61 protein-coding genes and 1 tRNA gene (2 of these 62 cut by a window edge) are annotated in these 54,929 nt (G+C 60.5%); 33 read left to right on the forward strand and 29 right to left on the reverse strand.

Annotated features, from left to right (window positions below; translation table 11 throughout):
- The 3 genes from DXT77_RS16445 to DXT77_RS16455 form a co-directional block, all read right to left on the reverse strand.
- Positions 1 to 306: the 5' portion of a hypothetical protein gene (locus DXT77_RS16445; protein WP_085710667.1), read on the reverse strand. The gene continues 111 nt to the left of window position 1, outside the view; 306 of the gene's 417 nt are visible here — the first part of the coding sequence; its start codon is at positions 304 to 306; its stop codon lies off the left edge, out of view.
- A gap of 136 nt (positions 307 to 442) precedes the next feature.
- Complete coding sequence (locus DXT77_RS16450) at positions 443 to 811, reverse strand: bacteriocin (RefSeq protein ID WP_085710666.1); 369 nt, start codon at positions 809 to 811, stop codon at positions 443 to 445.
- Positions 812 to 1,121: 310 nt separating this feature from the next.
- A complete protein-coding gene (locus DXT77_RS16455; RefSeq protein ID WP_085701198.1) occupies positions 1,122 to 1,310 on the reverse strand; it encodes a hypothetical protein in 189 nt (62 codons plus the stop codon).
- 243 nt (positions 1,311 to 1,553) lie between these two features.
- On the opposite strand from DXT77_RS16455, the gene DXT77_RS16460 reads away from it, so the two are divergent.
- Positions 1,554 to 1,829: a hypothetical protein gene (locus DXT77_RS16460; RefSeq protein WP_085710665.1), complete on the forward strand. Its 276-nt coding sequence runs from the start codon at positions 1,554 to 1,556 to the stop codon at positions 1,827 to 1,829.
- A 54-nt stretch (positions 1,830 to 1,883) separates the two neighbouring features.
- Here DXT77_RS16460 and DXT77_RS16465 read toward each other — a convergent pair whose 3' ends face one another.
- The 3 genes from DXT77_RS16465 to DXT77_RS29745 form a co-directional block, all read right to left on the reverse strand.
- Positions 1,884 to 2,204, reverse strand: a complete 321-nt coding sequence (locus tag DXT77_RS16465) for a YbjQ family protein (RefSeq protein WP_007959944.1) — start codon at positions 2,202 to 2,204, stop codon at positions 1,884 to 1,886.
- Between the two features lie 153 nt (positions 2,205 to 2,357).
- Positions 2,358 to 2,447: transfer RNA gene (locus DXT77_RS16470), tRNA-Ser, on the reverse strand.
- Positions 2,443 to 2,691, reverse strand: a complete 249-nt coding sequence (locus tag DXT77_RS29745; RefSeq protein WP_147407009.1) for a hypothetical protein — start codon at positions 2,689 to 2,691, stop codon at positions 2,443 to 2,445. Before DXT77_RS29745 ends, DXT77_RS16470 begins: the two co-directional genes overlap by 5 nt.
- Positions 2,692 to 2,755: 64 nt before the next feature.
- Here DXT77_RS29745 and DXT77_RS16475 point away from each other — a divergent pair, with 64 nt between their 5' ends.
- The 3 genes from DXT77_RS16475 (at position 2,756) to DXT77_RS16485 (ending at position 5,489) form a co-directional block, all read left to right on the forward strand.
- Entirely contained in the window at positions 2,756 to 3,445 is a 690-nt protein-coding gene (locus DXT77_RS16475) for a crotonase/enoyl-CoA hydratase family protein (protein WP_119428426.1), read from the forward strand.
- A 215-nt stretch (positions 3,446 to 3,660) separates the two neighbouring features.
- Positions 3,661 to 4,383, forward strand: a complete 723-nt coding sequence (locus DXT77_RS16480) for a 1-acylglycerol-3-phosphate O-acyltransferase (protein WP_119428427.1) — start codon at positions 3,661 to 3,663, stop codon at positions 4,381 to 4,383.
- 134 nt (positions 4,384 to 4,517) lie between these two features.
- Complete coding sequence (locus tag DXT77_RS16485; protein WP_119428428.1) at positions 4,518 to 5,489, forward strand: magnesium and cobalt transport protein CorA; 972 nt, start codon at positions 4,518 to 4,520, stop codon at positions 5,487 to 5,489.
- Between the two features lie 39 nt (positions 5,490 to 5,528).
- Here DXT77_RS16485 and DXT77_RS16490 read toward each other — a convergent pair whose 3' ends face one another.
- From DXT77_RS16490 to DXT77_RS16500, 3 genes are all read right to left on the reverse strand, one after another.
- A complete protein-coding gene (locus DXT77_RS16490) occupies positions 5,529 to 6,251 on the reverse strand; it encodes an amidotransferase (RefSeq protein ID WP_119428429.1) in 723 nt (240 codons plus the stop codon).
- A gap of 95 nt (positions 6,252 to 6,346) precedes the next feature.
- Positions 6,347 to 8,491: a 3-hydroxyacyl-CoA dehydrogenase NAD-binding domain-containing protein gene (locus tag DXT77_RS16495; RefSeq protein WP_119428430.1), complete on the reverse strand. Its 2,145-nt coding sequence runs from the start codon at positions 8,489 to 8,491 to the stop codon at positions 6,347 to 6,349.
- Positions 8,492 to 8,508: 17 nt separating this feature from the next.
- Positions 8,509 to 9,714 (reverse strand): acetyl-CoA C-acetyltransferase, encoded by a 1,206-nt coding sequence (locus DXT77_RS16500; RefSeq protein WP_119428431.1) that lies wholly within the window; start codon positions 9,712 to 9,714, stop codon positions 8,509 to 8,511.
- Between the two features lie 583 nt (positions 9,715 to 10,297).
- On the opposite strand from DXT77_RS16500, the gene DXT77_RS16505 reads away from it, so the two are divergent.
- The gene (locus DXT77_RS16505) at positions 10,298 to 11,119 is read left to right on the forward strand and encodes a cytochrome c (RefSeq protein WP_119428432.1); all 822 of its coding nucleotides are present in this window, start codon (positions 10,298 to 10,300) and stop codon (positions 11,117 to 11,119) included.
- A 110-nt stretch (positions 11,120 to 11,229) separates the two neighbouring features.
- On the opposite strand, the gene DXT77_RS16510 is transcribed toward DXT77_RS16505, so the two are convergent.
- From DXT77_RS16510 to DXT77_RS16555, 10 genes are all read right to left on the reverse strand, one after another.
- Positions 11,230 to 12,033, reverse strand: a complete 804-nt coding sequence (locus DXT77_RS16510; protein ID WP_119428433.1) for a transglutaminase family protein — start codon at positions 12,031 to 12,033, stop codon at positions 11,230 to 11,232.
- Entirely contained in the window at positions 12,030 to 12,980 is a 951-nt protein-coding gene (locus DXT77_RS16515) for an alpha-E domain-containing protein (RefSeq protein WP_065258049.1), read from the reverse strand. The genes DXT77_RS16510 and DXT77_RS16515 overlap by 4 nt, the downstream gene beginning before the upstream one ends.
- A gap of 12 nt (positions 12,981 to 12,992) precedes the next feature.
- Positions 12,993 to 14,402: a circularly permuted type 2 ATP-grasp protein gene (locus DXT77_RS16520; protein ID WP_085690507.1), complete on the reverse strand. Its 1,410-nt coding sequence runs from the start codon at positions 14,400 to 14,402 to the stop codon at positions 12,993 to 12,995.
- Between the two features lie 476 nt (positions 14,403 to 14,878).
- Positions 14,879 to 15,226: a ribonuclease E inhibitor RraB gene (locus DXT77_RS16525; RefSeq protein WP_119428434.1), complete on the reverse strand. Its 348-nt coding sequence runs from the start codon at positions 15,224 to 15,226 to the stop codon at positions 14,879 to 14,881.
- A gap of 210 nt (positions 15,227 to 15,436) precedes the next feature.
- A complete protein-coding gene (locus DXT77_RS16530; protein ID WP_085710655.1) occupies positions 15,437 to 15,670 on the reverse strand; it encodes a hypothetical protein in 234 nt (77 codons plus the stop codon).
- A gap of 154 nt (positions 15,671 to 15,824) precedes the next feature.
- Entirely contained in the window at positions 15,825 to 16,700 is an 876-nt protein-coding gene (speE, locus tag DXT77_RS16535; protein WP_085608797.1) for a polyamine aminopropyltransferase, read from the reverse strand.
- Positions 16,701 to 16,835: 135 nt separating this feature from the next.
- Positions 16,836 to 17,027 carry a PLDc N-terminal domain-containing protein gene (locus DXT77_RS16540; RefSeq protein ID WP_003223221.1) on the reverse strand — a complete coding sequence of 64 codons (192 nt, stop codon included), beginning with the start codon at positions 17,025 to 17,027 and terminating at the stop codon, positions 16,836 to 16,838.
- A 71-nt stretch (positions 17,028 to 17,098) separates the two neighbouring features.
- Complete coding sequence (locus DXT77_RS16545; RefSeq protein ID WP_119428435.1) at positions 17,099 to 17,629, reverse strand: hypothetical protein; 531 nt, start codon at positions 17,627 to 17,629, stop codon at positions 17,099 to 17,101.
- 91 nt (positions 17,630 to 17,720) lie between these two features.
- Entirely contained in the window at positions 17,721 to 18,239 is a 519-nt protein-coding gene (locus DXT77_RS16550) for an ankyrin repeat domain-containing protein (protein WP_085710653.1), read from the reverse strand.
- 97 nt (positions 18,240 to 18,336) lie between these two features.
- On the reverse strand, positions 18,337 to 20,175 hold the full coding sequence (locus DXT77_RS16555; RefSeq protein WP_119428436.1) for a long-chain-acyl-CoA synthetase: 1,839 nt from the start codon (positions 20,173 to 20,175) through the stop codon (positions 18,337 to 18,339).
- Positions 20,176 to 20,563: 388 nt separating this feature from the next.
- On the opposite strand from DXT77_RS16555, the gene DXT77_RS16560 reads away from it, so the two are divergent.
- Positions 20,564 to 20,842 (forward strand): DUF3509 domain-containing protein, encoded by a 279-nt coding sequence (locus DXT77_RS16560; RefSeq protein ID WP_065258057.1) that lies wholly within the window; start codon positions 20,564 to 20,566, stop codon positions 20,840 to 20,842.
- Between the two features lie 130 nt (positions 20,843 to 20,972).
- Here DXT77_RS16560 and mtnC read toward each other — a convergent pair whose 3' ends face one another.
- The 5 genes from mtnC to aroC form a co-directional block, all read right to left on the reverse strand.
- On the reverse strand, positions 20,973 to 21,656 hold the full coding sequence (mtnC, locus tag DXT77_RS16565; protein WP_119428437.1) for an acireductone synthase: 684 nt from the start codon (positions 21,654 to 21,656) through the stop codon (positions 20,973 to 20,975).
- 4 nt (positions 21,657 to 21,660) lie between these two features.
- Entirely contained in the window at positions 21,661 to 22,206 is a 546-nt protein-coding gene (locus tag DXT77_RS16570; RefSeq protein WP_085710649.1) for an acireductone dioxygenase, read from the reverse strand.
- Between the two features lie 92 nt (positions 22,207 to 22,298).
- The gene (locus DXT77_RS16575; protein ID WP_119428438.1) at positions 22,299 to 22,925 is read right to left on the reverse strand and encodes a methylthioribulose 1-phosphate dehydratase; all 627 of its coding nucleotides are present in this window, start codon (positions 22,923 to 22,925) and stop codon (positions 22,299 to 22,301) included.
- Positions 22,922 to 24,067 (reverse strand): MFS transporter, encoded by a 1,146-nt coding sequence (locus DXT77_RS16580; RefSeq protein WP_119428439.1) that lies wholly within the window; start codon positions 24,065 to 24,067, stop codon positions 22,922 to 22,924. Before DXT77_RS16580 ends, DXT77_RS16575 begins: the two co-directional genes overlap by 4 nt.
- 31 nt (positions 24,068 to 24,098) lie before the next feature.
- A complete protein-coding gene (aroC, locus tag DXT77_RS16585; RefSeq protein ID WP_119428440.1) occupies positions 24,099 to 25,190 on the reverse strand; it encodes a chorismate synthase in 1,092 nt (363 codons plus the stop codon).
- A gap of 130 nt (positions 25,191 to 25,320) precedes the next feature.
- Here aroC and DXT77_RS16590 point away from each other — a divergent pair, with 130 nt between their 5' ends.
- Positions 25,321 to 26,274, forward strand: coding sequence for an alpha/beta hydrolase (locus tag DXT77_RS16590; RefSeq protein WP_119428441.1), 954 nt, complete (start codon positions 25,321 to 25,323; stop codon positions 26,272 to 26,274).
- Positions 26,275 to 26,635: 361 nt separating this feature from the next.
- Positions 26,636 to 27,427 carry a hypothetical protein gene (locus DXT77_RS16595; protein WP_085710644.1) on the forward strand — a complete coding sequence of 264 codons (792 nt, stop codon included), beginning with the start codon at positions 26,636 to 26,638 and terminating at the stop codon, positions 27,425 to 27,427.
- Positions 27,428 to 27,469: 42 nt separating this feature from the next.
- On the opposite strand, the gene prmB is transcribed toward DXT77_RS16595, so the two are convergent.
- Entirely contained in the window at positions 27,470 to 28,378 is a 909-nt protein-coding gene (prmB, locus tag DXT77_RS16600; RefSeq protein ID WP_085710643.1) for a 50S ribosomal protein L3 N(5)-glutamine methyltransferase, read from the reverse strand.
- Positions 28,379 to 28,617: 239 nt separating this feature from the next.
- Between prmB and DXT77_RS16605 the strand changes: the two genes are divergently transcribed.
- From DXT77_RS16605 to DXT77_RS16625, 5 genes are all read left to right on the forward strand, one after another.
- Positions 28,618 to 29,208 (forward strand): cysteine hydrolase family protein, encoded by a 591-nt coding sequence (locus DXT77_RS16605; RefSeq protein ID WP_085732351.1) that lies wholly within the window; start codon positions 28,618 to 28,620, stop codon positions 29,206 to 29,208.
- A gap of 131 nt (positions 29,209 to 29,339) precedes the next feature.
- Complete coding sequence (locus DXT77_RS16610; protein WP_085732350.1) at positions 29,340 to 29,660, forward strand: hypothetical protein; 321 nt, start codon at positions 29,340 to 29,342, stop codon at positions 29,658 to 29,660.
- 74 nt (positions 29,661 to 29,734) lie between these two features.
- Positions 29,735 to 30,292, forward strand: coding sequence for a Smr/MutS family protein (locus DXT77_RS16615; protein WP_085710640.1), 558 nt, complete (start codon positions 29,735 to 29,737; stop codon positions 30,290 to 30,292).
- 77 nt (positions 30,293 to 30,369) lie between these two features.
- Positions 30,370 to 30,915: a GTP cyclohydrolase I FolE gene (folE, locus tag DXT77_RS16620; protein ID WP_003204506.1), complete on the forward strand. Its 546-nt coding sequence runs from the start codon at positions 30,370 to 30,372 to the stop codon at positions 30,913 to 30,915.
- 103 nt (positions 30,916 to 31,018) lie between these two features.
- Complete coding sequence (locus DXT77_RS16625; protein ID WP_007960011.1) at positions 31,019 to 31,390, forward strand: glutathione S-transferase N-terminal domain-containing protein; 372 nt, start codon at positions 31,019 to 31,021, stop codon at positions 31,388 to 31,390.
- Between the two features lie 31 nt (positions 31,391 to 31,421).
- Here DXT77_RS16625 and DXT77_RS16630 read toward each other — a convergent pair whose 3' ends face one another.
- Positions 31,422 to 32,588, reverse strand: a complete 1,167-nt coding sequence (locus DXT77_RS16630; RefSeq protein WP_119428442.1) for a PLP-dependent aminotransferase family protein — start codon at positions 32,586 to 32,588, stop codon at positions 31,422 to 31,424.
- Between the two features lie 82 nt (positions 32,589 to 32,670).
- Here DXT77_RS16630 and DXT77_RS16635 point away from each other — a divergent pair, with 82 nt between their 5' ends.
- From DXT77_RS16635 to DXT77_RS16650, 4 genes are all read left to right on the forward strand, one after another.
- Entirely contained in the window at positions 32,671 to 33,114 is a 444-nt protein-coding gene (locus DXT77_RS16635; protein ID WP_119428443.1) for a MarR family transcriptional regulator, read from the forward strand.
- 197 nt (positions 33,115 to 33,311) lie between these two features.
- Positions 33,312 to 34,661 carry an NCS2 family permease gene (locus DXT77_RS16640; protein ID WP_085710637.1) on the forward strand — a complete coding sequence of 450 codons (1,350 nt, stop codon included), beginning with the start codon at positions 33,312 to 33,314 and terminating at the stop codon, positions 34,659 to 34,661.
- Between the two features lie 87 nt (positions 34,662 to 34,748).
- Positions 34,749 to 35,378, forward strand: a complete 630-nt coding sequence (locus DXT77_RS16645) for a LysE family translocator (RefSeq protein ID WP_119428444.1) — start codon at positions 34,749 to 34,751, stop codon at positions 35,376 to 35,378.
- A 140-nt stretch (positions 35,379 to 35,518) separates the two neighbouring features.
- Positions 35,519 to 37,111, forward strand: coding sequence for a hypothetical protein (locus DXT77_RS16650; protein ID WP_119428445.1), 1,593 nt, complete (start codon positions 35,519 to 35,521; stop codon positions 37,109 to 37,111).
- Between the two features lie 107 nt (positions 37,112 to 37,218).
- On the opposite strand, the gene uraH is transcribed toward DXT77_RS16650, so the two are convergent.
- Positions 37,219 to 37,572 carry a hydroxyisourate hydrolase gene (gene uraH / locus DXT77_RS16655; protein WP_119428446.1) on the reverse strand — a complete coding sequence of 118 codons (354 nt, stop codon included), beginning with the start codon at positions 37,570 to 37,572 and terminating at the stop codon, positions 37,219 to 37,221.
- 430 nt (positions 37,573 to 38,002) lie between these two features.
- Here uraH and puuE point away from each other — a divergent pair, with 430 nt between their 5' ends.
- The 9 genes from puuE to DXT77_RS16700 all read left to right on the forward strand — a co-directional run bounded on the left by puuE (position 38,003) and on the right by DXT77_RS16700 (position 46,117).
- A complete protein-coding gene (puuE, locus tag DXT77_RS16665; protein WP_007960032.1) occupies positions 38,003 to 38,929 on the forward strand; it encodes an allantoinase PuuE in 927 nt (308 codons plus the stop codon).
- Positions 38,926 to 39,441 carry a 2-oxo-4-hydroxy-4-carboxy-5-ureidoimidazoline decarboxylase gene (gene uraD, locus DXT77_RS16670; protein ID WP_085710634.1) on the forward strand — a complete coding sequence of 172 codons (516 nt, stop codon included), beginning with the start codon at positions 38,926 to 38,928 and terminating at the stop codon, positions 39,439 to 39,441. Before puuE ends, uraD begins: the two co-directional genes overlap by 4 nt.
- A gap of 87 nt (positions 39,442 to 39,528) precedes the next feature.
- A complete protein-coding gene (gene alc / locus DXT77_RS16675) occupies positions 39,529 to 40,524 on the forward strand; it encodes an allantoicase (RefSeq protein WP_085710633.1) in 996 nt (331 codons plus the stop codon).
- An 81-nt stretch (positions 40,525 to 40,605) separates the two neighbouring features.
- Positions 40,606 to 41,109: an ureidoglycolate lyase gene (locus tag DXT77_RS16680; RefSeq protein ID WP_027613342.1), complete on the forward strand. Its 504-nt coding sequence runs from the start codon at positions 40,606 to 40,608 to the stop codon at positions 41,107 to 41,109.
- A 51-nt stretch (positions 41,110 to 41,160) separates the two neighbouring features.
- Positions 41,161 to 42,483: a urate hydroxylase PuuD gene (locus DXT77_RS16685; protein ID WP_119428448.1), complete on the forward strand. Its 1,323-nt coding sequence runs from the start codon at positions 41,161 to 41,163 to the stop codon at positions 42,481 to 42,483.
- A gap of 169 nt (positions 42,484 to 42,652) precedes the next feature.
- The gene (locus tag DXT77_RS16690; protein ID WP_119428449.1) at positions 42,653 to 44,011 is read left to right on the forward strand and encodes a nucleobase:cation symporter-2 family protein; all 1,359 of its coding nucleotides are present in this window, start codon (positions 42,653 to 42,655) and stop codon (positions 44,009 to 44,011) included.
- A 162-nt stretch (positions 44,012 to 44,173) separates the two neighbouring features.
- Complete coding sequence (locus DXT77_RS16695) at positions 44,174 to 44,959, forward strand: outer membrane protein OmpK (protein WP_119428450.1); 786 nt, start codon at positions 44,174 to 44,176, stop codon at positions 44,957 to 44,959.
- A gap of 1 nt (position 44,960) precedes the next feature.
- The gene (locus tag DXT77_RS29750) at positions 44,961 to 45,335 is read left to right on the forward strand and encodes a hypothetical protein (RefSeq protein ID WP_147407010.1); all 375 of its coding nucleotides are present in this window, start codon (positions 44,961 to 44,963) and stop codon (positions 45,333 to 45,335) included.
- The gene (locus DXT77_RS16700; protein ID WP_119428451.1) at positions 45,332 to 46,117 is read left to right on the forward strand and encodes an outer membrane protein OmpK; all 786 of its coding nucleotides are present in this window, start codon (positions 45,332 to 45,334) and stop codon (positions 46,115 to 46,117) included. The genes DXT77_RS29750 and DXT77_RS16700 overlap by 4 nt, the downstream gene beginning before the upstream one ends.
- 114 nt (positions 46,118 to 46,231) lie before the next feature.
- On the opposite strand, the gene DXT77_RS16705 is transcribed toward DXT77_RS16700, so the two are convergent.
- Both DXT77_RS16705 and DXT77_RS16710 read right to left on the reverse strand, forming a co-directional pair.
- Complete coding sequence (locus DXT77_RS16705; protein WP_119428452.1) at positions 46,232 to 47,404, reverse strand: patatin-like phospholipase family protein; 1,173 nt, start codon at positions 47,402 to 47,404, stop codon at positions 46,232 to 46,234.
- A 35-nt stretch (positions 47,405 to 47,439) separates the two neighbouring features.
- Positions 47,440 to 48,372, reverse strand: coding sequence for a lipid A biosynthesis lauroyl acyltransferase (locus DXT77_RS16710; protein ID WP_119428453.1), 933 nt, complete (start codon positions 48,370 to 48,372; stop codon positions 47,440 to 47,442).
- 116 nt (positions 48,373 to 48,488) lie between these two features.
- Here DXT77_RS16710 and minC point away from each other — a divergent pair, with 116 nt between their 5' ends.
- The 7 genes from minC to DXT77_RS16740 all read left to right on the forward strand — a co-directional run.
- Positions 48,489 to 49,226: a septum site-determining protein MinC gene (gene minC / locus DXT77_RS16715; RefSeq protein ID WP_119428465.1), complete on the forward strand. Its 738-nt coding sequence runs from the start codon at positions 48,489 to 48,491 to the stop codon at positions 49,224 to 49,226.
- 169 nt (positions 49,227 to 49,395) lie between these two features.
- The gene (gene minD / locus DXT77_RS16720) at positions 49,396 to 50,208 is read left to right on the forward strand and encodes a septum site-determining protein MinD (protein ID WP_085690474.1); all 813 of its coding nucleotides are present in this window, start codon (positions 49,396 to 49,398) and stop codon (positions 50,206 to 50,208) included.
- On the forward strand, positions 50,208 to 50,462 hold the full coding sequence (gene minE / locus DXT77_RS16725; protein ID WP_007960071.1) for a cell division topological specificity factor MinE: 255 nt from the start codon (positions 50,208 to 50,210) through the stop codon (positions 50,460 to 50,462). Before minD ends, minE begins: the two co-directional genes overlap by 1 nt.
- A 91-nt stretch (positions 50,463 to 50,553) precedes the next feature.
- Complete coding sequence (locus DXT77_RS16730) at positions 50,554 to 51,189, forward strand: RluA family pseudouridine synthase (protein WP_119428454.1); 636 nt, start codon at positions 50,554 to 50,556, stop codon at positions 51,187 to 51,189.
- Positions 51,190 to 51,258: 69 nt separating this feature from the next.
- The gene (locus DXT77_RS16735) at positions 51,259 to 52,548 is read left to right on the forward strand and encodes a M18 family aminopeptidase (protein WP_085710626.1); all 1,290 of its coding nucleotides are present in this window, start codon (positions 51,259 to 51,261) and stop codon (positions 52,546 to 52,548) included.
- A 196-nt stretch (positions 52,549 to 52,744) separates the two neighbouring features.
- Entirely contained in the window at positions 52,745 to 52,921 is a 177-nt protein-coding gene (locus tag DXT77_RS29930) for a hypothetical protein (protein ID WP_169429504.1), read from the forward strand.
- Between the two features lie 76 nt (positions 52,922 to 52,997).
- Positions 52,998 to 54,929: the 5' portion of a mechanosensitive ion channel family protein gene (locus DXT77_RS16740; RefSeq protein WP_119428455.1), read on the forward strand. It continues 228 nt past the right edge of the window; only the first 1,932 of its 2,160 coding nucleotides appear in the window; the start codon lies at positions 52,998 to 53,000; the stop codon falls past the right edge of the window.

The raw sequence follows: 54,929 nt of genomic DNA on the forward strand, positions 1-54,929 counted from the left end.
GGCACCGACCGCCGAGCCGGTAGATCCACCGACGCTGTTGCCCAGCACTGAACCACCCGCCGCGCCAAGACCGCCGCCAATCGCGGCTTCCGTACGATTGCGTTTGTTTGCCCCGACGGCACTGCCGGCCGCACCGCCAACGCCCGCGCCCACTGCGGCGCCGGTGCTGCCGCCGAGTTGACCGCCGACCACATTACCCAGCACACCACCCAGACCACCACCGACCGCCGCGGAACCATCGCCGGCAGCCATGGCGCCTTGCGCCACAAGCAATCCTAAAACCAACGCAGTTAATGTCGATCGCATACAGACCTCGCAGGTCCCGGATCGGGACGGTATGCCCGGAGAAGGGCTATATGCAATTGGAGGCGAATTCCGGAAAAACGTTCAGCAATGAAAAGGCCCGGCATAAAGCCGGGCCTTTTCAGACATGCATTCGCAATCAGTGACGCTTGTGACCTTTGGACAGGTTGCTGCCCACCGCGCCGCCCGCTGCGCCGCCCAGGCCGGCGCCAATGGTCGCGCCGTTCTTGCCACCCAGGCTGTTGCCGATGATCGAACCACCTGCCGCGCCAACACCGCCGCCAATGGCCGCTTTGGTGCGGGCGCCTTTCTTCGCTGCCAACGCACCGCCAGCCGCGCCAGCCAGGCCAGCGCCGATGGCCGCGCCGCTGCTGCCGCCCATTTTCTGGCCAACCACATTACCCAGCGCACCGCCCAGACCACCACCCAGTGCGGCGGTACCATCACCGGCCATTGCACCTTGAGCGACCAGAAGCCCCAGAACCAGAGCAGGCAGAGTTAAACGCATGACGAAAACCTCAAAAGAAGGAAGAAAAAGGGCGCAGATTGAATGCTGTTGCCGAGGCAATGTCCAGTGCCACAGCGCACTTGGCGCCGATTGGACAGCAATTTCAGAAAAGGTTTTATCGCAGGCAAAAAAAAGCCCGCTGGGGAGACGGGCTGGAGACTTGCTTTCTAACGGATGGCTTCACCCTACGTAGATCGGTGTGAAAAGTTTGTGAAAGAAACCGGACGATTCCGCAATTTTCGTAGGACGCTTCTCTAGAAAATCAGCAATCAAAAACCCCGCTCAATGGCGGGGTTCTGTGGCATCCGGATTACTTCCTGGAACGTGTTGTCACCTTGGGCAGAAATTTCGCTTTCGGCCCCTTGGGTGCTGTCGACTTGATCTTGCCGGTCTGCACCGGATCTTCGCCAAAGCCCGCCTGATACTCGGTCTGGCCACAGCGCACGCAATTGTTGAATGGAAATTCAGCCCCGTCGTCTTCGATGTACGGATCAGTCATCTCTTCACCCCTTTCAAAAGCGGGCCGATACCGGCAAGACCCTTTTGCCTGAAAAAATATCGACCTCCAAGGCTTTTGAGACTAGCCGGTCATTCCTGGACTTGTGATTCAGATCGCCCGATGCCCGACGAATGGCCTACAGAAATTAAACACAATGTTCAGACCGCTGGTCCTTCGGAGCTAAAGATTCCCACTCACAGGCCGTTGCCCTTTTTCCTACGCAATGAATCTCAAGGAGAGAACATGGAAATCAAAGGATTCCCGCCAATGCCTGTTGTAAAGCTCACGGACGAGCAGATCGCCGCCGCCAAAGCCGCGGCGGAAAAATTCAAGGAGAAGGTTGCCTCGGGTGAAATCGTCATCAAGCCACTGGACGGACCAAGCCCAGTGCAGCCTGGCAAACCTGGCGTCATCTACCATCCAGACCCGGTTCAGCCTGGCGGTACGCCCATGGTTGCCATCGATACGCCCCTGACCTACGACTCGAAAGGCACTGTCGTACTCAAACCGCAGGGCTGATTCATGGCAGGGAGCCCATTCTGTTGAATGGGCTCACACACGCTGAACCAACGATCAGCGCAGCTTGACCGCCGTACCGGTCGCAAACACCACAACCATACCGCCCTTCCCCGCCGGCATGCTGATCTCGAAATCCACTCCGACCACCGCATCCGCCTGCAAGGCCCGCGCACGCTCCTTGATCTCGTCGGTCGCCTGAACACGCGCCTCTTTCAACGCCCGCTCCAACGTCTGCGAACGCCCACCGAAAAAGTCCCGCATCCCGGCGAACATATCGCGAATCACATTCACGCCCTGCACCGATTCGGCACTGACAATATCCAGATACGCCGTGATCTGCCGGCCTTCGATGGAGTGGGTGGTGGAAATGATCATGGAGGTCGTCCTTTTACATACAGATAAAACCGCGATTGTACTGCCCCGGCAAAGTGAAGCCGAACCCAACTCTGTGAGCAAAAAAATCCGGACGCCTGAATGCACAAAACCCCTGGTTTCTTGCGAAACCAAGGGTTTTGTTTACATCGAATTTGGCGGTGAAGGAGAGATTCGAACTCTCGATACAGTTTCCTGTATACACACTTTCCAGGCGTGCTCCTTAAGCCACTCGGACACTTCACCGTATCTCTTCAAACATGTTCTGTCTGTCGAGGCGCGCTAATGTAGTCGAAAGCTTTTCTGATGGCAAACTTTTTTTCAGAATTTTCATGCGGTTAAGAGAAAAAGTCGTTTCCGCTGTCGATGGGCCATGGCGATCCGGCCAATCTCGGGTGGGCGCGGCCCTTCTATTATAGGCATGCAGGCGTTTGTCGTGGGGCACGTTGCGGCGGATCACCCGCTCAAGGGTGACCGGCGGGTCAGTCACAGTGCTTTACCTGACCGGCGGCGGTGGGTAACGTCTGCCCATCTTTCTTATAAGGAATTGCGCCATGAGCGATCTGATTGCCTACCACCTCGAAGACGGTATCGCGACCCTGACCCTGAGCAACGGCAAGGTCAACGCCATTTCCCCGGACGTGATCGCGGCCTTCAACGCGGCGCTGGATCAGGCGGTGGCAGATCGTGCAATCGTGATCATTACCGGCCAGCCGGGCATTCTCTCCGGCGGCTACGATTTGAAGGTAATGACCGCCGGCCCTAAAGAGGCCGTGTCCCTGGTGACTGCCGGCTCTACCCTCTCCCGTCGTCTGCTGTCGCACCCGTTCCCGGTGATCGTTGCCTGCCCGGGTCATGCCGTGGCCAAAGGTGCGTTCATTCTGTTGTCCGCCGATTACCGCATCGGTGTCGACGGCCCGTTCAGCATTGGTCTGAACGAAGTGCAGATCGGCATGACCATGCACCACGCCGGCATCGAGCTGGCCCGGGATCGCCTGCGTCGCTCGGCCTTCCACCGTTCGGTGATCAACGGCGAAATGTTCGATCCGCAAAGTGCCGTGGATGCCGGTTTCCTCGACAAGGTGGTTTCTGCCGAAGAACTGCAAGGTGCCGCCCTCGCCGCCGCCCGTCAGTTGAAAAAGATCAACATGACCGCGCACAAGAACACCAAGCTCAAAGTGCGCAAGGCACTCCTGGAAGCCCTGGATAACGCGATCATTCAGGATCAGGAACACCTGGGCTGAATCCTCTTCGCTGCGAAACAGAAAAGCCCGACCGTCGTGTCGGGCTTTTTCTTACGCGCAAGGTTTAAATCTCTGCAGCAGCTCTAGGACGCCTCTGACCGACAAGTCGGAAACATGCGCTTAAACATCGCCCATCTCCTGACTCTATAGCGGCAATTGCCGAAAACAGTGCACATCCGTACACTGCGCCACCTTTTGTCCCGGTGGGCCTGAAAATGCTGTTCGTGTTTCGTATGTTATTGATGGGCCTGCACTTTATGCTGGCGGGTGTGCTCGGGGTGATTCTCGGGCTGTGCCGGCCATTCAATCCGGACAACAGTCGTCTGTGCGCCCGTCTCTATGCGCTACCGGCCATGTGCATCCTGCGCCTGCGAGTGAAGGCCGACGTCGGTCAGTTGATGAACAAGCCCAACAGCTGCGTGATTATCGCCAACCACCAGTCCAACTATGACCTGTTCGTGTTCGGCAACGTGGTGCCGCGACGGACCGTGTGCATCGGCAAAAAAAGCCTGAAATGGGTGCCGCTGTTTGGCCAGTTGTTCTGGCTGGCGGGAAATGTGTTGATCGATCGCGGGAACGCGCACAAGGCGCGTCAGTCGATGCTGACGACCACCGACACCTTGCAGCACAAAGACACCTCGATCTGGGTCTTCCCGGAAGGCACGCGCAACCTGGGCGAAGAACTGCTGCCGTTCAAGAAAGGTGCGTTCCAGATGGCCATCGCCGCCGGTGTACCAATCGTTCCAGTGTGTGTCAGCAGCTACATCAAGCACATGCGTCTGAACCGCTGGCGCAGCGGGAAAATTCTCATACGCTCGCTGCCGGCGATTCCTACCGCCGGCCTGACCATGGACGACATGCCCATGCTCATCAGCCAGTGCCGCGAACAGATGCGCGAGTGCATCGATGCGATGGATCGGCAGCTCCAAGCTGCATGAAAAAGAAACCCGCCCTGTGCGGGTTTTCTTTTGCCCGGTGAACTGTGCAGATTTCACTGACTCTCAAGCAGCGACACGGCTAAGCTGAAGCCATGCCTCCCCTGCCATCTGCCAAGAAGAAGTGAACCACCACCATGGGTCGAGTTGTTGCTGCTGCGGTTTACAGCGCCGGTAAGAAAGTCACCAATATTTCCCTCGATGAGGGCGCCGCCTGGGCCGCCAAGACCGGGCACTTTGTCTGGATCGGCCTCGAAGAGCCGAACGCCCAGGAGCTGTCCAACCTGCAACGCCAGTTCAACCTGCACGAACTGGCCATCGAGGACGCTCTGGAAAAACACAGCCGTCCGAAGCTGGAAACCTTCGGCGACGCCCTGTTCATCGTCACCTATTCCCCGGTGCGCGAGCACGGCATCCTGCAATTCATCGAAACCCACATCTTCGCAGGCAAGGGCTACATCATCACCGCCCGCAATGGCCATTCGGCGTCCTACGCCCATGTTCGTCAACGCTGTGAGGCACGGCCGCTGTTGCTGGAGCACGGGGAAGATTTCGTACTGTATGCGCTGCTGGATTTCGTCATCGAAAACTATCAGCCAGTGGGTGAAGCGATCCACGCCGAGATCGATGAACTGGAGCGTAATGTGTTGTGCAGCGCACTGAATGAGCACGACATTCAGAAGCTTCATGGCCTGCGCCGCGACGTGCTGCGCTTGCGTCGGTACGCGGCGCCGATGGTGGAAATCGGCGAAGAGTTGCAGAAGCTGAGCTTCCCCTTCATCGACAAGAACATGCGCCCTTACTTCCGCGATGTGCAGATCCATGTCACGCGGCAGATGGAAGACCTGACCACCCTGGCCGACATTGCGAGCCAGACCATCGAGATCGGTGTACTGCTGGAGGCGTCACGGCAAAGCGTGGTGCAGCGCAAGTTTGCGGCTTGGGCGGCGATTCTGGCGTTCCCGACGGCGGTCGCAGGGATCTACGGCATGAACTTCCAGAACATGCCGGAGCTGAGCTGGCATTACGGCTATTTCGCCGTGCTGGGCTTTATCACCGTGGGTTGCGTCGGGCTGTGGGCGAGCTTCAAGAAATCGGGCTGGCTGTAAGGAAAAAAGCCCCCGTGCAGGACACGGGGGCTTTCGGGTTCAAGCAGCGTCCGGCTTGTGCGCCACAAAACGCATCATCCATTCCGCCACCGTGGTGCCGTGGTGATCGCTATCAAGGCTGGCTACGCCCTTGCTGTAGATCTGTTCGCCCAGCGCTTCCTGACGCAGATCCAGCAGCGCCCGCGAGTAATCGTGAATGAATTCCGGATGCCCCTGGAAGCACAGCACCTGATCGTTGATGTGATACGCGGCGAACGGGCAGAAATCGCTGGAGGCAATCACAGTGGCGTTCTCCGGTAGCGCCGTGACCTGATCCTGGTGGCTGATCAACAGGGTCAGCTCCTCACGCACCGGGCTCATCCACGGAGCCTTGGCCGCCAGTTTGTAGTTGTGGGTACCGACGCCCCAGCCTTGGGTCGCACGCTCGCTCTTGCCACCCAACAGCAGCGCCAGCAGTTGATGGCCGAAGCACACGCCGAGCAATTTGTCGCCGCGCTCGTAGCGGGTCAGCAGGTATTGCTTGAGGGTCTGGATCCACGGATCGGTGCCGAACGAGTCGGCCTTGCTGCCCGTGATCAGGTACGCATCGAAAGTCAGATCATCACTCGGATAGTCGCCCTGCATCACGTTGAACACCGTGAACTCGGCGGCAATCGGCTGTTGCGAGAACAGGCGCTGGAACATCTGCCCGTATCCCTGATATTCATCGACCAGTTCCGGACGCAGGATGTCGGTTTCCAGAATGCAGATGCGTAGCGACATAAAAAATTCCTGACACGTGATGGGAATAATGCACACCCCAGAGCCTGCCCTGAAACCACCCGGCAAGGCAAGCCCCGGAATGTTTCCCCAACCCGCTAGAACAGCTCGCCGCTGGCAGCCTTTTGCAGCAGCAGCGCTGGCGGTGCGAAACGCTCGCCGTACTGTTCAGCCAGGTACTGCGCCCGCGCGACAAAGTCCTTCACGCCATATTGATTGATGAACTGCAACGCGCCGCCCGTCCAGGCCGCGAAACCGATGCCGAAGATCGAGCCGACGTTGGCGTCCGCCGTCGATGTCAGTACGCCCTCCTCCACACAGCGCACGGTCTCGATGGCCTGTACGAACAGCAACCGGTCACGCACATCCTTAGGCGAAATCTGCCCGTCGGCTTTCTCGAAACGGGTTTTCAGCTCGGGCCACAAGTGTTTCTGGCCGCCCGCCGGGTACTCGTAAAAACCGCCTCCCGCCGCCTTGCCCGGCCGCTTGTATTCGTTGAGCAGCAAGTCAATCACGGCGAACGCCGGGTGCTCAATCAGCGGTTTCCCTTCTGCTTGCAGGTCTTTGGCCGTTTGTTGACGGATATGGCTCATCAGGCTGAGGGAAACTTCGTCGGAGATCGCCAGCGGCCCGATGGGCATGCCAGCCTTGCGCGCTTCAGTCTCGATCATTGGCGCGCTGACGCCTTCGCCGAGCATGGCAATGCCTTCGTTGGTGAACGTGCCGAACACCCGCGAGGTAAAGAAGCCGCGACTGTCGTTGACCACGATCGGCGTTTTCTTGATTTGCAGTACGAAATCGAACCCGCGTGCGAGGGTTTCGTCGCTGGTTTGCGCACCCTTGATGATTTCCACCAGCGGCATTTTCTCCACCGGGCTGAAGAAATGCAGGCCGATGAACTTGCTCTGATCCGGCACCGCAGCCGCCAGGCCGGTGATTGGCAAAGTCGAGGTATTTGAAGCGATCACCGCTTCAGCGCCCACCACCTGTTGCGCCGCTGCCGAGACCTTGGCCTTGAGTTGACGATCCTCGAACACCGCCTCGATGATCAGATCGCAACCCGCCAGATCGGTATCGCTTTCAGTGGTCTGGATCCGCGCCAGCACCGTTTCACGCTGCTGGGCGGTCATCTGCCCGCGAGCGACTTTCTTGTCCAGCAGCGTCGCCGAATGCGCCTTGCCTTTTTCGGCAGCGGCGAGATTGATGTCCTTGAGCACCACGTCGATTCCAGCCACCGCGCTGACGTAGGCGATTCCCGCGCCCATCATCCCGGCGCCGAGGACACCCACGCGCTTCGTCACATAAGGCGCAAAGCCCTGCGGCCGCGAACCGCCGGCATTGATTTCATTGAGCTGGAACCAGAATGTGCCGATCAGGTTTTTCGAGATCTGGCCGGTGGCCAGTTCAGTGAAGTAACGGGTTTCGATCAGGTGCGCGGTATCAAAATCGACCTGCGCGCCCTCCACCGCCGCACAAAGAATCTTCTCCGGTGCCGGCAACGTACCCTGGGTTTTGGTACGCAGGATCGACGGCGCAATTGCCAGCATCTGCGCGACTTTCGGGTTCGACGGCGTGCCGCCGGGAATCTGATAGCCCTTCACATCCCAACGCTGCACCGCCGCAGGATTGGCCAGAATCCAGGCCCGGGCCTTGGCCAGCAAATCATCGCGATCCGCCGCCAGCTCATCGATCAGCCCCGCCTGCAACGCCTGCTGCGGACGGACTTTCTTGCCTTCGAGCAGATATGGCAAAGCCTTTTCGATGCCAAGCATGCGCACCATACGCACCACTCCGCCGCCGCCCGGCAACAGACCAAGGGTCACTTCCGGCAAACCGAGTTGCACCGACGCATCGTCCAGCGCCACGCGGTGGTGGCAGGCCAGGCAGATTTCCCAGCCACCGCCGAGTGCCGCACCGTTGATCGCCGCGACCACCGGTTTGCCGAGGGTTTCCAGGGTGCGCAACTGGCCCTTGAGGCTCAGCACCATGTCGTAGAAGGCCTTGGCTTCGGGTTTGCCGACCTTGATCAGTTCATTCAGGTCGCCGCCGGCGAAGAAGGTTTTCTTGGCCGAAGTGATGATCACCCCGACGATGTCATCTTTTTCCGCCTGCAATCGGGCGACGCTGTCGGCCATGGCCTCGCGGTACACCGCGTTCATGGTATTGGCGCTCTGGCCCGGCATGTCGATGGTCAGGAGGACGACGCCGTCCTGGCCTTTTTCGTAACGAATGGCTTGGGTCATGACAGGTTTCCTTGGGGTCAGAGACGTTCGATGATGGTGGCGATGCCCATGCCGCCGCCGACGCACAGCGTCGCCAGGCCGTAGCGCAGGCGCCGGGCTTCCAGTTCATCGAGCAAGGTGCCGAGAATCGCGCAACCGGTGGCGCCCAGCGGATGGCCCATCGCAATCGAACCGCCATTGACGTTGACCTTGTCCGGGTCCACGGCCATGTCCTTGATGAATTTCAGCACCACCGAGGCGAACGCCTCGTTGACTTCGAACAGGTCGATGTCTTCGACCCGCAGCCCGGCCTTGGCCAGTGCCTTACGGGTAGCCGGCGCCGGGCCGGTGAGCATGATGGTCGGGTCGGTACTGGTGACCGCCGTGGCAACGATTCGCGCCCGGGGTTGCAGGCCCAACTCGCGCCCCTTGGCTTCGGAGCCGATCAGCATCAGCGCGGCGCCATCAACGATTCCCGAACTGTTGCCCGGTGTGTGCACGTGGTTGATGCGCTCGACATGGCTGTAGACCCGCAGCGCCGTGGCGTCGAAGCCCATTTGGCCGATCATTTCGAAACTCGGCTTGAGCTTGCCCAGGCCTTCAAGGGTCGACTCGGCACGAATGAACTCATCGTGATCAAGCAGGATGATGCCGTTCTGATCCTGCACCGGCACCAACGATTTGTTGAACGAACCGTCGGCCCGGGCGCGAGCGGCCTTCTGTTGCGAGTGCAGCGCGTAGGCATCGACGTCCTGACGGCTGAAGCCTTCAAGGGTGGCGATCAGGTCGGCACCGACACCTTGAGGGGTGAAATGGCTGTGCAAGTTGGTCTGCGGGTCCAGCGCCCAGGCGCCGCCATCGCTGCCCATCGGCACGCGGGACATGGATTCGACGCCGCCGACCACCACCAGCTCTTCGAACCCGGAGCGCACTTTCATCGCCCCCAGGTTCACCGCTTCCAGCCCCGAGGCGCAGAAGCGGTTGATCTGCACGCCAGCGACACTGACATCCCAATCGGCCACCTGCACGGCGGTTTTGGCGATGTCCGAACCTTGATCGCCAACCGGCGTGACACAGCCGAGCACCACGTCATCGACCTGGCTGGTGTCCAGCTCCGTGCGCGCCTGCAGCGCGGTCAGCAACCCGGCCACCAGGTTCACCGGTTTGACGCTGTGCAGCGAACCGTCGGCCTTGCCTCTGCCACGGGGCGTGCGTAATGCGTCGAAAATCAAAGCTTGGGTCATGGCGTTCTCGAACCTGTGCGGTGAGTGAATTTCGTGCCTCCACTCTTGGCCGGGACGGTCACGGATTCAATGACCACAGCGCTCAATGACGTTGACGTGCACGCTCAGACGGACGGTCATTCCCGGCCAGGTTAACCGGTTCAGGTCACCGAGCTGTCTAGCAAAAGGGCGACAAAGAAGCTGGCAATGCGCCTCATGCCTTTTTAATCGCGACTGGTAGCAAATACATATGAAATGGATCTAAGCCAAGCGTGACACGGGCCCTAAGGTGAACATGTACGTCGTTGTCGTCGGGTTTTGCCGAGGCAGGCGTTCTTCAACAGGAAGTGCAGCGCTTGCCATCATGGACATGCAGGCAAGCATCAGGAAATAACAAAAAAGGCGGTCAAGCCATGTTCAAACAACCGAAAGTTCGTCAAGCAGGGCTCATTCTTTTCGCCACGACGCTGTTGTTGATTTTGCCTAACCTGACCAAGGTCATTGGCTGACTCAAGCGGCAGGTATTGCTCATCGCCACTGAAAATTTGACTGGCCCGCTACCCGGGCCAGCGTGGCTGTGCCAACCTTTGCGCACTTCCACGACATGGACGGTGATCACTTGAAAACGCTCATTCTGTTCGGGGCCATGCTGCTGAGCCTGCCCCTGTCTGCCGCACAGCTGAACCTGGAGCTGGGCGAGAACAGCCGCACCTGGCAGACCGAGGAACTGCTCAAGCATCCTCAGGTGCAAACCCTCACGGTCAAGAATGATGTGTCCTACAAGCAGGACATGACTTATCGCGCCGTGCCAATTGCCGCGCTGCTGACCGGCATCAAACCCGAAGATCACCTGCAAGCCGTAGCGCTGGACGGTTTTGCCGCAGAGCTGTCCGCCGCGCCGCTACTGAACAACAAAGGCTCACGCGCCTGGCTGGCCATTGAAGATCCGGCCCACCCATGGCCGCCGCTGTCGGAAGGCAAACACAGCGCCGGGCCGTTCTATCTGGTGTGGACCGACCCGCAGGCCGGCAATATCAGCCCGGAACAATGGCCGTTCGAAGTCGCCAGCATCAAACGCATGGCGCCGGTGGCCGAGCGTTTCCCTGCCCTGCTGCCGGATCCTGCGCTGAAGGCCGATGACCCGGTGAACCAGGGATTTGCGCTGTTCCAGAAGAACTGCCTGGCCTGCCATCGCCTGAATGGTGCGGGGGATGCGCAATTCGGGCCGGACCTGAATATTCCCTACAACCCGACCGAGTACTTCGGCGCGAACTTCCTCAAGCGCTACATCCGCGATCCACAGAGTCTGCGTCAGTGGCCGCAGGCGAAGATGCCGGGGTTTTCCGCCGAGGTGTTGCCGGACGCGGATCTGCAGAAGCTGATCGGGTATTTGCAGCACATGGCCGGGCGCAAGGTTAAGCCCTGATGCCGTTCCTTGTGGGAGCGAGCCTGCTCGCGATGCGGTGTCTCAGTCATGCACGTGCCGGCTGAAAGATTGCCATCGCGAGCAGGCTCGCTCCCACAGGAGTAGTGCGGTTATTGCTGCTGGACTGAGATCACAGGTGTCGGCGACACCAGCACTTTCGCATGCATCTGCTCACTGCCTCCGCCGCGGCGCATGCCCCGCACCGGGCAGGCGTCGAGGTAATCCAGTCCCACCGCCAGTTTCAGGTGCCGCTCCGGCCGCGCCAGTTCATTGGTCACGTCGAAGCTGTACCAGGCGTCATCGATCCAGGCCTCGGCCCAGGCGTGACTGGCCAGGTGTTCGCAATCCTCGCTGTAGAGATAACCCGAAACATATCGCGACGGCACCCCGAGACTGCGCGCGCAGGCCAAAAACGCGTGGGCATGATCCTGGCAAACACCCGCCCGTCCGGCGAATGCCTCGGCGGCGCTGGTGTCGACCTCGGTGGAGCCCGGCGTGTAGGTCATGTGCTGATTCAGCCCATGCATCAGGTCAATCAATGCGTTGCGGTCCCGTCGTTGTTTGCAGGACTTCTCGGCAAACGCCCGCAGCGCCTCGTCAGCCTCGGTCAGCCGGGTAAAACGCAGGAACGGCAGCGCCGACTGGCTCTCATGTTCCGCTTCGCGCAATTCGTCGATATCGACCTGTCCACGGGCGCCAATGATGATCGCTTCGTGGGGCTCGTCCATGGTCAGCACATGCAGGATGTTGCCGAACGGATCGAGCTGGGCCCGCACCGGGCGCGGCAGGTCGAGCTGCCAGCTCAGCACATGCTGACGCTCGCTGTCATGCGGGGTCAGGCGCAGGTACTGGATGCTCGCCCGCACCTGATCTTCGTAGTGATAGGTGGTCTCGTGGCTGATGGAAAGTCTCATGCGGCCTCCAGGTAGGAACTGTGAATGGCGTTGCCCAGCTGGCGCACCAGCGGGATGAACTCGGTGAGCCAGGCGTGCAGCCCTTCCTCGAGGATTTCGTGGATGCCGGTGTAGCGCAGGCGTGCGTCCATTTCCGCCGCCAGCCGTTGCGCCGGGCGACCGTTGGCCCCCGGCAGTTGTGCCAGAATCTGGTCGATCTCTTCGGTGCAGGCCCGCAGCGAACGCGGCACGTCGGCGCGCAACAGCAACAACTCGGCGACATGTCGGGCGCCGGGCGCGTCGCGGTAGATTTCGGTGTAGGCCTCGAACGAGGACAAGGCCCGCAACAAGGCGCTCCACTGGTAATAGGCGTGGGCGGTGCCGTCGCTGACCGCTTCCGCCTGATCGCCGGCCATTTCGTAGCGGGCGTCGAGCAGGCGCAAGGTGTTGTCGGCCCGTTCGATGAACGTACCCAGGCGAATGAAGCGGAACGCGTCGTTGCGCATGATGGTGCCGTAGGACGCGCCACGGAACAGGTGCGAACGCTCCTTGATCCACTCGCAGAATCGGCTCATGCCATAACGGCTGAGGCCCTGATTGGCGATCCCGCGGATCTCCAGCCATGTGGCGTTGATGTTCTCCCACATGTCGGCAGTGATCCGCCCGCGCACCGCATGGGCGCTGGCCCGCGCCGCACCGAGACAACTGTAGATGCTCGCCGGGTTGGCGGCATCGAGGGCGAAGAAATGCAGCAATCGCTCGGCATGCAGTTCGCCGTGACGTTCAAGGTAATCATCCAGGGTGCCGGTGATCATCAGCGGCATCGCCAGTTCGTGCAGGCCGTCGCCACGGCCGTCCTGCGGCATCAGAGACAGCGAATAGCTGACATCGAGCATGCGGGCGAGGTTTTCCGCCCGCTCCAGGTAACGCGACATCCAGTACAGATCCGAGGCAGTTCTACTTAACATGGCAGGCTTCCTTCAATCCTCGACCACCCAGGTGTCCTTGGTTCCGCCACCCTGGGATGAATTCACCACCAGAGAGCCTTCACGCAGGGCCACACGGGTCAAACCGCCGGGCACGACCCGGGTTTCGCGACCGGACAATACGAACGGGCGCAGGTCGATATGGCGCGGCGCAATGCCGTTTTCGACAAAGGTCGGACAGGTCGACAGCGACAGCGTCGGTTGCGCGATGTACGCGTGGGGCTTGGCCTTGATCCGCTCGCGGAACGCATCGATTTCCGCGGTCGTCGCCGCCGGCCCCACGAGCATGCCGTAACCGCCGGAGCCCTGGGTTTCCTTGACCACCAGATCCGGAAGATTGGCCAGCACATGGGAAAGTTCAGACGGATTGCGGCATTGCCAGGTCGGTACGTTCTTCAGGATCGGCTCTTCATCGAGGTAGAAACGGATCATCTCGGTGACGAACGGATACACCGACTTGTCGTCCGCCACCCCGGTGCCGATGGCATTGGCCAGCACCACGTTGCCGGAGCGATAGGACGACAGCAGCCCCGGCACGCCGAGCATCGAATCCGGGCGGAACGCCAATGGATCAAGGAACGCGTCGTCGAGTCGGCGGTAGATCACGTCCACCGCTTTCGGGCCGTCGGTGGTGCGCATGAAGACCTTGTCATCGCGCACAAACAGGTCCGCGCCCTCCACCAGCTCCACGCCCATTTCCCGCGCCAGGAAGGCATGCTCGAAAAACGCGCTGTTGAACCGTCCCGGTGTCAGCACCACGACACTTGGATCGTCGATCGGGCTTGAGCTTTTCAGGGTGTCGAGCAACAGGTTCGGGTAATGGTCGATCGGGGCGATGCGCTGGGCCGCGAACAGCTCGGGGAACAGGCGCATCATCATCTTGCGGTCTTCAAGCATGTAGCTGACACCGCTGGGCGTGCGCAGATTGTCCTCGAGCACGTAATAGGTGCCGTCGCCGTCGCGCACCAGATCGACGCCGGAGATGTGCGAATAGATATCGCGGTGCAGGTCCAGGCCCTGCATCGCCAACTGGTATTGCTCGTTGGCCAGCACCTGCTCGGCGGGAATGATCCCGGCCTTGATGATGCGCTGCTCGTGGTAAAGGTCGGCGAGGAACATGTTCAACGCCTTGACCCGCTGGATGCAGCCGCGCTCGACGATCCGCCACTCGCTGGCGGGAATGCTGCGCGGAATGGTGTCGAAGGGAATCAGGCGTTCTGTCCCTTGCTCGTCCCCGTAGAGCGTGAAAGTGATCCCGGCACGATGGAACAGCAGATCGGCCTCGCGTCGCCGCTGGGCCAGCAGTTCGTCAGGCGTTTCCGCCAGCCAGCGGGCAAACTCCCGGTAATGCGGGCGGACCTGGCCGCCGGCATCGTACATTTCATCAAAATAGGTGCGGATCATGCCGTACTCCTTGTCACCCCGGACCTACAGGCCTTCGCAAGGCCCGTGCCATCGGCATAAACGCTTTGATTTCAATCGGTTGGATATTCACGCTACACGCACCGCACCATTCCTGTGCGGCAAATGCCCCAACCTGATCGCCCCCGCTTCATTGCGACGCAGTCCTGTCGCCTATCACCAGCATAGTCAGAGTTGATTTCACTGCCCGGCGCCGCCTGCGGATAATCCGCACATCCGCTGCGAAACGTCCCTGACGAAGCACGCAGCTCAACTGATCCGGACTGCCCCGGCAGCCCTCCCGGCCGTAACCCTGACCGGTTTCCTCTCCTTCCGGTCTTCCCTTTGAGCCACCTCTCCTGGTGGCTTTTTTTTGCCTCGGATTCTTGTTTCAGGGTTTTGCCATGCGATGTTCAAGGTGCAGAAACGACAACGGCCGACCCGAAGGTCAGCCGTTGCTCGACGTATTGCGAGGGTGATCAGTTCAAACGATGGCGGTTGCGCACCTCCTGCTTCACGCCCCAGCCTTCGATGATGCCGCCCAAGGGCTCGACCACCGCCGAAAAGCCCTGTTCGAAATCGCCGATGTCGTCGTAGGTTGCGTACATCACCTTGCTCAATTCCAGGGACCACGCGCCGTCGTCGCGCGCACTGACCTGGGCATTGATGGATTCACCGCGAAACTTGGCTGCCGCCCTGCGCGCCCGCTCCTCGTCCGGGAAAATGGCGTAGAACTCGATGGGATGGAATCGGGAAAAATCGAAACCGCCTTCTTTCATGCGGCGCAGCACGTTGCTGCTGATGTCTTCTTGATAGGCTGTGCTCATGAACGTCCCCCTCGCATAGATGGATAGACTTTCCGTATTCCCTGCACCTGGCCGAACGGCTCAGGCGTTACGGCAACCGTGTTGCCGACGGGAAACAAGCATGTAGCTGACAAGACCAGACCTTAGCGATCCGTTCGCTGATCTCGCTTGCAGAGTAGCCCCAAGATAGAGCCGCTGCCAAGGCCTGGTGCATTACTGACAAGAAGATTTTCAGATGGGTGTGATGCTGCGGATTTCGATGCTGTTCTGGGTTTTCAGGCTTTTGGCGCCTGCATCGGAGGTGCGCCCTTCCAGATCGTTCAGATCCAGTGCGGCGGCGACAGGAAGGAGTCGTTCCTTGATCAGTCGTGCGGCCTCATCATCGCTGGGGCATTCCGCACGCTCGAAGACTTCATCGACAATTTCACCGTGATCATCCACGAAAGTGACTTTCCACTTTTGCATTGGAGCCTCCTCGAACAAACCCGCAAATGGGCTTACATCTATCTCGACTTTTGTCAGGATTGATCGTTCAAAAGCTTTACACCGATGAAACATGAAAAACCTTTCATCTACGGGAGCGAATCGCCCCGCTCCCGCAGTGATGACGGCCGAGTGATCAGTCGTTGCTTGGCTTGTTCACCGCTTGCAGCACGTATTGCGGCAAGGCGAAGGCGCCGATGTGGATTTCCGGGTTGTAGTAACGGGTGACGATGCCGCTGCCGATGAAGCGCTGTTGCAGGACTTCACGGCTCAGCTTGCGGTAGGCCGGGTTGGTCGAACCCCAGGCGAAAGTCATCGAACCGCCGATGTAGGTCGGCACGGCCGCCTGGTAGAAGTGCCAGTCAGGGAACAGGCTGCGCAGGCGACCGGCGGTGGTCTTCACTTCGTCGATCTGCATGAACGGCGTGCCGTTCTGGGTCACGAGGATGCCGCCCTCGTTCAGGCAGCGGTGGCAGGCCTGGTAGAAGTTTTCCGAGAACAGCACTTCGCCCGGGCCGATCGGGTCGGTGGAGTCGGAAATGATCACGTCGAATTTTTCGGTGGTGGTGGCGACGAAACGCATGCCGTCGTCGATCACCAGGTTCAGGCGTGGATCATCGTAGGCGCCCTTGGAATGGTTCGGCAGGAATTCCTTGCACATGTCGACCACGGTGCCGTCGATTTCGACCATGGTGATGTGCTCGACGCTGGCGTGCTTGGTCACTTCGCGCAGCATGCCGCCGTCGCCGCCGCCGATGATCAGCACGCGCTTGGCAGTGCCGTGGGCGAGGATCGGCACGTGGGTGAGCATTTCGTGGTAGATGAATTCATCGGCTTCGGTGGTCTGGATCACGCCGTCCAGCGCCATCACCCGGCCCATGCGCGGGTTCTGGAAGATCACCAGGTGCTGGTGTTCGGTGCGCACTTCGTGCAGCAGTTTTTCCATGCGAAAACGCTGGCCGTAGCCTTCGTAGAGGGTTTCCAGGTATTCGCTGGTTTTGGTGACGGTCATGGTGAAGTGCTCCGATGAATGCGCGGGCGCCAATCGTCAGGTTCGATTGCCCGGGAAAGGCGCGCATTCTACGTTGCCGAAGATGACAGGTCGAACCTCAGTTCATCGGCCCCGCGCAATCCATGGTGCGAACGGTCAGATCCGCACATTGCCCCGCGGCCCGGCGATCGCCCAGATGATCAGGCCCAGCACCGGCAGGAGGATGATCAACAGCACCCAGAGGATTTTCATCCCGGTCTCGGCGCCGCTTTTCAGCACGTTGATGATCGCCCAGATGTCGAGGGCAAGAATGATCAGGCCGATCAGGCCGTTGAACGTGGAACCCATGGTGTCGCTCCAGAATAGTGGCGTGCACTTTTAGGATAGACGGTCGCGCGCAGGGTTCCCTTTTATTGCGTTCAGACGTGAACGGCGACCTTCAGGGCTTCCAGCGACGGCGCAGCGGCGATGCCGACTTCGGCACACAGTTCCAGCACGCGCGGCACGTCGTTGCCGTAGACCAGCACCACTTGCAGCTCATCGTCGAGCAACTGGCTGAAGTTCATCAGCGTGTAGCCGCCGCTTTCCTTGTTCAGGCTGCTCATCTGCACCTGGATGCGGTTGAGCGCGGTCAACGCTTCGGTCTTGGCCAGTTGCTTGGGCTTGAGGTTGAACTCCACGCCCGGGCCGAACGACGCCACGATTTGCGCGAACAGATCAACGTAAGTGTCGGCCTGGAACAGCACGGTCTCCGGCAGACTGCCGACCACGACCCACTCGCCCAGCGGAATCGGGAAGGTGTCGTCGTAGTTGATGTCCGGATTGGCGGTCAGAAAAGCGTCGGCATCGGCGTAGGCCTGTGCAGCTTCATCGGCGACCTTCAGGATCTCGTCTTCGCCCATGCAGCCGGAGCTGATTTTGCTGATGAGTTCGGCGAGTGCGGCTTTCATGGGGGCAGGTCCTGTGGCTTGGGGAATTTCGAGGGCGCGAAGGATAGCGCATTCTTGCCCTCGCCACAGAGCCGGCTGCGGACCGACGGTGTCAGCCCAGCAGTTTTTCCAGCTGCGCGGTGGTGTCCACAGCGCCCATGGTGCGGGCCGCGTCCAGCGCGGTGACGCCGTTGGCGTCCTTGGCTTTCGGGTCGGCGCCCTGGTCGATCAGGAACTCGACGATCTCGACCCGGTTGAACATCGCCGCCATCATCAGCGCCGTGCGGCCATCGAAAGACGCGCCTTCAATTTGCGCACCACCGGCCACCAACGCCTTGACCACCGCCAGATCACCCTTGAACGCCGCGCCGGCAATCGGGCTCTGGCCGTTGCCATTGCGTTGCTCCGGGTCGGCCTTGTGCTTGAGCAGCACTTGCACCGCATCCACGTGACCGTAGTAGCTAGCGAGCATCAGCAGGGTGTCGCCCTTGCTGTTGGTCAGGTTCACCGGCAGACCGGCGGTGATCAGGCGGTCCAGCATCACCGCATCGCCTTCGCGCGCCTTGTTGAATACCTGCTCGGTGAATTCGGCAGCTTCTTCGGGGGTCATCTGGCGGCTTTGGTCGGACATGGGGCAACTCCACTTTCGGTCAATCGGAAAGCCGCTAGTTTCCCGAGCGCGGCGATAGCTGTCACCCCCTTTTTTCCAAGCTTCGCGATAGCCAATTTCAATAACGGAACTTGCCTGCCTGGATGCCCGCCAGGATTTCATCCGTGACCTGCACGTAGGTCTCGGTGCCCGGCAACCAGGCATAGATCGGGTCATCGCCTGTCTGACCTGGGTCGAAGCCTTCGTTTTTCAGGCGGGTCTTCTGGTATTTGAAGGTGCCGGTAGTTTCCATCTTCACCTTGACCCGCAGGAACAGCGGCACGGCATAGGCCGGCATGCGCTGACGGGCGAAGGCCAGCAACTCGGTGAAGTCCAGCGTCGCCAGAGACTCGGCCGGGGTGATCGCCGCCATGCCGGCGCGACCGTTGGTGTCGGGGATTTCCACGCCATAGGCCACGGCTTCGGAAATGTGCGGATGCTGGAGCAGCAGGTTCTCGACCTCGGTGGTCGAGACGTTCTCGCCCTTCCAGCGATAGGTATCGCCGAGCCGATCGACAAACTGCGCATGGCCGAAACCGATGTTGCGCAGCAGATCACCGGTATTGAAGAAACGGTCGCCCTTGGTGAACACGTCTTGCAGCACGACTTTCGCGGTTTTCTGCGGGTCGGTGTAGCCGTCCAGCGGCGCCTTGTCGTCGATCCGCGCCAGCAGCAGGCCCCGCTCGCCCCGGCCAACCTTGCGCATGAAGCCGTCGCCACCGCGAATCGGTTCGCCGCTGTCCTGATCGTAGGCAACCAGTTCCCAGGCCATCAGCGAGAAGCCGATGGTGTTGTCGAAATTGAGGATGTTGGTGAAGCCGATATTGCCGTCGCTGGCCGCGTACAGTTCGCAGATGTGGTCCACCGCGAATCGGGTCTTGAATTCGGCCCAGGCACCTGGCCGCAAACCGTTGCCGATCATTTTGCGCACGTCATGGCGGCTGTCATCGCTGCTGACCGGCTGATCCACCAGATAACGGCACAGCTCGCCGACGTAGCCGATGGTGGTGGCGCGGTAGCGGCGCACATCGCTCCAGAACTGGCGGGCGCTGAACTTGCGGCGAATCGCGAAACCCGACGCGCCATTGACCGCCGAACCCCAGCACACACAAAGCCCGGTGGCGTGATACAGCGGCAAGGTGCAATAGACGATGTCGTCCGGGCGCATGTCGAGGGCGATCATGCCGAAGCTCGCCGAGCTGCGCATCCAGCGTCCGTGCTTGAACACCCCGGCCTTGGGCAAGCCGGTGGTGCCGGAGGTGTAGATGTAGAAGCACGGGTCATCGAAGAAAATCTGCCGGCTGCTGGCCGGGTTGTCGCCCGGTGCGTCGGCGCTGACGCTGATCAGATTGGTGTAACCCTCCGGCGCAATGCCCGGATGGCTGAAAGTGTCCTGATCGGCCACGAACCAGGTACGGGCCGACGCAATCGTCACTTGTTCGCGCACCGCCGCGAAGGCTGGCAGCAACTCCTCGCCGACGACAATCGCCACCGGCGACACCAGATTGATGCTGTGGATCAGCGTGTCGCGGGTCTGTGAGGTATTGAGCAGCGCGCTGACGGCGCCGACCTTGGCCAGCGCCAGAATCGTCACCAGCAGTTCCGGACGGTTCTCGATGAACACCGCCACCACATCGCCTTTGCCAATGCCCTGCCCGATCAGATAGTGGGCGATGCGGTTGGCCCACTGGTTGACCTGCGAATAACTCAGCACCACCTCGCCCGACAGCAGCGCGGGGCCATCCGGATTGCGCAGGGTCGCTTGCTCGAATGTCCAGCCCAGGCCACAGGTTTGGGTCGGATCCTTGACGTTGGCCACCTTCATGCCTTTCACCACCCGAGGGATGGCTTTGGCGATCATCGGCAGTTTGCGGAGCATCATGCCCCAGGTAATCGTGTCGCTAGGCGCGTGACTCATGGCAGCTCCCGTTCGACCTTGACGTGCAGGCCGGATTTTTATTGTCGGGCAATCGGGTGAGGCAACCGGCGCTTCTCGAGCGAGGGTCGAGGCCGAAAATACGTCAGGGCTTCTCGGGCTGTACACGCGGTTTTTGCAATGTTTTGTATCCGCCAACGCTACAAGGCGAAACGCGATTGCGGCCGCAGGGAATGGTTCCATCGGATCGACAGCGATCCCGCAAAATGCAGGATGCACGATGGCCATTCATGCAGAATGCACGACGAGTTGAATTTACATGATTTATAACTTATTGATTTATAACGAATTTATAAAAACAAAATACTGGCACAATCGCTGCAACCTCCTCCGCATGCTTGCCATTCAAGTGCATACGGAGCTGAAAGACATGAGCCTGATCCAAGAAAAATTTACCTCCCTGTTCTCCAACTTCGCCGTCACCACCCAACCGCGTCCCGATGGCGGGATCCTGCTGACGCTGAAGAGTGCCGACGGCAAAGTGTTCAAACGTGCGCTCACCTATCAGCAATTGCATGCCGCCGACCAACTGTCGTGGGCAATCAGCGCGATTCGCCGTGATCTGGCCGAACAGGCCAGCGAGCTGCCGCAAATCGGCATGCTGCAAAGCCAGCAGCGTTTTGCCCTGCCGACCTATCACTCGATGTAATTTCACACACGCACAAACGTGTGGGAGCCAGCCTGCTGGCGATTGCGGTGTATCAGGCAAAATCTATTTGACTGAACTACCGCAATCGCCAGCAGGCTGGCTCCCACATTTGTTTTCCTGAAAAGAAGAGTCAGAACGCTTCCGGCTCGATTCCGGTAAAGCTGTCGACGGTCACATGCCCTTCCAGCTCCCCGCCTTCACGGGCCAGGCCACAGGTTTGCAGGCCGGCGGCCTGGGCGGCATCGAGTTCCTGCACGATGTCGGACAGGAACAGGATTTCCTGCGGCTCGACCCCGATAGCCTGCTGGATGTTGCTGTACGACTGCGCTTCGCGCTTCGGGCCCGAGGTGGTGTCGAAGTAGCCACTGAACAGCGGCGTCAGATCCCCGGCTTCTGAGCAGCCGAAAATCAGCTTCTGGGCCTGGATCGAACCGGACGAGTAAACGAACAGTTGATACCCGGCCTGATGCCAGCGCTGGAGCGCTTCGACGGCGTCCGGGTAAACATGCCCCTTCAACTGCCCGGCCTGATAGCCCTGCTCCCAGACCATGCCCTGCAACGCTTTCAGCGGCGTGGCTTTGCGGTCTTCGGCGATCCAGGCCAGCAGAATGTCCACGACCCGTTCAACGTCGGCCTGTAGTTCGTTGCTGTCGCGGCGTACGGCGTCCAGCTGTTCGGCAACGTCCGCACGTGCGGCGTTCTGGCGAACGAAGTCCGGCAGGTGTTTTGCCGCATACGGGAACAGCACGTCGAACACAAAACTCACCGCGCTGGTGGTGCCTTCGATGTCGGTGAGGATGACCTTGATCGACATCGGCTCAGTCCTCCAGGCGCGGGAAGCGGCCGGCGATGTCTTCGCCGGTGAAGTTGGCGACCCAGCCTTCAGGGTTGTTGAACAGGCGGATCGCGACAAAGTGCGGGTTCTCGCCCATGTCGAACCAATGCTTGGTGCCGGCGGGCACCGAAATCAGGTCGTTCTTCTCGCACAGCACGGCGTAGACGTAATCGTCGATGTGCAGGGTAAAAAGGCCGCGACCGGCGACGAAGAAACGTACCTCGTCTTCGCCATGGCGATGCTCTTCGAGGAACTTGGCGCGCAGCTCGGCTTTTTGCGGGTGATCGCTGTTGAGGCTGACTACATCGACGGTGATGTAACCGCGCTCGGTCATCAGTTTGTCGATCTGCTCTTTATAGGCGCCGATCACTTCTTCCTGGCTGGCACCGGGCTGGATCTTCGCGGCGGCTTGCCAGCGGTCGAAACGCACGCCCTGCTCGGCCAGGGTCGAGGCGATGTCTTCGAAATGGGTCAGCACCTTGTTCGGAATTTCAGGGCTGGAAACGTGATAGACGGACAGGCTGCTCATGGGGCAATTCCTCGGTATCGGCCTTGCCGTCCGGTTCTTCGAGACCGGTCGGGCACTGCATTCATCAGGCAAATGGGCTGGTTCTGGTGAAGTCAGCCTTGGCGGTTCATGACGCTGCGGGTCTTCAACTCGCATTCAAACAGGAATTCAAAGGCCTCGATCTGGCGCAACGCGTCACTCATCTGTGCGCCCCAGGTGTAGAGACCGTGGCCGCGAATCAGATAACCGACGCAATCGGGATGGGCGTCGAGCCAAGGCTGCACCTTGGCGGCGAGGCGTGCAATGTCCTGATCGTTGTCGAAGATCGGCACGCGCACCCGGGATTCGTGGGTCGAAACGCCGCTGAAGGCTTTTTGCAATTCGTAGTCTTCGAACTCGATGAAGTCTTCCGGCGTCAGGCGCGACAGCACCGTGGCATTCACCGAGTGGGTGTGCAGCACCGCGCCGATCTCCAGGCGCCAGCTATAGAGCTGGGTGTGCAGCAGGGTTTCGGCGGACGGTTTTTTGCCCGGTTCCAGACTGTTGCCGGACAGGTCGGTCGCCAACACATCGTCCAGACCCAACTGGCCCTTGTGCTTGCCGGATACGGTCAGCAGCGCTTCGCTCGGCGACAGGCGCGTTGAATAGTTGCTGCTGGTGGCCGGCGACCAGCCGCGACCATAAAGAAAACGCCCGGCATCGACGATTTGCTGGGCAAGCTGTTCACGGGTAAGGCTCATGGCCTGTCCTCTTGCATTCGAATGGCAATGATAACGGCAGCGGCGAGCGCTGCGAGACTGGCAATACTAAAGGTCAATGTCGCGCCGAGGGCATTCCAGCTGTAGCCGGAATACAACGCGCCGAGCGCACCGCCGGTACCGGCCAGCGCCGCGTACAACGCCTGGCCCTGCCCTTGCTGACGGGCGCCGAAGCTACGTTGCACGAACGCGATGGCAGATGCATGAAAGCTGCCGAATGTCGCGGCGTGCAGCACCTGGGCAAACAGCAGCACCCAGAGGAATTCGGCGAACGAACCTAGCAGCAACCAGCGCAGCGCCGCCAGCAGAAAACTTGCCATCAGCACGCGGCGCAGGGAAAACCGCGCGAAGATCCGGCTCATGGCCATGAACATCAGCACTTCCGCCACCACGCCAACGGCCCAGAGCATGCCGATCACGCCACGGCTGTAACCCAGGCGTTCGAGGTGCAAGGTCAGGAAGGTGTAATACGGCCCGTGGCTCATCTGCATCAGCGCCACGCAACCGTAGAACGCCAGCACCCCGGGATTGCGCAACTGTTTGAGAAAGCCCTCGCCCGTCGGTCGGTTGCCCTGCGGCGGCTGCGCGTTCGGCACCCACAGACTGCTGAGCACAATGCCGGCCATGATCAGCACCAGCGCCGCCGGGTAGATGTCGAGGCTGAGCCATTCGAACAATCGCCCCAGCGCCACCACGGTGATGATGAAACCGATGGAGCCCCACAGCCGGATCTGGCTGTAGCGGGAGGTCTGGCCCTGCAAATGTGCAAGCGTGATGACTTCGAACTGCGGCAACACCGCGTGCCAGAAGAACGCATGCAGCGCCATGACCATCGCCAGCCAGGCGTAGGTCTTGCTGACGAAAATCAGTGAGAAGGTCAGCAGCGTGCACACCGCGCCGAAGCGCACGATGGCCAGGCGTTTGCCGGTGTAGTCGCCGAGCCAGCCCCAGATGTTCGGCGCCACGCAGCGCATCAGCATCGGGATCGCCACCAGTTCGCCGATGCGTGCGGCGCTGAATCCGAGGTGATCGAAGTACAGCGCCAGAAACGGCGCCGTCGAGCCGAGCAAGGCGAAATAGAACAGATAGAAACTGGACAGCCGCCAGTACGGGAGCGCCGCCACGGTCAGACCGCAGCGGCTGTGAGTTGACCCATCAGAGCTGGCCCAGAACCGGGGTGTTCACGCGCACGTCGGCGTTCTGGCCACGGTGACGCAGCAGGTGATCCATCAGCACGATGGCCATCATCGCCTCGGCAATCGGCGTGGCGCGGATGCCGACGCACGGATCGTGACGCCCCTTGGTGATCACTTCGACCGGGTTGCCGTCGATGTCGATCGAACGGCCCGGGGTGGTGATGCTCGACGTCGGTTTCAGCGCCAGATGGGCGACGATCGGCTGACCGGACGAGATGCCGCCGAGGATGCCGCCGGCGTTGTTGCTGAGGAAACCTTCCGGGGTCATTTCATCGCGGTGTTCGGTGCCACGCTGGGCGACCGAGGCGAAACCGGCGCCGATTTCCACGCCCTTGACCGCGTTGATGCTCATCAGCGCGTGGGCCAGTTCGGCGTCGAGACGGTCGAAGACCGGCTCGCCCAGGCCCGGCATCACGCCTTCGGCGACCACGGTGATCTTGGCCCCGACCGAGTCCTGATCGCGGCGCAACTGGTCCATGTAGGCTTCCAGTTCCGGAACCTTGTCCGGGTCCGGGCTGAAGAAGGCGTTTTGCTCGACCGATTCCCAGGTCTTGAACGGGATTTCGATCGGGCCGAGCTGGCTCATGTAGCCGCGAATGACGATGCCCTGGGTCGCCAGGTATTTCTTGGCAATCGCACCGGCCGCCACACGCATGGCGGTTTCCCGCGCGGAGCTGCGACCACCACCGCGGTAATCGCGCTCGCCGTATTTGTGGTGGTAGGTGTAGTCAGCGTGGGCCGGACGGAACAGATCCTTGATCGCCGAGTAGTCCTTGGACTTCTGGTCGGTGTTGCGGATCAGCAGGCCGATGGAGCAGCCGGTGGTGCGGCCCTCGAACACGCCGGAGAGGATTTCGACTTCGTCCGCTTCCTGGCGCTGGGTGGTGTGGCGGCTTGTGCCCGGCTTGCGGCGATCGAGGTCGCGTTGCAGGTCCTCAAGGGAAATCTCCAGGCCCGGCGGGCAGCCGTCGACAATGGCGACCAACGCCGGACCATGGCTTTCGCCCGCGGTGGTGACAGTGAACAACTTGCCGTAGGTATTGCCGGACATGCAGGACGCTCCGTGAAATCAAACCCAAATTCATGATGCGCGCCAGTATACGCAGGCTAACCGAGTAGTTCATCCTCGAACCTTGGCGGTGTTGGTGAGTCCAACCGGCACCTTGGCAAATGATGGCGTGATGATGCTGCGAGTTTTGATCTTGAGCCTTACCCTGTTTACTGGCTACGTCCAGGCGACTGTCCTGCAACGTCCGGTGACTCTGGACACCGGCAGCGGCGAACTTTTCGGCTCGCTGTTGCTGCCAAAGTCTGACAATCCGGTGCCGGTTGTCCTCATTCTTTCTGGCTCGGGTCCTACGGATCGTGACGGAAACAACCCCGACGGCGGGCGCAACGACAGCCTCAAGCGACTGGCCTGGGTGCTGGCCAAACACAATATCGCCAGTGTTCGCTTCGACAAGCGCGGGGTGGCCGCGAGCCTGGCTGCGACGCCGGATGAGCGCAATCTGTCGGTGGACGCCTACGTGGCGGACGCCGTGGCCTGGGGCCAGAAGCTCAAGGCTGATCCGCGTTTCGGCCCGTTGATCCTGCTGGGTCACAGCGAGGGCGCACTGATTGCCAGCCTGGCCGCACCGAAAGTCGACGCTGCGGCAGTCATTTCGCTGTCCGGCACAGCCCGGCCGATCGATCAGGTCTTGCGCCGGCAACTGGCCCGCAGTCTTCCACCGCCACTGATGCAGCGCAGCAATGAACTGCTCGACAGCCTCAAGGCCGGGCACACCGACGACAATGTGCCAGCGCCGTTGCAGGCAATTTTCCGCCCTAGCGTGCAGCCGTATCTGATTTCGCTGTTCCGGCAGGATCCGTCCGCTGCCTTCGCCCAACTGAAAATGCCGGCCCTGATCGTCCAGGGCAGCAACGACATTCAGGTGCAGGTCGATGACGCCAACCTGCTCAAGGCGGCAAAACCCGATGCGACACTGGCGTTGATCGAAGGCATGAACCACGTGATGCGCATCGTACCCAACGACGTGAAGCGGCAAATGGCCTCCTACAAGGACCCGAATCTGCCGCTGGCGGCGGAACTGGGGACCCGGATCCTCGAATTTATTGACGGACTTCGCACCCGTTAAGCGCAGGGGGCGTTCTCAGCTAGTTTTCACGCCGCGCCGGGTCTGCTGTTGTGCAGGGCAAGGCGCGAGAAGCGTGATTTGGTCATTCCAAATAAGCTTCGAGCAACGCTGCCCTGCACAACAGCAGGCCCGGCCCTTCGGGTTGTGCCTTAAAGCGGGCCAGCCTGCGTTGCAGGCCTTGGAAAGGGAACAACCATTTCCAGCGGCCTACGCCTTGCCTGGCCCGCTTTAAGGCGACAACGCGGCGTAAAAACTAGCTGAGAACGCCCCCAGACCCTCCAGTCCTGAAAAAAACGGCCGATAAGCCTTTGTCGCCAGCGTACTGGCTGGCGACAAGCAGCTTGGACAGGATCTCGCCGTTATGACTGATACCCAGACTTCACCCGACACCACCGCTGAAAAAGACGCACCGCCAGCGGTCGAGCTGCCATGGGCGGATGTCCACGTCGAGCACCACAAGATGCTCCGCCTGGCGCCGTTGCAGACCGACCGCAACACCGGCGGGCGGCCGTTGCGCTTCGTCGAATTCGGTTACGCCGAGCGCAACAGCAAGGAACACAGCCTGATGCGCATGGCGATCAAGCTGCCCGCGCAGCGTGTGCGCAAGGAACAGAATCAGCTCGACGTGTGGGTCGACCACAAGACCAAACGCGTGCATTTCGGCCCCGACAGCGGCTTGCAGATCGAACCGCTGAACCGTGGCATCGGCCGCTTCATGGCCGCCCAGGGCATCAACTGGGCGAAAAAACGCTGGCCCACCTACACCGTCGACGGCATGGACTTGAACAACAAGGACGCGCTGAACGAAGACACACGCCTGCGTCGCGATCACTTTCTGCGCGTGCATGGCTTTGATGTGGTGTACGCCGACGCCCAGCATTTGAAGGGCAGCGTCAAGGAAGTCCAGGTCGGGGATTTGCTGGGCGACTGGAACAGCGAAAAGCTGCAGATCGTCGAGATTCTCGAAGCCGCGCAGATGTTGCAGCAGGCCGAGCAGAATCTGGCCGAGCAGGAAGTGAAGCTGAAGAAACAGGAAGACAAGGTCAGCAAGTTCAAGCGTGAAGACGCAGGTTTGCGCTTCACCATTACGTGTCTGGTGGCGTTTGCGGTGTTTCAGGCTGGGTTGCTGATCTGGATTGCCACGCACCGCTAAGCCAATGATCGTTCCCACCGAGGTGGGAACGATCGGTTCAGGTCAGACGCGGGAAGCAAACAGCGCCTGATGATCGCGGCACTGTTCGGCGGTCAGCATGAACACGCCATGTCCGCCACGCTGGAATTCCAGCCAGGCGAAATCGACTTCCGGGTACAACGCTTCGACGTGGACTTGGCTGTTGCCCACCTCGACGATCAGCAAACCTTTCTCTGTCAGGTGATCCGCCGCTTCGGCGAGCATCCGGCGCACCAGATTCAAACCATCATCGCCGCACGCCAGGCCCAGCTCGGGTTCGTGCTGGTATTCGTCCGGCATGTCGGCGAAATCTTCCGCATCGACGTAGGGCGGGTTCGACACGATCAGGTCGAAACGTTGACCCGGCAGGCCATCAAAACCATCGCCCTGCACGGTGAACACGCGCTCATCGACGCCATGGCGCTCAATGTTCTGGTTCGCCACTTCCAGCGCTTCGAACGACAGGTCCGCCAGCACCACTTCGGCGTTCTGGAACTCGTAGGCGCAGGCGATGCCGATGCAGCCGGAGCCGGTGCACAGGTCGAGAATTCGCGCCGGTTCGTCGCCGATCCACGGTGCAAAACGGTTTTCGATCAACTCGCCAATCGGCGAACGCGGGATGAGTACGCGCTCATCGACGATGAACGACATGCCGCAGAACCACGCCTCGCCCAACAGGTAGGCGGTCGGAATGCGTTCTTCGATGCGGCGCTTGAGCAGGCGTTGCAGGTTGACCAGTTCGTCGTCTTCCAGCGCGCAGTCCAGATAGCTGTCGGCGATTTCCCATGGCAGGTGCAAGGCACCGAGCACGAGTTGCCGGGCTTCGTCCCAGGCATTGTCGGTGCCATGGCCGAAAAACAGATCCTCCCCATGGAAGCGGCTGACGGCCCAACGGATGTGGTCGCGCAGGGTACGAAGTCGGGAAGTGATCACGGGGCAGAACTCCAGAAAAAACGACTGGCGATTCTAGCAGCCAAAACGCGCCACGACGACGCAGGAAAAATCCCGGGGCGACGGTAGGAGTATTCCGAATTCCTTATCGGCTATTGAACAGAACGTGTAACTTGACGAGGCTGCAGGCCAGTAACGACGGTGCCTACGATGGTAGCGATTCACAGAACCGCTCAGCCAGAGGACAATGTCGCAAAAGCCCCACCCCAAGGAGCCCCAGAATGTCCGTTCCAAAAACGATGTTTCAACTCAGCGGTCGCGGTTACGCAGCGGCCACGTTGAGCCATGCCACCGTGGTCATCATCGATGCCCAGAAAGAGTACCTCAGCGGCCCGCTGGCCCTGAGCGGCATGGACGCGGCTGTCGCGAACATCAAACAACTGGTTGCCGCCGCCCGCGCAGCCGGCCGTCCGATCGTGCACGTACGCCACCTCGGCACCGTCGGCGGTCTGTTCGACCCGCAGGGCGAACGCGGCGAATTCATCCCCGGCCTGGAACCCCAGGGCGATGAAACCATCATCGGCAAACTGCTGCCGAGCGCTTTCCACGGCACCGAACTCTACGATCGTCTGCAAACCCTCGGCTCGCTCGACCTGATCGTCTGCGGTTTCATGAGCCACTCCAGCGTCAGCACCACCGTGCGCGCCGCGAAAAACCTGGGTTTCCGTTGCACCCTGGTCGAAGACGCCTGTGCCACCCGTGACCTGCCGTTCAAGGGCCGCGTGCTCAGTGCCGAACAGGTTCAGGAGGCGGAAATGGCGATCATGGCCGACAACTTCGCCACCCTCGCGCTGACCAATGACCTGATCTGATCGACCGCCAATGAGCGGCCCGGCCCGCCGCTCATCCGCAAAAGCCTCGCATTTGCTTCAATTACCCTAGCCTCAGGAACAACCCGGTCAACTCCCGGTCGAAGGGCCGATACCCATTGAGGAAGGTCGGAATGAAGTTATCCGATGGATTTGACGCACGCCGCTTGCGGCCCAAAGGCCAAAGCAACTGGCGTTTTCGATTCGGCGCAGCGATCGCCGCCATTCTGGCGACGTTCGGTGTGCTGTTGGCGATGGCCGGGGCTGCCAGCCTGATCGGGCATCCGCCGGCACTCGGCGACTTGAATGCGACGCCGATGGGCTCGGCGATCATTCTGGCCGTCGGCCTGTTGTTCCTGTATTTCGGCGTGGCCCTGTGGCGCCGTTGCCGGCGTCGCGCACGGCAATCGCGGGAACTGAACATGTCCCCGCACCTGATGAAAAAACACGACTGAATCGACGGCCTGGCTTTTTGCCGGGCCGTTTTGTGTCTGTTTGGGTAAACTGGCCGCCCTTCGCGGAGGCTGATATGCAAGACGACGATTTTTCCCTGTTCAAAAGTGCGATCCAAGGCGTCAAGCCGATCAAGCACGACCGCGCCGACACCGGCAAACCCAAGACTGACCGCGCACAGATCGCCAAGCTGCGCCAGTCCGCGACCATCCGCACCGAAACCACCACCGTTGACGGTCTATCCGATCAGTTCGTGATCGACGTCGGGCCGGAAGACGAGCTGATGTGGGCCCGCGACGGCGTGCAGGAAAGCCAGATGCGCAAGCTCAAGGTCGGGCAGATCCCGTTCGAAGGCAGCCTCGACCTGCACGGCATGAGCGTCGAAAAGGCCCGGGAAACCCTTTGGGCGTTTCTGGCCGAAGCGACCAAATTCGAAATCCGCTGCGTGCGCGTCACCCACGGCAAGGCTGTGCGGCTGGACGGCAAGCGGCCGATGATCAAGAGCCACGTCAACACCTGGCTGCGCCAGCATGCGCAAGTGCTCGGATTCTGCTCGTGCCAAGCCAGACACGGCGGTGCCGGCGCGGTTTACGTGATGCTCAAACGCACCATGATGGAAGGCCGCGACGAATAATCCCGTCACACCGAACTTGCAGGGTTGTGTCCGCCACCGTACCCTTGCCCTTTGCGAAAATCCCCACAGGTAGTTTCATGTCCCTGGAACAGAATTACACCGCGATTCTCGGCCAACTGGGCGAGGACGTGTCCCGCGAGGGCCTGCTCGACACGCCAAAGCGTGCCGCCAAAGCCATGCAGTACCTCTGCCGCGGTTATGAACAGACGCTCGAAGAGGTCACCAACGGTGCCCTGTTCAGCTCCGACAACAGCGAAATGGTGCTGGTCAAGGACATCGAGCTCTACTCGTTGTGCGAACACCACCTGCTGCCGTTCATCGGCAAGGCCCACGTCGCGTATATCCCGAGTGGCAAAGTGTTGGGCCTGTCGAAGGTCGCGCGGATCGTCGACATGTACGCCCGCCGCCTGCAGATCCAGGAAAACCTCAGCCGCCAGATCGCCGATGCGGTCCAGCAGGTCACCGGCGCGCTGGGCGTGGCCGTGGTGATCGAGGCCAAGCACATGTGCATGATGATGCGCGGTGTGGAGAAACAGAATTCGTCGATGATCACTTCGGTGATGCTCGGTGAGTTCCGCGAAAACGCGGCGACCCGCAGCGAGTTTCTCAGCCTGATCAAGTAATTCGTGACACAAAAAAAACCGGCGTTGATCGCCGGTTTTTTTTCGTCCGTGAAAAATCGGGTAAGCTGCGCGCCTTCTTCAATGTCCCTGTGAGGCTTGTAACGTGTTCGTCAAAGCGCTTCGTGTCGGCCTCGGCCAACTGATCATCTTCGTTGATTTCCTGACCCGCCCGGGCAAGAAACAGCGCCCCGCCGCTGCCCAGGCCCAGGTCGACGCAGCCGCCAAGGACCTGACCCTGTATCAGTTCCACGCCTGCCCGTTCTGCGTGAAAACCCGCCGCAGCCTGCGTCGCCTGAACGTTCCAGTGGCCCTGAAGGACGCGAAGAACAACGAGCAGGATCGCCAGACCCTGCTGGAACAGGGCGGCAAGATCAAGGTGCCGTGCCTGCGCATCGAAGAGAACGGCCAGACCACCTGGATGTATGAGTCCAACACGATCATCGAATACCTGAACAAGCGGTTCGCCGCCGTTTGAATCAAAAAAACCGGCCTGATGGCCGGTTTTTTCATGCGGCCTGTGCGGCCTGTGCCTGGCGCACCACTTCTGCCAGACGTTTGAGGCCTTCGTCCAGGCGGACCGGATCGATGTGACTGAAGTTCAGGCGCAGATGACCGTGATTGCGATCCGGCTCGGGGAAGAACGGTTCGCCCGGCATGAACGCCACATCGTTGGCCAGCGCGGTATTGAGCAAGGTGCGCGTGTCCAGCGGCTGTTTAAGAATCAGCCAGAAAAACAGCCCGCCCTGCGGTGTGTTCCAGTCCGCCAGATCGGCGAAATGGGTTTCCAGCGCTGATTGAAAAGCATCGCGGCGCTGACGGTAGAAGCCGCGTAATTCACTCAAGTGCTGCTGATATTTTTCACTGCCGATCCACTGCGACGCCTGCCATTGGCCAATGCGGTTGGTGTGCAGATCCGCCGACTGCTTGAGTTTGAGCAGATGCGGAAACAGATCCGGGCTGGCGATCAGGTAGCCGACGCGCAGGCCCGGCAACAGGGTTTTCGATACGGTGCCGGTGTAGATCCAGCTGGATTTCTTCAGACGACCAGCAATCGGTTGGGCGCTGCCGCCGTCGAAGGTCAGTTCGCGGTAAGGCTCGTCTTCGATCAGGGTCACGCCGAATTCATCGAGCAGCGCCGCAACAGCTTCGCGCTTGGCTTCGCTGTAGCGTACGGCGGACGGGTTCTGGAAGGTCGGGATCAGGTAAATGAACGCTGGACGATATTGCTCCAGACGCTGGCGCAATTGCGCGAGGTTCGGACCGTCAGCTTCCAGAGGTACGGTCAGGCAATCGGCGCCGAACAGTTGGAAAATCTGCAAGGCTGCCAGATAGGTCGGTGCTTCGAGCAGGATTTCGGTGCCCTTGTCGATGTACAGCTTGGCCGCCAGATCGAGGGTTTGCTGGGAACCACTGACCACCAGCACCTGACTCGCCTCACACGGCAACCCCAACGCCCTCGCCTCTGCCGCCAGCGCTTCGCGCAACGCGGGCTCGCCTTCGCTCATGCCGTACTGGCCGAGAGACAGCGGCATGTCGGCCCATTCAACCTTCGGCAGCATCGCTTCAGCCGGCAAGCCACCCGCGAAAGACATGACTTCCGGGCGCTGGGCCGCAGCAAGGATTTCACGGATCAGAGAACTTTTGAGACGCGAGACACGTTCGGAAAAAGCCATGGAAGTCACCGCTAGCGAGGCGTGGGAAAAATGAGTCAAACTTATTGACTGAAATTACGTCACCCTCACTGGAATAGTCAATATGCTTGACCTTAAAAACTGCGCCAGCCAACAACAAGCCATGGAAGCGTTTTTCTTCGGTTACCAGGCGTTCACCGCCAAGGCTGACGAAATGCTTGAGCGTCGCGGCCTGTCCCGTGTGCATCAGCGCATCGTGTTTTTCATCGCGCGTTATCCGAACCTGAGCGTCAAGGAGTTGCTCGCGCTGCTCGGCGTCAGCAAGCAGGCGCTGAATATGCCATTGCGTCAGTTGCAGGAAATGCATCTGGTGGACAGCGTGGCGTCCGAAGAAGACAAACGTAAACGGCTCCTGACGCTGACCGTCGAAGGCGCGAAATTTGAGCAGGCATTGCGCCGCGAGCAGGTGAAATTACTGGAGCGGGTGTTTGCCGAAGCGGGAGAAACGGCGGTCAACGGCTGGCTCAGGGTGAATATGGCGTTGGGGAAAAACCGCTCGGCCGATTGATATAGCGCGATCCTCAAAACTTTCGTCCACAAACCAAAAACATTATTTGCTTTATTTGTATACAAAAGCATAATCCACTGCGTGCGAGTTCCTGACCGCATGGTCAACAAATTCGCGTATGCCTCAAAGGGCCGCTGCCACCCCCTCATAGGGTCCGGCCCTGGAAATAACAATAAAACTCTTGAGGAGTACTCGCTGTGGAAAGCCGCAAATCCGAAGCATCGACGCTGGAACTCTCGCCGCCGTTACGCAATGGCCTGCTGGAGCGCCTCTTTAAACTCAGCTTGCATGGCACCACGGTGAAGACCGAGCTGATCGCCGGTCTGACAACCTTCATCACCATGGCCTACATCATTTTCGTCAACCCGAACATCATGGCCGATGCCGGGATCGATCACGGTGCAGCCTTCGTCGCCACCTGCATCGCCGCCGCACTGGGCTGCCTGCTGATGGGCCTGTACGCCAACTGGCCGGTGGGCCTGGCGCCGGGCATGGGCCTCAACGCATTCTTCACGTACACCGTGGTCGGCACCATGGGCTACAACTGGGAAACCGCCCTCGGTGCGGTGTTCGTCTCGGGCGTGCTGTTCATGATCCTAACCTTTTCGCGGATTCGCGAATGGCTGCTCAACAGCATCCCGGTCAGCCTGCGCTTTGCGATGGGTGCCGGCGTGGGTCTGTTCCTCGGGCTGATCGGCCTGAAAACCGCCGGCATCGTTGTCGACAGCCCGGCCACGCTGATCAAGCTCGGCTCGCTGCGTGAACCCGGCCCGCTGCTTGCCGCCATCTGCTTCCTGATGATCGCGATCCTCAGCTACCACAAAGTGTTCGGCGCGATCCTCATCAGCATCATCACCGTGACCCTGGCCGGCTGGGGCATCGGGCTGGTGCACTACGAGGGCATCATGTCCGCCCCGCCAAGCCTGGCGCCGACCTTCATGGCCATGAACGTCGCCGGCGTATTCAACGTCAGCATGATCAGCGTGGTGCTCGCCTTCCTCTTCGTACACATGTTCGACACCGCCGGCACCCTGATGGGCGTTGCCCAGCGCGCCAATCTGGTGGGCGCTGACGGCCGCATCGAAAACCTCTCCCGCGCGATGAAAGCCGACTCCGCCTCCAGCGTATTCGGTGCTGTCGTCGGCGTACCGCCGGTCACCAGTTACGTGGAAAGTGCCGCCGGTGTAGCCGCTGGTGGTCGGACTGGTCTTACCGCAGTGACCGTAGGTGTGCTATTTATAGCCGCGATGTTCTTTGCCCCGCTGGCCGGCATGATTCCCGCCTATGCAACCGCAGGCGCGCTGATTTATGTAGCGATGCTGATGATGGGCGGCATGGCGCACATCGAATGGGACGAAGCGACCGACAGCATTCCGGCCATCGTCACCGCGATCATGATGCCTCTGACCTTCTCGGTCGCCGACGGCATCGCGCTGGGCTTCATCACCTATGTCGCGCTGAAGGCCGGCACCGGTAAGTACAAAGAGATTTCGGTCAGCCTGTGGGTGCTCTGCGCGATCTTCATCGCCAAGTTCATCTTCCTGTAAGCGCTACGCGGTTCACGCTTCAAAACAGCCTCACCCCACCGGGTGGGGCTTTTGCACATTCTTGATAACGATAAAAAGGAGCAAGTGATGAGTCTGGAAACCTGGCTGCTGTTCAGCGGCGCTGCGCTGGTGGTGATCCTGATTCCGGGGCCACTGTCGTTGCTGATGATCAGCAACAGTCTGAATTACGGTTTGCGCCGTTCCTACCCGGCGTTTCTCGGTGGTGTCAGTGCGTCGATCTGCCTGCTCAGCGCTTCGGCCCTGGGGCTGGGCGCCCTGCTGCTGGCGTCGGAAAAACTCTTCAGCGCGCTGAAGATCGTCGGTGCGATGTACCTGTTCTACCTCGCCTGGCAGAGCTGGCAGCAATCGCGTCAGCCATCGGTTGGTGCAGAAGTGCCGCAGGCGGCACCGGTTCCACGCTTTCGCGCACTCTTCGGACGTGCATTCATGCTGGGCGCCAGCAATCCGAAAGACATCCTGTTCTTCGCCGCGTTTCTGCCGCAATTCCTCAGCGCCGAACAGCCGTTTCTGCCACAACTGCTGGTGATGATCGCGACCTGGACCGTGCTTGATCTGCTGTGCAAATTGACCTACGGCCTCGGCGCCCACGGTGCCGCACGTTACCTGCGCAGCGGCAAGGGCCAGAGCTGGTTCAACCGCATCAGTGCCGGACTGTTTGGCGGCGCAGGTGCAGCCTCATTGTTGAGCAGTCACTGAGGCCATCGAGAGCGGGCAACACCCGTCAATATTTCGCCTGGCGCATAGATATATGTACCGCACCTCGCAGCGTTGATTCACCGAACATCCAGCCTCTTCTGGCCTGATCAACGTGAATCGACCTTGCGAGTGAAATACCCATGAGCCCCAAACGCCCAATAAAACCCGGTGCATCGACCACCTCCCCCGAAACGCCTTTCACTCTTCCCGACATCGGGCCTCCGGCACTCCACAGATTGCCGCTGAACATCGCGCCCCACGGCGAAGACCGAGTAACCGTCGATCACCCGAGGACGCCGGTTCAATCAAGCTCCTCCCTGCATGCACCTCTGGAGATCGTCGACCTTCCGGCCGAGACCCATATCACCCATGTCGTGGTCCATGCGCCGATCGAGCATTTTTTCCTTCCACCCAATCAGCTATCCAGACTTCCCGCGCCGAATGCGCTTTCCGGCATTCGGGAACTCGGAACGCAGAGGCACTTCGTGGATCTTCAGGAAGGGGGCACCGTATTGCTGGGCATTGATTCGGAGAACCATTTCCGGGCCAGATTGAACAGCGACTTCAGACCTTCCGGTCCACGCCTCGAACGGGTGGAAGACACCCTTACCTGGCGCGTGAAACCCAGCGACGAGAGTACCGGCGGCAGCGATTCCAGATTGACGCTCAAGCGCCTGCGAAACCCGGATGATGATCCGCAAGACGTTGTCGCGCCCAAACGCTCCTCCACCGCGACGGGTGAGGAATGGTCCGATCCCTGGAAAAAATGGGACGCGCCTCCCCAGCAGGCATCCATCGGCAGTATTGAAGTCGATGGCATCCGCTTTCTGCTGGTGCCGCGCGGTACTGACCCGGATCACCCGATCGTCTACATCAAGAATCCGGAACACTGGGTGTACGACTTCGACTACATGGAACGCATCCTTGGCACTGACCTGATGCAGCAACCCAGGGGAGCGATCCGCGTTCCCCCCGCCAATCAGTGGGAGGTCGATCCGAACCTGCCCTTTCAATATCCGCTGAAGCAGTACATCGCCACTTATTTTCCACTGTTGTCGGATACCTCGATGAACAAGGTAGCCAGACATCAATTCGGTCTGGCCAACGATGGGGATATGGCAACCGGCGTGGGTCTGACTCGCCTCAGGCAAACGTTCAACGATTGGAAACGCGGTAACAGCACGCCTCATCCGCCACTGGCCGATCCATTACTGATGCTGCCGACGCTGGCTACATCCAGCGGCGGGCCAGGGCTCAGCCGTACACTGGAATTGCCAACCCTGACCCCGGAAGGCCCCCTGCAGCGACTGGACTTCGACCTCACAAGACAAGAGGGGGATTATTTCAAAACGACGCAGTCAGGCGTTGAGCTCAAGCGGCTCATGGCCAACATCCTGAATCGCCAGGGCTATGATGTTTTCACGCCAACGCCTTCATCTTCCTTCCCGGCCCTGGTGTTTCGTCGGGAGAATCATCCCTTTGTCTTCTTCATCAGCCTGCACCGCGTCAGGGGCAGGAAAATTCATCAGCCCTTGAATTCCGGTCCCGACGCTGCCGACGCCCGATTGAACACCCAGGTCGGATACCCGGCATTACAGGAAATGCTTCAGGCGCACGCTGAAAACAGACTGGTGTGGCTCAAGGGCGGATCTCAGATTCATGCTTCGCAACCGGACAGCATTTTCATCGTCAGGGATGATGAGTCGAGGCTCGGAACGATTGCGAACCTGTAATCCGGAACGCTTTTGGCGAGACGAAAAAAAGCCCGCAGTGTGAGCGGGCGAAAGACCAAAGAAGCTATATGCGCAGTCGCTTCCCGGTGGAGGCAGCTGCTTGGGGGTCAGCTGCCCCGGTACGTGGAATAGCTGTAAGGCGAGATCAGCAACGGTACGTGGTAGTGATCCTGTTCGGCAGAAATGCCGAACCGCAACACCACCACGTCCAGGAATGCCGGCTCCGGCAACTGGACGCCACGGGCGCGGTAGTAATCGCCGGCGTGGAACTGAACCTGATAGACACCGGTACGGTAGTCATCGCCTTGCAGCAGCGGCGCATCGACCCGGCCATCGCTGTTGGTAAGCGCACTGGCGACCAATTCCAGGTGCGAACCTTCAACGCGGTACAGCTCGACCTTGATCGAGCCGCCCGGGCAACCGTGTGCAGCGTCCAAAACGTGTGTTGTCAAACGTCCCATTGATTCTGCGCGCCTGCCTGCGTGGAGCAGTCAGACTTCGCGCCTCCCGAAGTCAGTTGAAAAGGAGACCGCACCGTTTCGGAGCACGAAAAGCTGCGGCGAGCGACTGATTAAGACACTTTTCAAAAAAATTGTACACAATAAAAACGACATTTTTCCGCTCACCTCCGCCATCCTGCGATTTCCCGGGGATCTGCCCGATAACCATGCATTCATTGAACCCTTGAACCATTAGCTGACTGGTCAGGCAGGTTTCTTGCAGGTTCACGCCATCAACAGCAAAAGATGACAGCCGGTGAAAAATGCGAAAATTCAGGCTTACAAATTGAGAATAAAGTTGTATACAATCAGCCCATCGCTGTGACGCCAGCCTGCCATCCAAACTTCAGGGCGCCACACAATCTGTCAACGAATAAGAAGGAAGACTGCAGTGAGCGCTGACTACCCACGCGACCTGATCGGTTACGGCAGTAACCCTCCTCACCCACACTGGCCGGGCAATGCCCGGATCGCCCTGTCGTTCGTGCTCAATTACGAAGAAGGCGGCGAGCGCAACATCCTGCACGGCGACAAAGAATCGGAAGCCTTCCTCTCGGAAATGGTTGCCGCTCAACCGCTGCAAGGCGCGCGCAACATGAGCATGGAATCGCTTTACGAGTATGGCAGCCGTGCCGGCGTCTGGCGGATCCTGAAACTGTTCAAGGAATTCGACATTCCGCTGACCATCTTTGCCGTGGCCATGGCCGCCCAACGTCATCCGGACGTGATCCGCGCGATGGTCGAAGCCGGTCACGAGATCTGCAGCCACGGCTATCGCTGGATCGACTACCAGTACATGGACGAGGCTCAGGAGCGCGAGCACATGCTCGAAGCGATCCGCATCCTCACCGAACTCACCGGCGAGCGCCCACTGGGCTGGTACACCGGCCGCACCGGCCCGAACACCCGTCGTCTGGTGATGGAAGAAGGCGGTTTCCTCTACGACTGCGACACCTACGACGACGACCTGCCCTACTGGGAACCGAACAACCCGACCGGCAAGCCGCACCTGGTGATCCCGTACACACTGGACACCAACGACATGCGCTTCACCCAGGTCCAGGGTTTCAACAAGGGCGACGATTTCTTCGAATACCTGAAGGACGCGTTCGACGTGCTTTATGCCGAAGGCGCCGAAGCACCGAAGATGCTGTCGATCGGCCTGCACTGCCGTCTGGTGGGCCGTCCGGCGCGTCTGGCTTCGCTCAAACGCTTTATCGAATACGCTAAAAGTCATGAACAGGTGTGGTTCAGCCGCCGCGTCGACATCGCCCGTCACTGGCATGAAACCCACCCGTACCAAGGGGCTGCCAAATGAGCACCTTTCAAACCCTGAAACCGTCGACCCTGAGCCGCGACGCCTTCGTCAAAGCCTTCGCCGACATCTACGAACATTCGCCATGGGTGGCCGAGAAGGCCTTCGACCTGGGCCAGGACGCGTCGATCGACCAGATCGAAACCCTGCACCAGCGCATGAGCGACATCCTGTTGAGCGCCGATCACGCCAGTCAGCTGGCACTGATCAACGCTCACCCGGACCTGGCCGGCAAAGCTGCCGTCCAGGGCCAGTTGACCGAAGCCAGCACCAATGAACAGGCTGGCGCCGGTATTCACCAATGCACGGCCGAAGAGTTTTCTCGCTTCACCGAGCTGAACGACGCCTACAAGGCCAAGTTCAAGTTTCCCTTCATCATGGCGGTAAAAGGCAGCAACCGGCATCAGATCCTCGCGGCGTTCGAAACGCGCATTCACAACCCGGTCGACACCGAGTTCAAATGTGCGCTGGCGGAGATCAACAAGATTGCCCTGTTCCGTTTACTGACTCTTTAGCAAGCCTGGCCCGAGCGTGTCAGACGCGGAGAACGCCCAGGGCCTCGCAAGCATCCCCAGCCACTTATTTAAAGGCAGACAAGAAGAATGAAAGCTTACGCCGTACCTTTCGAGAAGTTCGTCAACCTGGCCGATGCCCGCCTGGGCACCAAAATCATCTCGGTCACCGATGACTGGTTCGCAGACGCCAATCGTCTGTTTCAGCCGACCCCGGCCGTGTGGAAGGAGGGCGTGTTCGACGACAACGGCAAGTGGATGGACGGCTGGGAATCCCGCCGCAAGCGCTTCGAAGGCTACGACAGCGCGGTAATCCGCCTGGGCGTACCGGGTTCGATCAAAGGCGTGGACATCGACACTTCATTCTTCACCGGCAACTTCCCGCCATCGGCCTCCCTGGAAGCGTGCTTCCTGGCCTCGGGCGAGCCGGACGAAAACACCCAGTGGACTGAAGTGCTGTCGGCCGTCGAGCTGCAAGGCAACAGCCACCACTACCACGAAATCAGCAACGACAAGGCCTTCAGCCACCTGCGCTTCAACATCTACCCGGATGGCGGCGTGGCCCGTCTGCGCGTGTACGGCATTCCGTTCCGCGACTGGTCGGCGGTTGGCGACAACGAGCAAGTCGACCTGGCAGCAGCCCTCAACGGTGGCCGCGCCCTCGCCTGCTCCGACGAACACTTCGGCCGCATGAGCAATATCCTCAACCCGGGCCGCGGCATCAACATGGGCGACGGCTGGGAAACCGCACGCCGTCGCACGCCTGGCAATGACTGGGTCATCGTCGCGCTGGGCCACCCGGGCGAGATCGAGAAAATCGTCGTCGACACCCTGCACTTCAAGGGCAACTACCCGGACAGCTGCTCGATCCAGGGCGCCTTCGTAAAAGGCGGCACCGACAGCCAGATCGAAACCCAGTCGCTGTTCTGGCGCGAACTGCTGCCGAGCCAGAAGCTGGAAATGCACGCCGAACACACCTTCGTCGAGCAGATCAAGGCACTGGGCCCGATCACCCACATCCGTCTGAACGTGTTCCCGGACGGTGGTGTAAGCCGCCTGCGCCTGTTCGGCAAGGTCGCCAAGTAAGCGTTGAATCCTGTAAGGGGGGAGCTTGCTCCCTCCTCACACAAAGCAGAACCAACAACACAGAATTCGGAAAAGAACAGCATGCGCACATTGACGATTGAACCGCTGACCAAAGAAGCCTTCGCCCCCTTCGGTGACGTGATCGAAACCGACGGCAGCGATCACTTCATGATCAACAACGGTTCGACCATGCGCTTCCACAAACTGGCGACGGTCGAAACCGCGACGCCCGAGGACAACGCGATCATCAGCATCTTCCGCGCCGACGCGCAGGACATGCCGCTGACCGTGAGCATGCTGGAACGCCATCCGCTGGGCAGCCAGGCTTTTATTCCGCTGCTCGGCAACCCCTTTCTGATCGTGGTCGCGCCACTTGGCGATGTACCTGTATCAGGCTTGGTCCGCGCCTTCGTCACCAACGGCAGGCAGGGCATCAATTACCATCGCGGCGTCTGGCACCACCCGGTGCTGACGATCGAAAAGCGGGATGACTTCCTGGTGGTTGATCGCAGTGGCACAGGCAATAACTGCGATGAGCATTTTTTCAAAGAGGATGAGCGTTTGATCCTCGCCCCCCACCAATAAGAGAAGGTCTGATCACTCGACAACAAGAGTGACAGGCGAGAGGTAAAGACTGTGGAAGCACATCTGTTGGAATGGCTGAACCTGAGCGTGCGCTGGGTTCACATGATCACTGGCGTGGCCTGGATCGGCGCGTCGTTCTACTTCGTCTGGCTGGAGAACAACCTCAACCGCGTCAACCCGAAAACCGGTCTTGCCGGTGATCTGTGGGCGATCCACGGCGGCGGTATCTATCACCTGGAAAAATACAAACTGGCCCCTCCGTCGATGCCGGAGAACCTGCACTGGTTCAAATGGGAAGCCTATTTCACCTGGATGTCGGGGATCGCGCTGCTCTGCGTGGTGTTCTACTCCAACCCCGTGCTTTACCTCGTGGCACCCGGCAGCGGCCTGACCGGCCCTGAAGGCGTGGCCATCGGCATCGGTTCGCTGATCGCCGGCTGGTTCATCTACGACTTCCTCTGCGATTCGCCCCTCGGCAAGAAACCCGCCCTGCTCGGCTTCATCCTGTTCGTGCTGATCATCGGCGCGGCGTTTGGCTTCAGCAAGGTGTTCAGCGGTCGTGGTGCGTACCTGCACGTCGGCGCGATCATCGGCACCATCATGGTCGGCAACGTGTTCCGCATCATCATGCCGGCGCAACGCGCACTGGTGGCCGCGATTGCCGAGAACCGCACGCCGGATCCGGCACTGCCGGCCAAAGGCCTGCTACGCTCGCGTCACAACAACTACTTCACCCTGCCGGTGCTGTTCATCATGATCAGCAACCACTTCCCGAGCACTTACGGCAGCCAGTACAACTGGCTGATCCTGGCCGGGATCGCAGTGTTGGCGGTGTTGGTGCGTCACTACTTCAACACCCGTCACGACAGCCACAAGTTCGCCTGGACCCTGCCGGTGGCAGCGGTGGGCATGATCACCCTGGCGTACGTCACCGGCCCTGCGCCGATGCCGACCGCGCCGGAAGTGGCCAAGGCTCCTGCGAAAATCGAGTACCAGCCGCTGCCGGAAACGGCCCTGGGTGGTGGCGCGAAACCGGCTGAAGCGGCACAACCGGCCGCCGCTGCTGCACCTGCTGCACCCGCCGCTGCTCCGGCTCAGGCATCCAACGCAGGTCCTGCGTTCGACAAGGTGCACAACGTGATCCAGGAACGCTGCGCGGTCTGCCATTCGGCCAAACCGACCAGCCCGCTGTTCAGCGCTGCCCCGGCCGGTGTGATGTTCGACACCCCCGAGCAGATCCGCCAGAACGCGGCGCGGATCCAGGCGCAAGCCATCACCACGCAGATCATGCCACTGGGCAACATCACGCAGATGACCCAGCAGGAACGTGACCTGATCGGTGCATGGATCGCCCAGGGAGCCCAGACCAACTAAGCCGTAAAAACCTCGCGAGCAAGCTTGCTCCCCCAGGGACATCATCAATCCCTGCGGGAGCGGGCTTGCCCGCGAATGGCCGCACTGCGGTCCGCCTGATGCAAAGAGAACAGCGGCAAGCAACCCGGCTGCTGTTCATCACAAGAATAAAAAAGATCCGAGGTGTTGCATGTCCGAGCTGTCCAAAGCGCGCATCCCCGACGCACCCGCCATTCAGCGTTTGCCCCTTTTGCAACTGATCCTGGTCGGTTTGCAACATGTTCTGCTGATGTACGGCGGCGCCATCGCGGTACCGCTGATCATCGGACAGGCCGCTGGCCTGAGTCGTGAAGAAATCGCCTTCCTGATCAACGCCGACCTGCTGGTCGCCGGCATCGCCACCATCGTGCAATCCTTGGGGATAGGCCCGATGGGCATCCGCATGCCGGTGATGATGGGCGCCAGTTTCGCCGCCGTCGGCAGCATGGTCGCCATGGCCGGCATGCCCGGCATCGGTCTGCAGGGAATCTTCGGCGCGACCATCGCTGCCGGGTTCTTCGGCATGATCATCGCGCCGTTCATGTCCAAGGTCGTACGCTTCTTCCCGCCGCTGGTGACCGGCACGGTCATCACCTCGATCGGTCTGTCGCTGTTCCCCGTGGCCGTGAACTGGGCCGGTGGCGGCGCTGGCGCCGCTCAATTCGGTTCGCCGATTTATCTGGCCATCGCCGCTTTGGTGCTGGCGACCATTCTGCTGATCCACCGCTTCATGCGCGGTTTCTGGGTCAACATCTCCGTGCTGATCGGCATGTGCCTGGGCTACGTGCTCTGCGGCGCCATCGGCATGGTCGATCTGAGCGGCATGGCCAACGCGCCGTGGGTTCAGTTCGTCACCCCGCTGCATTTCGGCGTGCCGAAGTTCGAACTGGCGCCGATCCTGTCGATGTGTCTGGTGGTGGTGATCATCTTCGTCGAGTCCACCGGGATGTTCCTGGCGCTGGGCAAGATCACCGGCCAGGAAGTCTGCCCGCGCATGCTGCGTCGCGGCTTGTTGTGTGATGCCGGCGCATCGTTCGTTGCCGGTTTCTTCAACACCTTCACCCACTCCTCTTTCGCGCAGAACATCGGCCTGGTGCAGATGACCGGCGTGCGCTGCCGCTCGGTGACCATCGTTGCCGGCGGTCTGTTGATCGTCCTCAGCCTGCTGCCGAAAGCGGCGTTCCTGGTGGCATCGATTCCACCGGCGGTACTCGGTGGTGCGGCGATTGCGATGTTCGGCATGGTGGCAGCCACCGGCATCAAGATCCTGCAGGAAGCCGACATCGGTGACCGACGCAATCAATTGCTGGTGGCGGTGAGCATCGGCATGGGCCTGATCCCGGTGGTGCGCCCGGAATTCTTCGCCCACCTGCCATTGTGGATGAGCCCGATCACCCACAGCGGGATCGCCATGGCCACCCTCAGCGCACTGACGCTGAACCTGTTGTTCAACATCCTGGGCGGCGCCGAGCGCGCGGCCATCAACGACTGTCACGCACACCAGCATTAACAGCAACACCGATGTGCCCTTGTGGGAGCGAGCCTGCTCGCGAAAGCGGTATGACATTCAACCCTTCAGTTGACTGAAAGAACGCCTTCGCGAGCAGGCTCGCTCCCACAAGGGGAAGAGCAGCTCTGCGCCTCAAACAATAAAAACAAGAGGGAGCAACAGATGATCCGGACTCAAACCAACGTGTTGTTGAGCGGCGGCCTGCTGGCCGCATCACAAGCCATGGCCGGCGATTTATTGCTGTGGCAGACCAACAGCCTGAGCTACCTGTACGGCAAGAACTTCGCGATCAACCCGTCGATCCAGCAGACGGTGACGTTCGAGCACGCCGACAAGTGGAAGTACGGCGACAACTTCCTGTTCGTCGACAAGATCTTCTACAACGGCAAGGAAGACCGCAACAAAGGCCCGCACACCTACTACGGCGAATTCACCCCGCGCTTCTCGTTCGGCAAGATCTTCGACCAGAAGATCGAATTCGGCCCGATCAAGGACGTGCTGCTGGCGATGACCTACGAGTACGGCGAAGGCGAGAGCGAGGCCTATCTGATCGGCCCCGGTTTCGACCTGAAGGTACCGGGCTTCAACTACGTCACCCTGAACATCTTCCGTCGTCAGACCGAAGGCCCGCGCCCGGGCGATGGTGTCTGGCAGATCACCCCGGGCTGGTCCTACAGCTTTCCGCTGGGCAATTCCGACGTGCTGATCGACGGCTATCTCGACTGGGTCGTCGACAACGACGAGAACTCGCGTGGCACCTATCACGCCAACCTGCACATCAATCCGCAGATCAAATACGACCTGGGCAAAGCTCTCGGCTGCCGTCAGAAGCAGCTGTATGTCGGCACCGAATACAGCTACTGGAAGAACAAATACGGGGTCGAAAGCAGCCACAACCTCGACACCAATCAGAACACCGCCAGCCTGCTGGTGAAGGTGCACTTCTAAGATGACCCGCAACCGTGCCGCCTACCTGTCGTCGGTGCTCTGTTGCGGGGCACTTGAGGCCTGGCCGTTGAGTCAGTATTCTCCGCGGCCTCCTGAATTCGGTCTAAAAAAAAGCCCGGATTTAATTCCTGACCGACGGGCCAACTTATCCCGGCCCCGGTCAGTACCGAGGCGTCCCGAAAACACGCTCAATCGACTGTTTTTCAGCAGCCGACGGGCGTTTTTTTGCTTTTCGAAAAGCCTTGGCTCAGCTCTTGCTAACAGCATGAAAGCTGACCGGATGGATGATTTTTGCAGCAATGAAAAAAGGCGCCACACCAGAGCGCCGACTCAAAAAAATAAACGTGGAATACCTACTTTGGGAGCAACCGAATGAAACGTATGAGCACCAGCCTGATGCTTGCGGGAACCATGCTGGCGGGGGGCCAGGCCATGGCCGACGGCCTGCTGCAATGGCAGAACAACAGCCTGACCTACCTGTACGGCAAAGACTTCAAGGTCAACCCGGCCATCCAGCAGACCGTCACCTTCGAGCACGCCGATGCGTGGAAGTACGGCGACAACTTCCTGTTCGTCGACAAGATTTTCTACAACGGCAAGCCTGACGGTGGCGTCGGCAACAACACCTATTACGGTGAGTTCCAGCCACGTATCTCGCTGGGCAAGGTGCTCGACCAGAAGATCGAATTCGGCCCGATCAAAGACGTGCTGCTGGCCATGACCTACGAGTTCGGCGAAGGCGACGTCGAGTCCTACCTGATCGGTCCAGGCTTCGACCTGGCGATTCCGGGCTTCGACTACTTCCAGCTGAACTTCTACCAGCGCCACACCGAAGGTTCGCGCCCGGGTGACAACGTCTGGCAGATCACGCCGGTCTGGTCCTACACCATTCCGGTCGGCAACTCGAACGTGCTGATCGACGGCTACATGGACTGGGTGGTCGACAACGACGTCAACAGCAAAGGCGAATACCACGCCAACCTGCACTTCAACCCACAAGTGAAATACGACCTGGGCAAGGCGCTGAATTTCGGCGAGAAGCAGTTGTACGTCGGTGTTGAATACGACTACTGGAAAGACAAGTACGGGATCGACGACACCCGTGGCTTCACCACCAATCAGAACGTGACCAGCTTCCTGGTGAAGTTCCACTTCTGATCCGGCGGCGTCCTCACGGACGCCATCGCGAGCAAGCTCGCTCCCACATTGGTTTTGTGCACGACACAAATCCCGGTGGGAGCCAGTCTGCTGGCGATTGCTGCACCACTGATTTCAGGCCGGAACCACCGCCTCGCCAATCCCGAGAAACCGGCACAGCTCATCGCGCTTGGCCAGCGCATCGCGCCGTCCAAGGTCGATCAGTTCACTGCAATACCCCGCCTCGAACAGCAAATAACTCAACACCCCTGCCCCGCTCGTTTTGGTCGCCCCCGGCCCGCGCAAGAACAGCCGCAACGCCGCCGGCAGTTCCTGACGATGCCGCGCCGCGATTTCATCGATCGGCTGACTTGGCGAGATCACCAACACTTCCACCGGCGCCACACCCAGCGTGCGTATCGGCGTGCCTTCAGGCATTAGATGGCTGAACTGGTTCAGACGCTGGAGCAGTTCAATATCGCTTTCCAGGCTGTCAATGAAGGTGCTGTTGAGCATGTGCCCGCCGATCTGCGCCAGCGTCGGCTGCTGACCGGTGTAAGTGCGCTCCAGCGGTTGTGCCGGATCGAAACCGCGCGGGTTGCCGCTGACGCCCACCACCAGCACCCGGCTCGCGCCCAGGTGCAGCGCCGGGCTGATCGGTGCCGATTGCCGCACCGCGCCATCGCCAAAGAATTCCTCGCCGATTTTCACCGGGGCGAACAACAGCGGGATCGCCGAACTGGCGAGCAAGTGCTCCACGGTCAATTGCGTCGGCACGCCGATGCGTCGATGGCGCAGCCAGGCATCGATGCTGCCGCCGCCCTGATAGAAGGTCACCGCTTGTCCGGATTCGTAGCCGAACGCAGTCACCGCCACCGCATGCAATTGCTTGCGAGCGATGGATTCGGCGATGCCGGGCATGTGCAGTTTTTCATTGAGCAGATGACGCAGCGGCGAGCTGTTGAGCAGCGCCACCGGCAATTGCCGGCCCATGCCCAACAAACTGTGACTGACGAAACGGCTGGCCTGGCGGATCACCCCCGGCCAGTCGCTGCGCAGCACGCGATGGCTGCGAAAGCCTTGCCAGAACAGGGTCAGGCGTTCGATGGCGGCCCGAAAGTCCGTGGCGCCGCTGGCGAGGCTGACTGCGTTGATCGCCCCGGCCGAGGTGCCGACGATCACCGGGAACGGATTGTCCGCGCCCAGCGGCAGCAGTTCGGCAATCGCCGCCAGCACCCCCACCTGATACGCCGCCCGAGCCCCGCCGCCGGAAAGAATCAAACCTGTGACCGGTTCAGCTGGGCTCATTGCAACGCTCCGTGGTGCTTATGGGATGAGGTGAATCAACGACGTTTGGCGTACAGCTTCGGCTCGCCCGGCGGACGGCTCTTGAAGCGCCGGTGCGCCCACAGGTACTGCTCGGGGCAATCGCGCAACACGCCTTCCACCCACTGATTGATGCGGATGCAATCGGCTTCTTCGGTCTCGCCCGGGAACCCTTCCAGCGGCGGATGGATCACCAGACGATAGCCGCTGCCGTCGGCCAGACGCTCCTGAGTGAACGGCACCACCAGCGCCTTGCCCAGTCGGGCGAACTTGCTGGTGGCGGTGACCGTGGCGGCCTGAATGCCGAACAGCGGCACGAAGATGCTTTGTTTGGCGCCGTAGTCCTGATCCGGCGCGTACCAGATCGCGCGCCCGGAACGCAGCAGCTTGAGCATGCCGCGCACGTCGTCGCGCTCCACCGCCAGCGAATCGAGATTGTGCCGCTCGCGGCCCTGACGCTGGATGAAATCGAACAGCGGGTTCTTGTGTTCGCGGTACATGCCGTCGATGGTGTGCTGCTGGCCGAGCAGCGCCGCGCCGATTTCCAGGGTGGTGAAATGCACCGCCATCAGAATCACGCCCTTGCCTTCGCGCTGGGCCTTTTGCAGGTGCTCGAGGCCTTCGACATGGGCCAGTTTTGCCAGACGCTGACGGGACCACCACCAGCTCATCGCCATTTCAAAGAATGCGATGCCGGTGGAGGCGAAATTTTCCTTGAGCAGGCGTTTGCGCTCGGCGGCGGACTTTTCCGGGAAACACAGTTCCAGATTGCGCTTGGCAATGCGCCGCCGGTCGCCGGCGAAGCGATACATCAGGGCGCCGAGAAAACGACCGATGGACAGCAATGCCGGATAGGGCAACTGCACCGTCAGCCACAACAGCCCCAGGCCGCACCAGAGCGGCCAGAAGCGTGGAGCAAGAAATGCTTTTCGAAAACGCGGGCGATCCATTAAAGCTTCCGTAAATAAGTGGCCGCGCATTCTACATCGTTCAGCCCGGCTTGCGGCTGGCGGGCGTTCTCGTTATAAGTCTCGGCACTTTTAGTGACAAGCCGTTGTATGCCGACATGAGCCAAAACGAATCGCCAGACCAAGATCCCGTGTTCCAGTTGAAGGGCAGCATGCTCGCCATCACGGTGCTGGAGCTGTCCCGTAACGACCTGGACAGCCTCGATCGGCAACTGGCCGCCAAAGTCGCCCAGGCACCGAACTTCTTCAGCAACGCGCCGCTGGTCCTGGCGCTGGACAAGCTGCCGCCGGGCGAAGGCGCGGTCGATCTGCCGGGCCTGATGCGCGTGTGCCGCCAGCACGGCCTGCGCACCCTGGCGATCCGCGCCAGTCGCATCGAAGACATCGCCGCCGCCATCGCCATCGACATCCCGGTGCTGCCGCCGTCCGGCGCCCGTGAACGGCCGCTGGAAACTGCCGAACCCATTGCACCGAAGAAGCCGGAAAAGCCGCCTGAGCCGACCGTCAAACCGACCCGCGTAATCACCACGCCAGTACGTGGTGGCCAACAGATCTATGCGCAAGGTGGCGATCTGGTGGTGGTGTCTTCGGTCAGTCCGGGGGCGGAACTTCTCGCCGATGGCAACATCCATGTATACGGCCCGATGCGCGGTCGTGCGCTGGCCGGGGTCAAGGGTGACACCAAGGCGCGGATTTTCTGTCAGCAATTGAGCGCTGAACTGATCTCCATCGCAGGCCATTACAAGGTTTCCGAAGACCTGCGTCGCGATCCGATGTGGGGGGCGGGCGTACAGGTCAGCCTGTCGGGCGACGTGTTGAACATCATTCGGCTTTAACGGATACTGCCGCATTTTCCAAGCATCTCTAAAACGTAGCGAAAACGGCTCAAACGAAGTAGGAAAAAGGCCAAAAGCCGAATTCCAGCCAAGGCTGTCCGACTGCAGTAGTTTTCAAGAGATGTTTTTCAGGGGCTGAACAGTCCTTCTTCCTTAGGGGTGAAACACCTTGGCCAAGATTCTCGTGGTTACATCCGGCAAGGGTGGTGTGGGTAAGACCACCACCAGCGCCGCTATCGGTACCGGCCTCGCTCTGCGCGGCCACAAAACAGTGATCGTCGACTTCGACGTGGGCTTGCGTAACCTCGACCTGATCATGGGTTGCGAGCGCCGCGTGGTGTATGACTTCGTCAACGTGGTGAACGGCGAAGCCAACCTGCAACAGGCCCTGATCAAAGACAAGCGCCTGGAAAACCTCTACGTACTGGCCGCCAGCCAGACCCGCGACAAAGACGCGCTGACCCAGGAAGGCGTGGAAAAAGTCCTGATGGAGCTCAAGGAACAATTTGAGTTCGTGGTCTGCGACTCCCCGGCGGGCATCGAGAAAGGCGCCCACCTGGCCATGTACTTCGCTGACGAAGCGATCGTCGTGACCAACCCTGAAGTGTCCTCGGTACGTGACTCGGACCGCATGCTCGGCCTGCTGGCCAGCAAGTCCCGTCGCGCCGAAAAAGGCGAAGAGCCGATCCAGGAACACCTGCTGATCACTCGCTACCACCCGGAGCGCGTCGAAAAAGGCGAAATGCTGGGCGTCGAAGACGTCAAGGAAATCCTCGCCGTGCGCCTGCTGGGTGTCATTCCGGAATCCCAGGCCGTGCTCAAGGCTTCCAACCAGGGCGTCCCGGTGATCCTCGACGACCAGAGCGACGCCGGCCAGGCCTACAGCGATACCGTTGATCGCTTGCTGGGCAAGGAAAAAGAACACCGGTTCCTGAATGTCGAGAAGAAGGGATTCTTCGAGCGTCTGTTTGGAGGTAGGTAATGAACCTTTTTGACTTCTTTCGTGCCAACAAAAAGCCAAGTACCGCCTCGGTCGCGAAAGAGCGTCTACAGATCATCGTGGCGCATGAACGCGGCCAGCGCAGCACCCCTGACTACCTGCCATCCTTGCAGAAGGAACTGGTGGAAGTGATCCGCAAGTACGTCAACATCGGCAACGACGACGTACACGTGGCACTGGAAAGCCAGGGCAGCTGCTCGATTCTGGAACTCAACATCACCCTGCCCGATCGCTGAGTCGATCCGGCAGGAACGACGGCGGCTCAGGGCCCTTCCGACAGCGGAAGGGCCCTGAGCCGCCGTTGGCATTTGTTACGAGGCTGTTTTAATGCCGCTGTCCAACATCCACATCATCCATCAGGACGCCGCCGTACTGGTGGTGAACAAACCGACCCTGTTGCTCTCGGTGCCCGGCCGGGCCGATGACAACAAGGACTGCCTGATCACCCGCCTGCAGGAAAACGGCTACCCGGAAGCGCGTATCGTCCATCGTCTGGACTGGGAAACCTCCGGCATCATCCTGCTCGCTCGCGACGCCGACACCCACCGCGAACTGTCGCGGCAGTTTCACGACCGCGAAACCGAAAAGGCCTACACCGCCCTGGCCTGGGGCCAGCCGGAGCTGGACAGCGGCAGCATCGACCTGCCCCTGCGCTACGACCCGCCAACCAAACCACGCCACGTCGTAGACCACGAATTCGGCAAACACGCCCTGACCTTCTGGCGCGTGCTGGAACGTTGCGGCGACTGGTGCCGTGTCGAACTGACGCCGATCACCGGCCGTTCGCACCAGTTGCGCGTACACATGCTGTCCATCGGTCATCCGCTGCTCGGTGACGGGCTCTACGCTCACGAACAAGCCCTCGCCGCCTGGCCGCGTCTGTGCCTGCACGCAAGCATGCTCAGCTTCACTCACCCGCAAACCGGTGAGCGTTTGCGCTTCGACTGCCCGGCGCCGTTCTGACCCCACCACAATGTCCCAAGCATCAGGCCGATGCGTTAAACTCCCGCCCATTGCTGTCTGGAGCTTCTTATGCGCGAAGAGTTGAACCAAGGCCTGATCGACTTCCTCAAGGCCTCCCCTACCCCGTTCCACGCCACCGCCAGCCTTGTTCAACGCCTGGAGGCCGCCGGTTATGTGCGCCTTGACGAGCGCGAGACCTGGCACACCGAAGCCAATGGCCGTTACTACGTCACCCGTAACGACTCCTCGATCGTCGCGATCAAGATGGGCCGCAACTCCCCGCTGCACGACGGCATCCGCCTGGTCGGCGCCCACACCGACAGCCCGTGCCTGCGGGTCAAGCCACAACCTGAACTGCAACGCCAAGGCTTCTGGCAACTCGGTGTCGAAGTCTACGGCGGCGCGCTGCTGGCGCCGTGGTTCGACCGTGATCTGTCACTGGCCGGCCGCGTCACCTTCCGCCGCGACGGCAAGGTCGAGAGCCAGTTGATCGACTTCAAGGCCCCGATCGCGATCATTCCCAACCTGGCGATTCACCTCAATCGTGAAGCCAACCAAGGCTGGGCCATCAACGCCCAGACCGAACTGCCGCCGATTCTCGCGCAGTTCGCCGGTGACGAGCGTGTGGATTTCCGCGCCGTATTGACCGATCAACTGGCCCGCGAACACGGTCTGAATGCCGACGTGGTGCTCGATTACGAGCTGAGCTTTTACGACACCCAGAGCGCCGCCGTCATCGGCCTGAACGGTGACTTCATCGCCGGCGCCCGTCTCGACAACTTGTTGTCCTGTTACGCCGGCCTGCAAGCCCTGCTGACTGCCGACACTGAAGAAACCTGCGTGCTGGTGTGCAACGACCACGAAGAAGTCGGCTCCTGCTCGGCGTGCGGCGCCGACGGCCCGATGCTGGAACAGACGCTGCGTCGCCTGCTGCCGGAGGGTGACGAGTTCGTCCGCACCATTCAGAAATCCCTGCTGGTCTCGGCCGACAACGCCCACGGCGTACACCCGAACTACGCCGAGAAGCACGACGCCAACCACGGCCCGAAACTCAACGCTGGCCCGGTGATCAAAGTCAACAGCAACCAGCGCTACGCCACCAACAGCGAAACTGCCGGTTTCTTCCGTCATCTGTGCATGGCCGAAGAAGTCCCGGTGCAAAGCTTCGTGGTGCGCAGCGACATGGGCTGCGGCTCGACCATCGGCCCGATCACCGCCAGCCACCTGGGCGTGCGCACCGTCGACATCGGCCTGCCGACGTTCGCCATGCACTCGATCCGCGAACTGTGCGGCAGCCATGACCTGGCACATCTGGTGAAAGTGCTGAGCGCGTTCTACGCCAGCCGCGAACTGCCGTAGTCCTTGATAAGCATCGCCAGCAGGCTGGCTCCCACATTTGAAATGCATTCCATTGTGGGAGCCAGCCTGCTGGCGATGGCAATCAAACAGTCAGCATCACATCCGGATCCGAACCGGCTCATTTCTGATACACATCACCACCGGTCGGCAAAAAGCGACCTAGACTTAAATCATCCCCTTCGACAAGGCTGTCGCCATGATCTCGATGTCTGCGTTTCACTCCATGCTCATTCCGATCCTGTCCGGAATGATTCTGCTGGCGATCGGCTTCAACTTCCGCGACAAGAACGCCGGAGTGTTCGCCATGTGGATCGGCATGCTGATGATCCTGGCCACCGTGGTCTACAAGATCCTCGCCAAACTCAACGAATAAATCCGCGCCCGGCTCGCATTGATTCAGGCGGGCTCGTACACTCGCCCGATCCGCCCCTTGCGAGGTTGACCGCCTAGTGTTCGCTCGTTTCTTTGCCCTGCCCTGCCTTTTCCTCGTCTGCCTGATGACACTGCTGCCGTCGGCGCCTGCCCACGCGGTGAGCCTGCCCGGCCTGCTCAATGGCTCAAACAAGGCGCAACCGGAAGCCCAGGAACCGCTCGGCCAGTCACTCGACGAAGTCATCAAGTCCCTGGAAAACGATCAGCAGCGCACCCAGTTACTGGGCGACCTGAAAAAACTGCGTGACGCCACGAAAAAAGCCCAGGCCACCCCGGAAGAAGGCGTTCTGGGCCTGATCGGCGGCACCCTGGCCAATTTCGAAAAACAGTTCACCGGCAGCGACAGCCCGCTCAATCGCTGGTCCGCCGAATTCGAACTGGCCAAGGACGAACTGTCCGCCCTGATAATGCCGGCCAGCGAATGGCTGCCTATCATCTTCGGCTTCGCCATGATCCTGATGGTCTGGAGCCTGCTGGCCGCCGCGCTGATCTGGCTCGGCCACCGGGTGCGCATGCGCTTCGGCCTGACCGAAGAACTGCCGCAACACCCCCGGGCCCTCGACATGTTGCGCTTCGCCCTGCGCAAGCTCGGACCGTGGATGATCGCGCTGGTCATCACCGTCTACATGAGCTACGCGCTGCCATCGTCCCTGGGCAAAAGCCTGGCGATGGTACTGGCTTACGCACTGGTGGTCGGCACCTGTTTCTCGGCGATCTGCGTGATCGCCTTTTCCGTACTCGACGGCCCGCACCGCCACCGAGCGCTGTACATCCTGCGGCATCAGGCCTTCCGCCCGCTGTGGCTGATCGGCAGCTTCGCCGCGTTCGGTGAAGGGCTGAACGATCCGCGTCTGGTGGCAGGGCTGGGCGTACACCTGGCCCACACCGCCGCCACCGTCACCAATGTGCTGGCGGCGCTCTCGACCGGCCTGTTCATCCTGCGCTTCCGCCGCCCCATCGCGCACCTGATCCGCAACCAGCCACTGTCCCGCCGCCTGACCCGCCGCGCCCTCAGCGACACCATCGATATCCTCGGCACCTTCTGGTACGTGCCGGCGCTGGTGCTGGTAGGGATTTCCCTGTTCGCCACCTTCGTCTCCGCCGGAGACACCAGCACAGCCTTGCGCCAGTCGCTGATCTGCACCGTGCTGCTGGTGTTGTGCATGGTCATCAACGGCCTCGTCCGCCGCCACGCCCTCAAACCCCAACGCGGGCCGAAACGTCATGCGCTGTATTCCGAGCGCCTGAAAAGCTTCTTCTACACCCTCGCGCATCTGCTGGTGTGGCTGGCCTTCATCGAGCTCGGCCTGCGGGTCTGGGGCATGTCACTGATCGGCTTCACCGAAGGCGAAGGCCACGACATCAGCGTCAAACTGTTCAGCCTGATCGGCACGCTGATCTTCGCCTGGCTGATCTGGATCCTCAGCGACACCGCCGTCCACCACGCCCTCACCCGCTCACGCAAGGGCTTGGCCAACGCCCGCGCGCAGACGATGATGCCGCTGATCCGCAACGTGCTGTTCGTCGCGATCTTCATCATCGCCCTGATCGTCGCGCTGGCGAACATGGGCATGAACGTCACGCCCCTGCTGGCCGGTGCCGGCGTCATCGGCCTGGCGATCGGCTTCGGCGCCCAGTCACTGGTGGCCGACCTGATCACCGGCCTGTTCATCATCATCGAAGACTCCCTGGCCATCGACGACTACGTCGACGTCGGCGGCCACCTCGGCACCGTCGAAGGCCTGACCATCCGCACCGTCCGCCTGCGGGACATCGACGGCATCGTCCACACCATCCCGTTCAGCGAAATCAAAAGCATCAAGAACTACTCCCGGGAATTCGGCTACGCAATCTTCCGCGTGGCCGTACCGTTCAACATGAACATCGACGAAGCCATCAAACTGATGCGTGAAGTCGGCCAGAAAATGCGCACCGACCCGCTGCAGCGA

Source organism: Pseudomonas sp. 91RF (assembly GCF_003576265.1).
Taxonomy (GTDB): domain Bacteria; phylum Pseudomonadota; class Gammaproteobacteria; order Pseudomonadales; family Pseudomonadaceae; genus Aquipseudomonas; species Aquipseudomonas kribbensis.

What these genes read in the sequence shown, in the direction of transcription:
- DXT77_RS16450 (WP_085710666.1), bottom strand. Translation starts at nt 811, where the DNA reads ATGCGTTTAACTCTGCCTGCTCTGGTTCTGGGGCTTCTGGTCGCTCAA.
- DXT77_RS16455 (WP_085701198.1), bottom strand. Translation starts at nt 1,310, where the DNA reads ATGACTGATCCGTACATCGAAGACGACGGGGCTGAATTTCCATTCAAC.
- DXT77_RS16460 (WP_085710665.1), top strand. Translation starts at nt 1,554, where the DNA reads ATGGAAATCAAAGGATTCCCGCCAATGCCTGTTGTAAAGCTCACGGAC.
- DXT77_RS16465 (WP_007959944.1), bottom strand. Translation starts at nt 2,204, where the DNA reads ATGATCATTTCCACCACCCACTCCATCGAAGGCCGGCAGATCACGGCG.
- DXT77_RS16475 (WP_119428426.1), top strand. Translation starts at nt 2,756, where the DNA reads ATGAGCGATCTGATTGCCTACCACCTCGAAGACGGTATCGCGACCCTG.
- DXT77_RS16480 (WP_119428427.1), top strand. Translation starts at nt 3,661, where the DNA reads ATGCTGTTCGTGTTTCGTATGTTATTGATGGGCCTGCACTTTATGCTG.
- DXT77_RS16485 (WP_119428428.1), top strand. Translation starts at nt 4,518, where the DNA reads ATGGGTCGAGTTGTTGCTGCTGCGGTTTACAGCGCCGGTAAGAAAGTC.
- DXT77_RS16490 (WP_119428429.1), bottom strand. Translation starts at nt 6,251, where the DNA reads ATGTCGCTACGCATCTGCATTCTGGAAACCGACATCCTGCGTCCGGAA.
- DXT77_RS16495 (WP_119428430.1), bottom strand. Translation starts at nt 8,491, where the DNA reads ATGACCCAAGCCATTCGTTACGAAAAAGGCCAGGACGGCGTCGTCCTC.
- DXT77_RS16500 (WP_119428431.1), bottom strand. Translation starts at nt 9,714, where the DNA reads ATGACCCAAGCTTTGATTTTCGACGCATTACGCACGCCCCGTGGCAGA.
- DXT77_RS16505 (WP_119428432.1), top strand. Translation starts at nt 10,298, where the DNA reads ATGGACGGTGATCACTTGAAAACGCTCATTCTGTTCGGGGCCATGCTG.
- DXT77_RS16510 (WP_119428433.1), bottom strand. Translation starts at nt 12,033, where the DNA reads ATGAGACTTTCCATCAGCCACGAGACCACCTATCACTACGAAGATCAG.
- DXT77_RS16515 (WP_065258049.1), bottom strand. Translation starts at nt 12,980, where the DNA reads ATGTTAAGTAGAACTGCCTCGGATCTGTACTGGATGTCGCGTTACCTG.
- DXT77_RS16520 (WP_085690507.1), bottom strand. Translation starts at nt 14,402, where the DNA reads ATGATCCGCACCTATTTTGATGAAATGTACGATGCCGGCGGCCAGGTC.
- DXT77_RS16525 (WP_119428434.1), bottom strand. Translation starts at nt 15,226, where the DNA reads ATGAGCACAGCCTATCAAGAAGACATCAGCAGCAACGTGCTGCGCCGC.
- DXT77_RS16530 (WP_085710655.1), bottom strand. Translation starts at nt 15,670, where the DNA reads ATGCAAAAGTGGAAAGTCACTTTCGTGGATGATCACGGTGAAATTGTC.
- speE (WP_085608797.1), bottom strand. Translation starts at nt 16,700, where the DNA reads ATGACCGTCACCAAAACCAGCGAATACCTGGAAACCCTCTACGAAGGC.
- DXT77_RS16540 (WP_003223221.1), bottom strand. Translation starts at nt 17,027, where the DNA reads ATGGGTTCCACGTTCAACGGCCTGATCGGCCTGATCATTCTTGCCCTC.
- DXT77_RS16545 (WP_119428435.1), bottom strand. Translation starts at nt 17,629, where the DNA reads ATGAAAGCCGCACTCGCCGAACTCATCAGCAAAATCAGCTCCGGCTGC.
- DXT77_RS16550 (WP_085710653.1), bottom strand. Translation starts at nt 18,239, where the DNA reads ATGTCCGACCAAAGCCGCCAGATGACCCCCGAAGAAGCTGCCGAATTC.
- DXT77_RS16555 (WP_119428436.1), bottom strand. Translation starts at nt 20,175, where the DNA reads ATGAGTCACGCGCCTAGCGACACGATTACCTGGGGCATGATGCTCCGC.
- DXT77_RS16560 (WP_065258057.1), top strand. Translation starts at nt 20,564, where the DNA reads ATGAGCCTGATCCAAGAAAAATTTACCTCCCTGTTCTCCAACTTCGCC.
- mtnC (WP_119428437.1), bottom strand. Translation starts at nt 21,656, where the DNA reads ATGTCGATCAAGGTCATCCTCACCGACATCGAAGGCACCACCAGCGCG.
- DXT77_RS16570 (WP_085710649.1), bottom strand. Translation starts at nt 22,206, where the DNA reads ATGAGCAGCCTGTCCGTCTATCACGTTTCCAGCCCTGAAATTCCGAAC.
- DXT77_RS16575 (WP_119428438.1), bottom strand. Translation starts at nt 22,925, where the DNA reads ATGAGCCTTACCCGTGAACAGCTTGCCCAGCAAATCGTCGATGCCGGG.
- aroC (WP_119428440.1), bottom strand. Translation starts at nt 25,190, where the DNA reads ATGTCCGGCAATACCTACGGCAAGTTGTTCACTGTCACCACCGCGGGC.
- DXT77_RS16590 (WP_119428441.1), top strand. Translation starts at nt 25,321, where the DNA reads ATGATGCTGCGAGTTTTGATCTTGAGCCTTACCCTGTTTACTGGCTAC.
- DXT77_RS16595 (WP_085710644.1), top strand. Translation starts at nt 26,636, where the DNA reads ATGACTGATACCCAGACTTCACCCGACACCACCGCTGAAAAAGACGCA.
- DXT77_RS16605 (WP_085732351.1), top strand. Translation starts at nt 28,618, where the DNA reads ATGTCCGTTCCAAAAACGATGTTTCAACTCAGCGGTCGCGGTTACGCA.
- DXT77_RS16610 (WP_085732350.1), top strand. Translation starts at nt 29,340, where the DNA reads ATGAAGTTATCCGATGGATTTGACGCACGCCGCTTGCGGCCCAAAGGC.
- DXT77_RS16615 (WP_085710640.1), top strand. Translation starts at nt 29,735, where the DNA reads ATGCAAGACGACGATTTTTCCCTGTTCAAAAGTGCGATCCAAGGCGTC.
- folE (WP_003204506.1), top strand. Translation starts at nt 30,370, where the DNA reads ATGTCCCTGGAACAGAATTACACCGCGATTCTCGGCCAACTGGGCGAG.
- DXT77_RS16630 (WP_119428442.1), bottom strand. Translation starts at nt 32,588, where the DNA reads ATGGCTTTTTCCGAACGTGTCTCGCGTCTCAAAAGTTCTCTGATCCGT.
- DXT77_RS16635 (WP_119428443.1), top strand. Translation starts at nt 32,671, where the DNA reads ATGCTTGACCTTAAAAACTGCGCCAGCCAACAACAAGCCATGGAAGCG.
- DXT77_RS16645 (WP_119428444.1), top strand. Translation starts at nt 34,749, where the DNA reads ATGAGTCTGGAAACCTGGCTGCTGTTCAGCGGCGCTGCGCTGGTGGTG.
- DXT77_RS16650 (WP_119428445.1), top strand. Translation starts at nt 35,519, where the DNA reads ATGAGCCCCAAACGCCCAATAAAACCCGGTGCATCGACCACCTCCCCC.
- uraH (WP_119428446.1), bottom strand. Translation starts at nt 37,572, where the DNA reads ATGGGACGTTTGACAACACACGTTTTGGACGCTGCACACGGTTGCCCG.
- uraD (WP_085710634.1), top strand. Translation starts at nt 38,926, where the DNA reads ATGAGCACCTTTCAAACCCTGAAACCGTCGACCCTGAGCCGCGACGCC.
- alc (WP_085710633.1), top strand. Translation starts at nt 39,529, where the DNA reads ATGAAAGCTTACGCCGTACCTTTCGAGAAGTTCGTCAACCTGGCCGAT.
- DXT77_RS16680 (WP_027613342.1), top strand. Translation starts at nt 40,606, where the DNA reads ATGCGCACATTGACGATTGAACCGCTGACCAAAGAAGCCTTCGCCCCC.
- DXT77_RS16690 (WP_119428449.1), top strand. Translation starts at nt 42,653, where the DNA reads ATGTCCGAGCTGTCCAAAGCGCGCATCCCCGACGCACCCGCCATTCAG.
- DXT77_RS16695 (WP_119428450.1), top strand. Translation starts at nt 44,174, where the DNA reads ATGATCCGGACTCAAACCAACGTGTTGTTGAGCGGCGGCCTGCTGGCC.
- DXT77_RS29750 (WP_147407010.1), top strand. Translation starts at nt 44,961, where the DNA reads ATGACCCGCAACCGTGCCGCCTACCTGTCGTCGGTGCTCTGTTGCGGG.
- DXT77_RS16700 (WP_119428451.1), top strand. Translation starts at nt 45,332, where the DNA reads ATGAAACGTATGAGCACCAGCCTGATGCTTGCGGGAACCATGCTGGCG.
- DXT77_RS16705 (WP_119428452.1), bottom strand. Translation starts at nt 47,404, where the DNA reads ATGAGCCCAGCTGAACCGGTCACAGGTTTGATTCTTTCCGGCGGCGGG.
- DXT77_RS16710 (WP_119428453.1), bottom strand. Translation starts at nt 48,372, where the DNA reads ATGGATCGCCCGCGTTTTCGAAAAGCATTTCTTGCTCCACGCTTCTGG.
- minC (WP_119428465.1), top strand. Translation starts at nt 48,489, where the DNA reads ATGAGCCAAAACGAATCGCCAGACCAAGATCCCGTGTTCCAGTTGAAG.
- minE (WP_007960071.1), top strand. Translation starts at nt 50,208, where the DNA reads ATGAACCTTTTTGACTTCTTTCGTGCCAACAAAAAGCCAAGTACCGCC.
- DXT77_RS16730 (WP_119428454.1), top strand. Translation starts at nt 50,554, where the DNA reads ATGCCGCTGTCCAACATCCACATCATCCATCAGGACGCCGCCGTACTG.
- DXT77_RS16735 (WP_085710626.1), top strand. Translation starts at nt 51,259, where the DNA reads ATGCGCGAAGAGTTGAACCAAGGCCTGATCGACTTCCTCAAGGCCTCC.
- DXT77_RS29930 (WP_169429504.1), top strand. Translation starts at nt 52,745, where the DNA reads ATGATCTCGATGTCTGCGTTTCACTCCATGCTCATTCCGATCCTGTCC.